This window comes from Bacillus sp. R45, assembly GCF_021729365.1.
Classification (GTDB): domain Bacteria; phylum Bacillota; class Bacilli; order Bacillales; family Bacillaceae; genus Bacillus; species Bacillus velezensis.
Map to the genome: position 1 here is coordinate 3,870,000 of NZ_CP091421.1, position 54,336 is coordinate 3,924,335.

The window sequence follows — 54,336 nt, forward strand, 5'->3', positions numbered from 1 at the left end:
CTTGAGCGTGGAACACATCATATCTTTCCAAATGAATCTTTTGAAGCATTTGCTCGTATATAAACATCAGCCGATTATTTTTCAAAATATGATCGTTATAATCCCCATATCTGTCTTTAAAGAAATCTTTTAATTTCGGAACAACAGCCGCCCGCAGTTCTTTTACCTGTGCGGACGGAAACAGATTAGGGGAGATGACATCCACCTTATGACCTCTCTTTTTCAGGCCTTCACTAAGCGTTTTAATATAGTTTGATAAACCGCCCGTGTGCGGGTAGTCCCAAAACGTGGCAATCAAAATGGATAACTTCTTTTTTTTCCTGTATAACCGCGGAATATGATGTTCATGTTTCAACTGTGTCTTTACTGCCGCCTTTTTTTGAGGGCGCGTTTTGACCCCATAGTAGCGGTCAAGCGTCTGAACCATATACGGATACGGGACGGAAAATGTCTTGATCATTTCCAAATCCTCCGCACGACTTCAAAAGCTTCAGCGTATTCCACACCCGCCGTCATCCCTCTGACTCTTCCTAAATGTTTAACGCCTTCATATGAACGGGGATGAGGGTAATCCCTCATTTCTACGTCATAGTGGTGAAGCGCCGCGAGTTTGGCATCCATTGTGTCTGTGATGTTAACGAAGTAATTAGGTTTGAAGAGTTTATCAGCCGTATTCCTCTCCCACTCGCTTGAAGATAGCGTTTCGAACGTAAGCAGTTCGATAGGCTTTTGATTCGGAAGCGGTCTGGCGGCTGTTAAAACTGCTTGGAATGTTCTCTGGTGGTCCATATTGATATCGCCGTAATGATGTGTAAAGATTTTATCAGGCTGATAGACGCGAATGAGCTGCTCTAATTCTTTGACAAGCTTATGAAGAGGGATACATTCCAGCTCTAAATTCGTATGCTCCAAAAAGATGACTTTCTCAATTCCAAGCTCTTGATTCGCGCGTTCGCCTAATTGTTTAATATGATGAGCTTCTTCTTTTCTTCCTAATGCCGTAATAATGGAAATCACTTTATATCCTTCATTGATCAGCCGTTTTATGGTGCCCGCTGCTCCCAATAGTTCATCATCGGGATGAGCGCCGATAACCATAATGTATTCTGCCATTTTTTCCACACTCCACCAAACAAATGTTACAAATATCATATGACGACCCTAAAAAAAGGAAACTTACATGTGCGGATTTTCAGAAACTTACATGTGCGGCTGCCATTCCAGGTAACGTGACGGATTTAATTTTTTTATAGTATTCAAAAACTCATCCGCCAAGCCGTATTTGTCCAGTCCTTTTAATAGTTTTACGGGAAACCGGGTAATAGCGGAAAAAGCTCTTTTATGGTCGATGACTTTAAGATTTCCGTGTTCATTGATCAGAATGTGCCTGATTTCGGCATCCCATCTGGTAAAACCGATTCTTTTTAATTCATCCAGCATATTTAAAATATCAGCAGTCATTTTGACGGACAGGGATTTTTCTTTTCTGATATGGCGGGCAAGAGAGGTGCCTTGGACGTATTCCATCACAATATAACGATCTCCGTATTCATACAGTCTTGGAATCACCGGGGAACCTTGTCCGGTCTTTAAAGCCGCCAATTCCTTCTTGCATGTCCCTTTTTCAAAGAAGTATTTTATGCATTTGTTGTGTGTTAAGCGGTAGACTTCCCCGTCTTTTCCGTCTCCGATCAGCGGATAATGCTCCAGCGCCTTTTTATTCTCCGGATTATTAAAATATGTTTCAGAAAAAAATCGTTTCATACCGACACATCCTTCGTTATGATGTAATATAATATGCAATCTGGTAACGATCGGAAATGAAACAATCTCATCATTTTCTTGCGCTGCGCCGTCTGCTGCATGAAAAAAACCCGCCGGATCGGCGGGTTTTTCATTGTGTATTACGCTTCTTCTTTTACGTGAACCTTCAGCACAGCCTGAACTTCAGGGTGCAGCTTTACAGGAACGTTTGTATATCCCAGTGTGCGGATACCGTCTTGGAGCTCCAGTTTCCGTTTATCCACTTTAATCTTATGCGTTTTTTGCAGCGCTTCTGCAATCTGCTTGCTTGTGACAGACCCGAACAGGCGGCCGCCTTCACCGGATTTGGCACTCAGCTCAACAGTCAGCTGTTCAAGCGTTTCTTTCAAATCTTTCGCTCTTTCAAGCTCGGCAATCGCTTCTTTTTTCTCTTTTTCTTTCTGTCCTTTCAATGCGCTGATGTTTGTCGCATTTGCTTCGACAGCGAGGCCTTTTTTAATGAGAAAGTTATGTGCATAACCGTCTGCTACGTTTTTCATTTCGCCTTTTTTTCCTTTACCTTTTACATCTTGTAAGAAAATAACCTTCATCTCTGAACGCCTCCCTCAAAATATTCATCAATGGCTTCCTTCAGCCGGACGAGCGCTTCTGAGACAGAAATGCCCGATAACTGGGTTGCCGCATTGGTTAAATGCCCTCCGCCATCCAGCGCCTCCATAATAATCTGCACATTGACCTCGCCCAGCGATCTCGCACTGATGCACACCGTATGCTCATCCCGTCTGGCTACCGCAAATGAAGCTTCCACTTCACTCATCGATAAGAGGGAATCAGCCGCCTGCGCAATCAGCACCTGGTCAAAGTACTCCTCTTCGTTCTCAGGAAGAGAAGCAATCGCGATATGTTCTTTATAAAGAGCTGTATGCTGGATCAGTTTCGCCCGCTTGATATAAGAACCGACGGATTCTTTGAGAACTTTCTGCACCAGAACCGTATCTGCGCCTTTCGCTCTCAAATAAGAAGCGGCGTCGAACGTCCGCGAGCCCGTGCGAAGGGAAAAACTCTTCGTATCCACTATTATACCAGCTAACAGGGCCGTCGCTTCAATCATATTGATTTTGAGCCGCTTCGGCTGGTATTCAAGCAGCTCCGTCACGAGTTCTGCGGTGGATGAAGCGTATGGCTCCATATAAACGAGCAGCGGGTCTTTAATAAATTCCTCGCCTCTGCGGTGGTGGTCAATCACAACGATGTGCTCGATTTTGTTCATGAGACGCTCTTCCATCACAAGGGACGGTTTATGTGTATCAACGACGACAAGCAGCGTGTCGTCATTTGAAATCTCCATCGCCTCTTCCGGTGTGATGAACCGCGACCACAGCTCTTCATATTTTTTAATTTCTTCAATCAGGCGCTGAACGCTTGATCCGATCTGGTTCGGATCAATGACGATGTAGCCTTCTTTGCCGTTGGCCTGCGCCACCTTCAATATTCCGATTGCGGCTCCGACTGCGTCCATATCAGGAAATTTGTGCCCCATGATAATGACATTGCTGCTTTCTGAGACAATCTCCTTGAGCGCGTGGGAAATCACCCGGGCGCGCACCCTTGTGCGTTTCTCCATCGGATTTGTTTTGCCGCCGTAAAATTTCACCTTGCCGTTCGGCATTTTGATCGCCACTTGGTCGCCTCCGCGGCCGAGAGCCAAATCGAGGCTGGACTGCGCCAGATCTCCAAGCTCCTTCAAGGAAGAAACCGATGCGCCGATCCCGATGCTGAGGGTCAAAGATACAGTGTGAACGGATGTTTTTTCACGGATTTCATCCAAAATCGAAAATTTCGCGTTTTCAAGCTCCGTTAAAATGTGTTCATTTAACACCGCGATAAACCGCTCCGAGGACGTCCGTTTCAGGAAAATGCCGTACTCCTGCGCCCACGCATTTAATAATGAAGTGACCTGGCTGTTCATCGTGCTTCTCGTTTGGTCATCCAGCCCCTGTGTGACGTCATCATAGTTATCTAAAAAGATATATGCCAGCACGGTTCTCTCATTTTCGTACTGCTTTTCAATCTGAATCTGTTCTGTCACATCAAAGAAATAGAGCAGGCGCTCATCTCTTTTAATCACTACTTTAAACTTCCGCTCATTCAAGGTGATCGTTTCCGAATCGACCTCCTGCTTGATCAGCGGCACGACGGCCTCGCATGTGTCATACAGCGAGCGCCCGACGAGCGTACTTTCATTAAAACAGGAAGACAAAAACGGATTCGCCCACTCAATGTAATATTGATCATTAAACAGCATAATCCCGATAGGCATTTCCATTAATGCCTCTTCGCCTACTTTTTTCAATCTATACGATAACGTGGAGATATAATCGTCAATTTCTTTTCTGATCAGAGAATCCGCACGCTTAATGAAAAACAGGATCACGGCGAGCAGCACAACGCCGATGGCTCCTATCAGCCAGTTAAAGTAAATGCTGATGAGGATTATGATGATTGACAATGCAATCAATGCATAGATGGGATACCGAAACAACGGTTTTTCATAAAAACTAGGCATTTCTATCAACTCCCCACCTGTAAGTCACACTCAATTTCGCGTCACCTTATTTCTTATGTTAAAGCCTATGTCAATGATGCCTAAGAGGAGATACACGGACAAGATGAGCGGAAAAAGCACACCCAGCACAATTGCTAAAACAGGAACGGCTTTCGGCATCTCCATTTCGCGGCAATAGAAAAAAATAAACGCTAACCCTTGAATACAAATCAGCAAGCTGAGAATAAATCCCCCATTCAATGAAACCGAATACAGCATATGCCCTTTTTCTAAAGGCAGAAACCCTAATATCGTCACAATAAAATACAGAATGACAACGCTTTGCGGGAGTTTGAGCTCTCTAAAAGGCTTCATCTTCGGAAGATCAGGGGAAAATCGCCGTAAAAGCGGCCTTGCCATAGCATAACTGAGGAAAGAAAAAACGATGCCGGTCAATACGAGCACTGTCGGAAAAAGATATTGAACCGTGTTCAGCTGACTTTCCATCAGCTTGATCTGCTTCCCGAACTGATCTCCGTAACCGAGCTGCTTTGACATGGTTTCTGCTAAAGACATCGACTCCCGAAGCTGGGACATGGTGGTATCGATCACATTCATATTAAGAAACACGATGCTGACCACAAAAAAAACGACGCCGCACAGCACATACGCCATAGCGCCGGCAGCAACCGCATAGCCGGGCTGTTTCTTTTTAAAATAATATCCCATGGCGATTCCCGTACAGGCCGCCATAAAAGCGCCTGTAAGCCCGGTAAACGAACCTACAATAAAGCTGACAGGAAGGCTGGCAAGCCCCATCCATACCCCGGGCTTCAGACCGTGCCGAATGGTGTAAAGAATGATCGGCAGCGGCAAAGCAAAGAGAAGAATTGCCCCCAGTAAAGGGAGGTACACGACCAAAAGGGAAATGATTGCAAAAATACTGATCAAAATGGCGCCTTCTATTAGAGCCCTTGTATTTTTCACTTACTCACCTCAAACCTTGTATCATTCGAACATACGAATAGAAAAGAGCAGCTTAGACGACTGCTCTTTTGACGCCGCAATGTCTCTTTCAAGACCTGAATTTTCCATAAACTCTCCAAAATACACGTATATATTTTAACATAAGTCGAAATCGCAAGTAAAATGAGCGCGGACAGCCGTAATGTTCCATGTGAAACATGAAAACAGACAAACGGACATCCCCGTGAAAGAATGCCCGTTGTATCAGTGATCCTGATCATCCATGAAACCAGAAGTATCTCTGTTTTTCTTTTTGGTTTTTCGTACATATAACAAGACGATAACGATAAGTAAGAGAGTGGTCGCCTGTAAAACCCCGCTGCTGAAAAGGAAGAAGTTCTTTATCATGTCCCACATATAGTTTCACCTCTATTTCGTATTTCCTTTACATTGAGTTTCCCTTTCTGGAAACTTCAAAACATCAGGAACAACATCGGGACCGGGGCATATGCTGAAAGTGAAAATGAAGGATAAAGGAGATTCTTACACTATGACCGAGCGGAGAACATTAGCATGGCATGAAACGTTAGAACTGCATGAGTTAGTGGCTTTCCAGGCAAACGGACTTGTGAAATTAAAAAGAACAGAGCGGGACGTAAGCGATGCCAGATTAAAACAGCTTTACCGATTTTCCATCCATTCGCTGGAACAAAATCTGCGTGAACTGCTTCCTTTCTTCCCTGAAGCTCCCGCTTTTCGTGAGGATGAAACAGAAGAGCGCGCTGATTCCGCGTTTTACAGCGGCGGCCTGCTGAGCATGGCCAAAACGTCTGTGCGCAATTACGCCGGAGCCATTACAGAGACGGCCACACCCCAATTAAGACACGTTTTCGTCAAGCACTTAAACGCGGCCATCAAGTGGCATCAAATGGTCTTTGAGTATATGGAAGAACGCGGTCAATATCCGGCTTACAACCTGAGCGAATTGCTGAAGAATGATGTGCGCAACGCCAGAAAAGCCATCGCGATGAAATAAAAAAAAGCAGCAAGGAATTTAATCCTTTGCTGCTTCTTATTTTTGAGCGGACTGATCTTGAGGCGACGTTTTTTCCCGGTATGTCTCGAGAAACTCCCGGTTGGCATCTCCCCATTTCTTCATTTGCAAAACGATCGGTTCCAGCGACCTGCCGAATTCGGTAAGAGAATACTCCACCTTTGGAGGCACCTGCTGATATACCTCGCGATGCACGATGCCGTCCGCCTCAAGCTCGCGAAGCTGAAGCGTCAGCATACGCTGCGTAATGCTGGGGCAAATGCGCCGAAACTCATTAAACCGCTTTTTTCCGCCGATCATATGATAAAACAAAATACCCTTCCACTTTCCGCCGATAACGGAAAGCGTCAGTTCAACCGGACAACCTTCTTTATTCGGATATATGTTCATTTTTCATCCTCCATAGTACCTTTTTTGATACTATATGCTGATTAGCATCTGACTTACCCAGTATTTTACTCGCAATCCTCCTCACCGCTCAACAAAAATGCTTCTTTTTCACATCAATTTTTAAGGTTTTGAAGATTACACCCTCCGCAAGACGTGTTAAACTATAAAAAGATTGTTTACACTACAAAAAAGGACAAGGAGTTATTATGGAAAAAATTCTTATTTTCGGACATCAAAACCCAGACACAGATACCATTTGCTCTGCCATTGCCTACGCTGATCTAAAAAATAAACTCGGCTTCAATGCTGAGCCCGTCCGCCTTGGACAAGTCAACGGCGAAACACAATACGCGCTTGATTATTTCAAGCAGGAAAGCCCGCGTTTGGTGGAAACAGCCGCAAACGAAGTAAACGGCGTCATCCTTGTTGACCACAATGAACGCCAGCAAAGCATCAAAGATATCGAAGACGTTCAGGTTCTTGAAGTGATCGACCACCACCGTATCGCCAACTTCGAAACAGCGGAACCTCTTTACTACCGTGCTGAGCCGGTCGGCTGTACGGCTACGATCTTAAACAAAATGTACAAAGAAAATAACGTGAAAATCGAGAAAGAAATTGCGGGCCTCATGCTGTCAGCAATCATTTCCGACTCTCTGTTATTTAAATCTCCGACTTGCACGGAGCAAGATATCGCAGCGGCAAAAGAGCTTGCTGAAATTGCCGGCGTAGATGCGGAAGAGTACGGCTTAAACATGCTGAAAGCGGGCGCCGACTTAAGCAAAAAAACTGTGGAAGAACTGATTTCTCTTGATGCGAAAGAGTTCACGCTCGGCAGCAAAAAAGTCGAAATCGCCCAAGTCAACACAGTTGATATTGAAGATGTCAAAAAGCGGCAGCCGGAATTAGAAGCGGCTCTTTCAAAAGTAATTGCCGAGAAGAACCTTGACCTGTTCCTTCTCGTGATTACGGATATTCTGGAAAACGATTCCCTTGCGCTTGCCATCGGTGATCAAGCGTCAAAAGTGGAAAAAGCATTCAACGTGACGTTAGAAAACAACACGGCTCTTTTAAAAGGCGTCGTATCCAGAAAGAAACAAGTCGTTCCTGTTTTAACAGACGCGATTGCAGAATAACCAAAACACCCCGGCAACCAGCCGGGGTGTTTTTTTTCTGCTCTTTCATCAGACGGCCGTTTTGTAAGCGCTTACTCTAAAATTATTTTGACGCCTATTAATATACAATATATAATATATCACATGTAAGGCGTTCTTTTTTCTAATTATTGTAAGTTGCTATCACAACATCAGAATCGGGGGTGTCTATCCTGGAAAAACACGCTGCTCTTTCTTATTCACGAACAACAGGCATTTGGCTTGTGCTTACAGGAGCTATCTTATGGGGGGTTTCGGGAACGGTTGCCCAGTATCTGTTCCAGCACCGCCATTTTAATACAGAATGGCTGACTTCGGTGCGCCTTCTGGTGTCAGGGGCGCTTCTGCTCGGAATCGCGTACCGCAAAGAAAAAGGACGGATATGGGCTGTTTGGAAAGACAGACAGGACAGAATTCCCCTTCTTTTATTCGGGATTTTCGGAATGTTAGGTGTTCAATACACCTACTTCGCGGCAATTGAGCATGGCAACGCGGCAACAGCTACCGTTCTTCAGTATTTAGGGCCGGCGATCATTACATGCTTTTTAGCGATTCGCGCAAAGAGAATTCCTTCAGGAAAAGAGCTGCTCGCCGTCTTATTGGCGGTTGCCGGCACATTCATTTTGGTCACGCACGGGAATGTCGGAAGCCTGTCCATATCCGGTCTGGCCGTCTTTTGGGGAATCAGTTCGGCGTTTGCACTGGCGTTTTACACCCTTCAGCCGCATCGTCTGCTGAAGAAATGGGGATCCGCCATTGTTGTAGGATGGGGCATGCTGATCGGCGGAGCCGCCCTCAGCTTGATCCGCCCGCCCTGGACATTTGAAGGCGAGTGGTCCTTTCCTGCATATGCCGCGATTGTGTTTATCATCATTTTCGGAACGCTCATCGCTTTTTATTGCTACTTGGAAAGCCTGAAATATCTGAGTGCCTCTGAAACCAGCCTGCTCGCCTGTGCAGAGCCGCTGTCGGCAGCTTTTTTAACTGTTATCTGGCTGCATGTTCCCTTCGGAATATCAGAATGGCTGGGTACTTTGCTGATTTTAACCACCATCGCTTTATTATCTATCAAGAAAAAATAACCTCTCTTTTTTAGAGAGGTTTTTTCCTAGGGCCAGAGCACCCCTTAGGCTCAATTACCCATATATTAAAAGGCCTTTTTTCATTTTACTATCATCCAAAAGAGGAAAATAGACCAGTTGTCAATAGAATCAGAGTCTAATAGAATGATGTCGACAAGTAAATCATGCAGGATTGTTACTGATAAAGCAGGCAAGACCTAAAATGTGTTAAGGGCAAAGTGTATTCTTTGGCGTCACCCCATACATATTTTAGGTCTTTTTTTCTGTAACAAACCTGTCATCCATGAATGCAGGAGGATCGAATCGGCAGATCGCAAAAAAAGGTACATACAAAAGGAGACATGAACATGAACATCAAAAAATTTGCAAAACGAGCCACAGTTCTAACTTTTACGACTGCACTTCTGGCAGGGGGAGCGACTCAAGCCTTCGCGAAAGAAAATACCCAAAAACCTTACAAAGAAACGTACGGCGTCTCTCATATCACACGCCATGATATGCTGCAGATCCCTAAACAGCAGCAAAGTGAAAAATACCAAGTGCCTCAATTCGACTCATCAACAATTAAAAATATCGAGTCCGCGAAAGGACTGGATGTGTGGGACAGCTGGCCGCTCCAAAACGCTGACGGAACAGTGGCTGAATACAACGGCTATCACGTCGTGTTTGCTCTTGCCGGAAGCCCGAAAGACGCTGATGACACATCCATCTACATGTTTTATCAAAAAGTCGGCGACAACTCGATCGACAGCTGGAAAAACGCGGGCCGTGTCTTTAAAGACAGCGATAAGTTCGACGCCAACGATGAAATCCTGAAAGAACAGACACAAGAATGGTCCGGTTCTGCAACCTTTACATCTGACGGAAAAATCCGTTTATTCTACACTGACTTTTCCGGTAAACATTACGGCAAACAAAGCCTGACAACGGCGCAGGTAAATGTGTCAAAATCTGATGACACGCTCAAGATCAACGGAGTGGAAGATCATAAAACGATTTTTGACGGCGACGGAAAAACATATCAAAACGTTCAGCAGTTTATCGATGAAGGGAACTATACATCCGGCGACAACCATACGCTGAGAGACCCTCACTACGTTGAAGACAAAGGACATAAATACCTTGTATTCGAAGCCAACACGGGAACAGAAAACGGATACCAAGGCGAAGAATCTTTATTTAACAAAGCGTACTACGGCGGCAGCACAAACTTCTTCCGTAAAGAAAGTCAGAAGCTTCAGCAAAGCGCTAAAAAACGCGATGCTGAATTAGCGAACGGCGCCCTCGGTATGGTAGAGTTAAACGATGATTACACATTGAAAAAAGTCATGAAGCCGCTGATCACTTCAAACACGGTAACTGATGAAATCGAGCGCGCGAATGTTTTCAAAATGAACGGCAAATGGTACCTGTTCACTGATTCACGCGGTTCAAAAATGACGATCGACGGTATTAACTCAAACGATATTTACATGCTTGGTTATGTATCAAACTCTTTAACAGGTCCTTACAAGCCGCTGAACAAAACTGGTCTTGTCCTGCAAATGGGTCTTGATCCTAACGACGTAACGTTCACTTACTCTCACTTCGCAGTGCCGCAAGCCAAAGGCAACAATGTCGTGATCACAAGCTACATGACAAACAGAGGCTTCTTTGAGGATAAAAAGGCGACATTTGCGCCAAGCTTCTTAATGAACATCAAAGGCAAGAAAACATCCGTTGTTAAAAACAGCATCCTTGAACAAGGACAGCTTACGGTTAACAACTAATAACAACAAAAAGAAAATGCCGATACTTCATTGGCATTTTCTTTTATTTCTCAATAAGATGGTGAATTCAATCATGGCACGAAAATGGCCCGTTGTAATATTGATCTTTTTGGGTGCGTTCCTGTTTGTCGGCTTACTGCCGAACAAAAACCACAATTCCTCTGACACAAACAACACGGAGCATAAGAAGGATTACCGGGCGGCGTATCATTTTACGACTCCGGACAAATGGAAAAACGACCCTCAAAAGCCCATTTTTTTCGAGGGGAAATATCATTACTACTATCTTTATAATCGGGATTACCCGAACGGCAACGGCACAGAATGGCGGCACGCCGTATCAGAGGACTTGGTGCACTGGACGGACGAAGGCACGGCTATTCCGAAATACACCAACGAAAACGGCGATATCTGGTCCGGTTCTGTCGTCATTGATAAACACAACACCGCGGGCTTCGGCAAAAACGCGCTGGTCGCCGTCACAACGCAGCCGACAGCCAAAACAAAAGCCCAGGAACAATATTTATGGTACAGCACGGATAAAGGAAAAACGTTTACTTCCTATAGTGATCAGCCCGTTATGAAAAACCCGGGAACTAAGGATTTCCGGGACCCGAAAGTGATCTGGGATGAACAGGATGACAAATGGGTGATGGCCATGGCCGAAGGAGAAAAAATCGGTTTTTATGAATCACCCGATTTAAAAAATTGGAAATACACGGGCGGTTTTATCACTCAGCAGATCGGCCTCATCGAATGCCCCGACCTTTATATGATGCGTGCAGATGACGGCACAGCCAAGTGGGTTCTGGGCGCAAGCGCAAACGGCAAACCCGCAGGCAAACCGAATACGTACGCGTATTGGACCGGAAACTTTGACGGGAAGGAATTTACCGCCGATCAAGAAGAACCGCAATGGCTTGATTACGGCTTTGACTGGTACGGCGGCGTCACATTTGAAGACGGTAATAGCGAAGATCCGCTGACAAAACGCTATGCGCTGGCATGGATGAACAATTGGGATTATCCGAATGAAACACCGACACTAAAAAACGGCTTTAACGGCACGGATTCTATCGTCCGTGAAATCCGTCTTCAGCAGCAGGACGGCGGCACATACAGCCTTGTGTCAGAGCCGGTTGAAGCATTGAACCAATTAACTTCTTCAACTGACAGCATAGAACACAAACAGGTGAACGGTTCAGAGACACTGCCGATCAAAGGTGATACATATCAGCTTGATATGGATATCGCTTGGTCAGATATCAAAAATGCAGGCGTCAGACTCAGAGAATCAGCAGACCAAAGCCGGCATATTGATGTCGGTATTTCAGCAGAAGACGGCTGTGCCTATGTGAACAGATCGTTTACAGACCAGCCTGATAAAACCGGCGCATACGTCGAAAGCAAAGCTCCATTTGACGGAAACAAAGGGCGCGTCCATCTGAAAATTCTCGTGGATAAAACCAGTATTGAAGTATTTGCAGACGACGGAAAAACCGTTTTGACAAATGAAGTGTTCCCAAAACACGAAGATCAGGGAATCACGCTCTTTTCTGAAGGCGGCTCCGCTGACTTTCAGCATATTGAGATGAAGCATCTCGGTTCGATTCATTCTTAGACGTCCCTCTTCATTTCTAACCGGCGCCCGGACTGTGGTAAAATGCAAATATGTATACTACGATTCATGAGGTGTTCCATTGGATAATCAAAACAAAGAACCTGTGCTGAAAAGAACCATCATGCGGGACGAAGTGTATCGCACACTCAGAAACTGGATCATAACGGGCAAGCTCAAACCGGAAACAAAGTTAAAGGACAAGGATTTGTCGGAAACATTGGGAATCAGCCGCACCCCGATACGGGAAGCCTTATTGCGGCTGGAAGATGACGGCTTGGTGATAACAAAAGCGAACAGATGGACGCTTGTCGCTCCGATTGAGTTAAAAGAAGCGGAAAACTTGTATTCCATCGTCTGGACGCTTGAGAAACTCGCATTGCAGCAAGCCCTCCCGCGTATGGACGATGCCGTGATTCAAGAATTGAAACAGCTGAATGAAAATCTTCTTCAAACGATGAAAGACGGCGATAAAATGGCCGTTCTGGAAGCGGATAATGCATTTCACCATCACATCATTCTGCTTGCGGACAACGCTGAACTTCACAAATTGCTTGTAAGCCTGAAAGTCAAAATTCAGAGACTGGAAATCCGCTATTTCAGTGAAAGCGGCGCTTTAAACAGATCATATAATGAACACTCTGATATCATTCACGCATTAGAACAGCAAGATGCCGCCGCTGCTTTTACAGCGCTTGAAGCGAATTGGAAAAACAGTTTAGAACGGCTGCAAAACATGGCATAGCAAACGAAAAAGCCAAATCACTCATATGATTTGGCTCTTTTACGGATATCACAAGACAGCCGCGTTGGCTGTCTTGTTTACTTTTTGTTTATATATAAATAAATACCGTAATCCGTCGGCACAGAAGCATACCCCATCTGTCTGAGCATGGCTGTTATATTCCCGCGGTGATACGTTCCGTGGTTCACAACATGGAGGATCATATCGGCCGCTGCGGTTTTCATGATGTCACCTGACGGATGCTCTATTTCAAGGGGGAGACTGATATTTTCCTCCTTTTGCAAAAATAGTCGATATCGGTCTGATAATTCCAAAAATAGATCTTCCAGCTCTTCTATCTCTTTAGACAAGATGTCCTCTTTTTGCTGTTCAGCTGATTTCAGCGTATCCTCCAGACGCTCTCCGGAGAACACATCAAACCACCCCTTATCCGACAGATACACATGAGTCAATACACCGGCTATCGACGGAAAGACACTTTGAATCTCCTTACGGTACACATCCTCCGGAAGCTCTTTAAGCCGGGTGAATATTTGCTGATTTGCCCAAAGATGATAATCATACAATTGCAGTGCCAGATGTCCCACATTACCCTCTCCTCTCTCGATATAGAACGTACGTTCCTAATTATACTACACTACATGCCGCTCTGTACCATTTTCTTCATTCGCAGCTGAGAAAATCCGATAAAAGCCGAAATTAATAAGAGAAGGCCTGCGCCAATATAAATAAACCGCACGCCGAATACATCCGAGATAATCCCCGTTCCGATAATGGAAAACATAAAAATGAACTGAACTAAAGCTGATCTCGCCGCTAATATATTGACCCGTGTCTTTTCGGTCGTGATATTTTGAAGTAATGTTTCCTGCGTGAGATCTCGTAATACACAAGCCGGCCCCATACACAGCACCAGAAAAAGGGCCGTAACGGCGCTTGTGATCAGCCCGTAAATAAACGTGAACATTCCATATGCCAAGGCTCCCGTCAGCATAAGCGGAATGAGATGATGCTGAAGCTTACCGGATAACTTATAGATGATCAGTCCGCCGATCATCGTCCCTGCATAATAGACTCCGTTGACATACCCCCACCAAGCCTCTCCTTTATGAAGGACGTCATGCACATAAGTTAAGGACACAGACCCGATCCATATCATGCCTGCCCACGATTCGATCACATCCATCACAATGAGAACCTTGAGCTGTTTTTGCTGAAATAAATACACCCAGCCGCTTGCCGCATCTGCAAAAAGGGAACGTTCCCTGACTGCTGCCGGCGCACACATGCGTACTTGAAGAAACAGAATGATGCCCAACACCGAAGAAACCAATAACATGACAGTGACGATCATTGTATCGCTCTCTCCCAGGAACGCTATGATGACGCCGCCCAGAGACCACCCCGCAAACTGAACGGTCTGATCCGCCGCCGATAATAAACTGTTCGCTTTCGCCCTTCGATCAGGAGGAATGATTTCCCCAATCAGCGCGCTTTTTATCGGAGCAAACCATCCGTTGCAAAAAGAAATGCCTCCGATCAGACAAAACAGCAGAAAAAAGAATGCGGATGAACCGGTTTGGATGACAAAAAACAAACAGACTAACAGTGTGATCTGTATCAATTGAGAACTGATTAACAAAGAACGAAGCGTGAACCGACCGGTGACCAGCGGCAAAACGGCGCTGCCCAATACGCGGCATACAATGCTGACGAGCGTCATAAGAGAGGCCATCGCCGTCGAACCGGTTTTTGTAAACAAAAACAAGATGACGGCCATCGTATAAAGTGAAAACCCCAAGTTGATAGCGGTCTGGCTGTATAAAATAGCGTAATACGCTCTCTTCATATTCATCCTCTGCAACCCCACTCCCTGATTATGTAAATCATACCATATTTGCCGATCAGCTTTTTTTAAAAAAACAGATTGACATGGAATCCACTCCATCTATTAGGCTTTATTAGCAGAAAGAAGACTTTCAGCAAATAACAATTAAGAAGGAGTAACAGCTGATTTGACATCCCCAATCTATAGTGATGTATATAAGAAATGATTTTCAAAACAGAATAAAAAAAGAGGGCTTCCTTTCCGGAAACCCTCACTCACTCCGTCTGCTACGCCAATAAAAGAAAAATAAGCGCTAAAACAGCCGGAAGTCCTTGTTTTACGATAATTGATTTGTTTGAAGTAAAGCCTCCGAAAATGGCCGCAATGACCACACAGATGACGAAAAACATTTGAATCATATGGCCAATCGGATCAGCTCCGAGGATCAGTCCCCAAATGAGGCCGGCAGCCAGAAATCCATTATACAGACCTTGATTTGCAAACATGACCGCCACATTCCGATCACCTTCTAAATGCTTCGGCAATTTGAAAGACCGCTTGGCAGCCTTCGAATTGATAAAAAACATTTCAAGTATCATGATAAATATATGTTCTAAAGCTACAATTCCGACGAAAACAGCCGCAATTATGTCCACTGTCCCTCTCCTCTCAGCTTCACTTCAACCTTATTTCCATTGTGCGATTGTTTCGATAGGAAGACGGTAGGAAGCATATCCTTCGTCTGCCGCTTTTCCGATTGATAACAGCATGACCGGTACATAACGCTCTTTATCCATTCCGAAAACCTCGGCAATCTTTTCTTTATCATAGCCGCCGATCGGGTTTGTATCATAGCCGTGCGCACGTGCCGTAAGCATCAGCTGCATGGAAACAAGACCTCCGTCGATCAGAATCGTTTCACGGTTCACTTGCTCCGGCAGTTTTTCAAAATGCGCCGTCAACGCAGCGATTTGTCTGTCTTTTACTTCCTGCGGCATGTAGCCCAGCTCGACCGCTTTTGAATAAATTTCTTCTAAATAGTCATCACTGTTCATATCTGCGAAAACCGCGATCACCGCAGATGATGTGCTGACCTGTGTTTGGTTAAAGCTGGCAAGCGGCGCGAGTTTTTCTTTTCCTTCAGGGCTGTCAATGACGAGGAAACGCCATGGCTGCGCGTTAACTGAAGACGGCGCTGTCGTTGCTTCTTCCAATATTTGAGTCATTTCTTCTTTGCTGATTTTTACAGCCGGATCGTAATTCCGAATGGAACGGCGGCCTTTCATAATGTCCATAAAATCGTTTGTTTTCAGTTCTGTTTTCATGTGTAATACACTCCTATGCTTTCATATTTTCTATATTATTCTGCATCTGCGACAATACGTTTTTTAACATACTGCGTTCTTCCTCGCTGACACCGGCAAGCATTTCCTTTATGAAACGCTCCTTCTCCTTTTTGGAAGCCTCAATTCTCTCCCGCCCCTGATCAGTAAGCCGGACAAGTATAATTCGGTTGTCCTCGGGCTTCCGCCTTCTTGTGACCATTTCTTTGGCTTCAAGCTGTTTCAAGTGTCTTGTCACAGCTGCGCCGTCAATATTCACCTTTTTCTGAAGATCGCTTTGGCTGATCTCATCGACGTAAAAAAGCACGGCGAGAAGCTCAAGGCGGGATTGGCTGATTCCGGTGCACGCTTCAAACTTCGTGCCGATCACTTTGTGCAGTGATTGGAGCTGATACAAAATCTCGCCTTCCTCTGAACAACATGCTGTCAAAACCCATCCCTACTTTCTTTTGCGCAATTAATTGACTAGTCAATGTTTGATATATCAATAATATACATCCGTTATTCTTTTTTTGCAAGTGTTTTCTCCTTTTTTAAAAAAAGCTGCCGGTGAACGGCAGCTCCTTCTTAATGATTATGGATTTTTCTGAAATTACTGCCTTTTACTTCAGCGACATCATATACCGTCACAAAGGCTTGATTATCAATGTCATTAATAATTTCCTTCAGTTTGGTTTCTTCCAAACGGTTGATGACACATGTGATTTCTTTGAATTTTTCATGAGAAAAACCGCCGTATGCTTCTTTATACGTAGCGCTCCGGCCCAATTCTTCACGAATGGTCTCTACCATTAATGCAGGCTCGTTGGTGATAATCTGAAATGTTTTAGAACCGCTTAAGCCTTCCTCAACCACATGGATCACCTTGGATGCGATGTAGTAAGCAATGACGGAAAGCAATGCGCCTTGCAGCCCGAATACAAAAGAAACAAAAATAAACACAAAAATGTTTAAAAATAAAATGAGATCGCTCGTGCCAAACGGCAATTTCCGTGACAGAAGCACAGCCAGCATATCAATTCCATCTAAGGCGCCGCCGTTGCGCAATGCCAATCCCATTCCCAAGCCGAGAATAATCCCGCCGACAACGGTGATTAACAGGGTATCTCCCTCAATGATAGCCGGCGTGTGGTGGAAAAAACTCGTGCCCGCGGCAAGTGAGACAATACCGATAATTGATAGAAACGCAAAACCTTTCCCGATTTGCTTATATCCTAACCAGACAAACGGTATATTGATCACCGCAATCAAGATCCCAAGAGGCAAATGAAAGAGCTGTGAACCGACAATGCTGAGCCCGGTTACACCGCCGTCAGATACACTATTCGGAATCAGTACGGTTTCCAGTCCATACGCGGCAATCATTCCGCCGATGATGACCATGATGGCCCGTACGATTGATTTGGCTCTGAATTTCTTACGTCTTTGTTTTTCGATTGTACTCATATCATTCCCCGCTTCAATTATTTTGTCTTATTTAAATATACCATAATTGATACTTTTCGTTAAAAATAAGCCTATCGGCTAGTTGAAGCAGGAACCGAGGAAGGAGATTTCACAGATAACGTATCCATTTATGACTTTAATCATTCACAACGCAATCATTCAGTAAAAGGAATTATCATCCATTAATAGTCTCTTTTGTTTCCCTTCTTCACATATTCCCAATCATGCTCTATATTTTTTCTCACCCGCTGAAGAAGACTGAAAATGGTTTCTTTTTCCTCAGACGTAAAGCCGGACAGGGCTACTTCCGCAGAGTGCTCTCCTTCTCTTTGCAATAACGGATAAACCTTTCTCCCTTTTTCGGTCGGGAACAGTTTTTTTATTTTTTTATTTTGATCATCAGGACGCTTTTCAACAAATCCTTGTATTTCCAGTTTTTTGATCGCTCTCGCCGCTGTTGTTCGGTCAACTTTAATCATTTCCGCCAGTTTTTCCTGTATCACTCCCGGGTTTTCACATATACGCATAAGATAGAGATACTGCCCTTTTGTTAAGTCTAATTCTTTAAATTCAATATTGCTGATGGAATCCAATGCCCGTGCGATCATGCCGATTTCACGCAAAATATCAGTCATATCTCTTCAAACCCTTCATGTTTTTGTTGCACTTGCAATATAAATGTTTTGTCGTTACTTCTATAAGACCACAAGCAAGCCGTGCAGTCCAGACTAATATGTGAAAAGGATTGGTTGATCATGAGGATAAAAAGAATAACAACGGAAATTGATTTGCAAGCAGCGCTTGAGATGAGAAAAGCAGTATTCATTGAGGAACAGCAAGTACCTGAATCCGATGAATTTGATCAGTTCGATACGCTTGGGGAACAGTGCGGGCATGTCTTGGTTTATCATGAGAATCAGCCTGCCGGCACAGGACGGATCCGCATCGTAAACCAAACAGGCAAGCTCGAACGAATCTGCATCCTGAAGCCTTACCGCAAATACGGGTTGGGCAAAGTAATCATAAGCGAATGAGAAAACATGGTAAAAGAAAAAGGCATCACCCAATGTAAACTGAATGGACAAACACATGCGGAAGGCTTTTATCACATCTTAAATAGTCCGATTAAAATCTATTAATAATTAACAGTTGAAGAGATGGTGAAAAAAGCTGATTCTCTCTATTATGGACTCCTGTCGCGTTACATTTTTTCTATCTTCACATATCTTTACTATTAAGTACGTTTAAATTGATTTCAGGAGGAGATATGAAGTGGAAGAAACGAGTATGGAGCCATCACGACTCTGCAAAGAATTTGCAAGAATTCTCAATTCAACGCCCAGTGTCGTAAATGGCGTATGTACGGCGACAAGATTTCGAAGCAACATTCACCCGGTGGTACTCGGAAGAAGAGCCGAGGCATTTCCTTTTATTCCTCAGGCCTTTTCATTTGAGAGCATGGACTCGGAAGGCAGAGCCTTATGTTTAGGTGAGACTGTTTTACTGCAAGAAGAAGTGAACCCATTAATGAGTGAACTGCGCAAATTCGGTATCATCGTAACTGCCGTTCATAACCATTGGCTGTTTGATAAACCGCGTCTGATGTTTATGCATTTTGAATCAATTGACAAACCTCTCAATTTTGCAAGAAAAGTAAGAGAGGCCCTAAGAGTTCTGACTACTAAAACTGTGCGTGCGGTACCAAAAACTGATGGGGAAATGATTGAACGGCATGGTCTTTGTGACGAATTCAACGATATTCTGGGCGGAACCATGCATACGTTTGAAAATGGAATTTGTACAGTAATGAGATCACGAACGAATATAAAACCGGTTGTACTGGGACGGCCCGGAAGATCATTTTTGCTCATTCCGCAAATGTTTTCATTTGAATCAATGACAAAAGACGGCCGTGCTCTTTGCAGCGGAGAAACTGTAATTCTGCAAAAAGAAATCAATCCATTTATCAGCGCTCTTCGGAAACATGATCTGATTGTAACGTCTCTACACAATCACTGGCTGTTTGATAAACCGAGACTGATGTATATTCATTTCGAAGCGATTGATAAACCTGTCAACTTCGCCTTAAAAGTAAGAAATGCTTTAAAAGTGCTTACTGATAAAGAGGTCGAAGGTTAGCATGTTTCTAAGTATGTAAAAGCGATTCATATAATCGCTTTTACATATGATCAGCCGAAAACAAAAAAGAGGTCAGACATTTGTGTTAAAAAACAGCCTTATAGGCTGTCGTTTTGTGTATATTCTATTGATGAGTTTATACTACTTCATCCCGCATTCCATACAAGCTCTTTATTTCTCAATGGCTTTCTACATGCCGCTGTGCAAACACCTTCTTAGCCACTGAAAGAGCATTAAGTACACGCGGGAAGCCTGTATAAGGAACCAATTGGGTGATACTCTCTACAATCTCAGTCGGTGTTAATCCGGATGTAAGCCCTGTATTGATATGAAGTTCAAGCTGCGGCTCGGTTCCTTGCGTTACAAGGGATGAAATGGTAACAAGCGCACGTTGTTGATTGGTTAATCCCAGTCGTGAATATATATCTCCGTAAGCAAATTCTATAATGTACTTACTTACATCTGGAGCGATATCTTTCAAGTCTTCAGAAATCTTTAAATGCGTAGAGATTTTATCATCGCTTGTTAAAGTGTACTCCATTAATTTGTCTAAACCTTGCTGGTAACGGCTTTGATCCATTTGAAATTCCTCCTGAAAGGTACTTATTTCCTGACATAAGATAATATATCGCAGCCCTCTCTAACCGTAAAATACATAAAAACTATAAAAACCATTCATTTTTTTCATGAGTGATCTTAGTCTACGTAATTACTCTTACAAAAAGATGAAATATACCGGATAAATTCGCGTACTGCGTGTGAAACGTATTTTCCTTTTTTTAAAATAATCGCCACTTTCCAAGGAATGGATGGATTGACAATGGAGATTGCCTTAACTAAACTTTGATCAGTCTTTTTCACTATCGACTGAGGGAAAATGGAAATACCTAGTTCTTCTCCAATCATTTCGCTGATAAAATCCCATTGAGAACTTTCATAAACAATATTTGGACGAAAACCGGCTCTAATACACTCCTGAATAATCCGATCGTGAAGAGAAAAGTCTTCACTAAACAGGATGAAAGGTTCATTTTTCAAGTCTTGCATTTCCACAATCTCTTTATGAACAAGCGGGTGAGCGGAATGAACGAAGAGCATCAGTTCTTCATTAAGCAATGGAATGATATCAAACTGCTCTTTGTCCACTGGTTCAATAACCACGCCAAGATCCAGTACTCCATCTTCAACCTCCTGTTTCACCTTGTTTCCTCCATGTTCTATCAGCTTGATGTTCACATCAGGATACAATTGTTTAAACCCTCTAATGATTTTAGGAAAAAACAAGACACCGATCAGCGGCGGTATTCCAATTTTCACTTTTCCTTTTTTTAAATGCAAAAGATCGTATAAGTTCGTCGACAAGTCATCTAATGACTTCATAATCATTTGGCCTTGCTCAAATACAATTTCGCCCGCATCTGTCAAAGCGATTTGTCTAGCGGATCGATCAATGAGCTCAACCTTTAATTCCTCTTCCAAACTTTTAACCATCTTACTTAAGGCAGGCTGTGACAAATGCAGATTTTCTGATGCCTTAGTAAAACTGTTGGATTTAGCAACTTCAAGAAAGTATGTGATTTGACGTATATCCATCGTATGTTCTCCATTCCATAAGTTTAACGAATACATTATATTCTTTTTATTCATTTTACTTATACAACTGCCGGGTGTAAACTTTTAGGAGGCCAAAATGTTTCCTGGAGGGGTTACTATGAGTAAATTATTAGAAAGTAAAGTTGCTCTTGTGACAGGCGCGGCTAGCGGAATTGGTTTAGAAATTGCACGTGAATTCGCTAAAGAAGGCGCAAAAGTGGTAATTTCCGATTTGAACGAAAAAGCCGTGCATCATGCAGCTGAGGAACTTAAGGGACAAGGATATGAAGTCCTGCCTGCGGTTTGTGATGTAACAAACGAAGAACAAGTTGAAAAAAGTTTCTCTAAGACACTTGAAACCTTTGGGCGATTGGATATTCTGGTAAACAATGCGGGGATTCAGCATGTGTCCGATATAGAAAACTTCCCGACTGATAAATTTGAATTTATGCTGAAATTAATGCTTACTGCTCCTTTTGGTGCGACAAAAAGAGCGTTCCCTTTGATGAAAAAACAAAAATTTGGCCGCATCATCAATATGGCTTCCATAAATGGTTTAATTGGTTTTGCAGGGAAAGCAGCTTATTGCAGCGCTAAACACGGTTTGATCGGTTTAACTAAAGTATCAGCATTAGAAGGAGCGGAATACGGAATTACTGTCAATGCCTTGTGTCCGGGATATATCGACACTCCATTGGTACAAAACCAGTTACAAGATATTGCAGAGACTAGAGGCATTTCTATAGAAAAGGTGTTTGAAGAAGTCATTTACCCCTTGGTTCCTCAAAAACGTTTGTTAGCCGTGCAAGAAATCGCTGATTACGCAGTATTCCTCGCCAGTGACAAAGCTAAAGGAGTTACAGGGCAGGCGGTCGTAATGGATGGCGGCTATACAGCCCAATAATCTAAATTTCATCTGCAGGAGTAATAGTGCTTTGGATTAAATGATTTACTCTTCAAGAACCAAGCCGATGGTTTTTTAGGAAAGACATAGCTATACAGATTGAAGTTTGATATATATTTGGTATATTAACTTAAGAAAAGCCGCCCTGTTGGCGGCTTTTTTATCCTGAATCCTGTAATGTGAAAATGTTAAAAAGCAACGGAATAGTTGTTGTCTTGCAGAATGCGAAGAAGCTGTTGGGGCTTTCACAAAGTATGTCGGTGAAGCTGCAGATAAGTGTGTAAGATTCCCCTCTCCCCATAATGCGCCCGCACTTTTTAGAATTAATACTATTCTGTTTCAATTTATCTTCAATGGTTGGCTGTTATATCAATCTGCAATTAAAAATCAAAGTTTTTCGGGAAATATTCCATTAATAAATTACGGTTATAAAGTAGTGTAATTCTTAGTTCTTAGTCATCATAAAGAAACTTGACCTTCAAATGCATATTTAAAACAAATCTCAATAAAGACCGGTATATTAACTTAAATAATTTTGAAGACTTCTGCTAGTGACGGTTTTAAAGATAATCTCTCTCTTACAGCTCTTTGAATATCAAGTTCTCCTAAGTATTTTTTAACCAGCACCCCAACCGTAGTCAGCGAACAATCCGCGTGTCATTGGTGTCATGTCTCTTTCTATTAAAGTAATCATGATAAATTTATCTGCTTGCCAATTCCTTAATCATCAAACCCAATTCATAAATTCCCTTTTGAAGGTCTTCAAGAGATGCATAAGCATATGATAAGCGAATATAATTCCCTTTTTCCTCAGCATAGATACTGCCGAGATTGAGCAGAATCCCTTTTGATAAGGCTTTGGTATAAAGTAATTTCATGGATATGGAAGGCAATATTTTTACCCAGACAAAGAATCCTCCCTTTGGGATATTCCATGTCGCCACATCTTTCAAATGAGTTTCTAAAACACTCAAGGCCAATTCTCTTCTCACCTTTAATTGACTTCTCACCTGTTCTAGATGCTGTTGGTATTCACCGGATATAAACCACTCTGCCGCTACTCTCTGGGATAACGAACTGGAGCCGTAATCTGTTTGCATTTTTATGTCGGATAAACGTTCAATCACTGGTTCCGGCCCGACGATCCAGCCAATCCTCAAGCCCGGACTTAATGTTTTCGATAAACTGCCTATGTAAAGCACATGCCCATTTTTATCTATTGTTTTAATAGGATCCGGGGGAATCTCATCTATCCATAACTCACGATAAATGTCATCTTCAATAATGGGAAGCTGTGTATTCTCACTTGCCGCAAGGATTTCTTCTCGTCTCTTTTTTGACATTAAAATACCTGTCGGGTTTTGAAAACAAGGATTTGTATATAAGATAGCCCTCCCCCGTTCCCCCCTTGCCATGCGGATATGTTCCGGCAAAAGTCCATCATGATCCATAGGAACTCCAGTCAGCTTCATCCCGGCTGATTGAAAGACGTGTAATGAATAAAGATAGGAAGGCTGATCGAGAAATACGGTCGATCCCCTTTGTAAAAGCCCCATTGATATAAGCTGTAAGGCTTGCAGCGCTCCAGAAACAATAAGAATGGAAGAAGGAGAAGCTTGAATGCCGATTGTTCTTAAATAGCCGCTTAATGCCTCTCTCAAAGGCAAATATCCTTTTGGTTCCTCATATCCGAATGCCTCTATGTTTTGAGATACCTTTCCCATGATCTCTTTCATAACAGCTAAAGGAAAAATCTCATGTGAAAGTTCTCCTTTACTGAGCTGTATAAGATCAGAATTTGATTCTGATTTATTGATCTCTTGAACGATTTTTTGGCTTGGCTGCTGAATTCCGGAGGTTACATACTGATCCCAATCGGGAGGGGAATTCTTAGCCAAAAGTGTCCATGTATTGTTCGTAACAACTGTCCCTTTGCCCATTCTGCCTTCGATTAATCCATCCGCCGTCAATTCCTCTAAAGCTGTAATGACTGTGCTCCTGTTCACCTCAAAGTGTTTGGCAAGCGTGCGCTGGCTTGGAATCTTACTTCCGATCGGCCATTCTCCATTTCCTATTTTCTCTTTTATAAATTGAATGATTTGTATGTACTTAGGAAGCTTTCTCATCTTTTTTTCTTCTGGAGCGCTCATTAAAAGGGTCCTCCTTAAAAACTAAAGTGGTTGGGTCAAAATCTATTTAACTGGTTGAAGTCATCTCATCAAATCTTTATTAATATAGAAAAACATTAAATAACTGGTTGGTTTTTGTAAAGAGGAGTGAGAAAGATGAGAAAGAAAACAGTTCGAATCGGCATATCTTACAGTCTGATGATTGGATTGTGGGCATCAGCTTTCCCGGGAATTCGCGCGGGTCTTGAGAGTTACACGCCGGAACACCTTGCTTTGTTTCGCTTGTTGATTGGGTCAATGGCATTGTTGGTTTTTGCTGTTTTGACTCATATGCGTTTGCCTGACATGAAGGATATCCCCGCTATTTTATCGTTAGGGTTTTTAGGTTTTGCACTATATCACATTTTGCTGAATATCGGAGAAAAAACAGTCAGTGCAGGAGTTGCGAGCTTACTCGTGACCATGACACCTATTTTTTCTGCAATGTTATCCCGTCTGTTTTTTGGTGAACATTTCGGTTTTTATAAATGGGTCGGCTCTATCATAAGTTTATTGGGTGTATCGATCATTTCATTTGGGGCAGGAAACTATACAAATTCAGTGAACGGCATTTTGTTAATCCTGCTGGCAGCTTTTTCGGAGAGTATTTATTTCGTTTTTCAAGCCCGCTATATAAAAAAATATGGATTTATTCCATTCGTTACATTCACTATTTGGGGCGGGACAATACCTATGCTTGTATTTCTGCCTGGCTTAGGGGAAGAGTTTTTGAACGCTTCAATGAACTCAACATTGTCTATCGTTTACTTAGGTTTATTACCAACGGTTGTGCCTTACTTTGCACTTGCATACGTCACTTCACTCGTCGGTGCTTCAGAAGCAGCCATTTCACTTTATTTAACACCAGCCGTAGCCTTGGCCATTTCTTGGGTGTGGTTAGGTGAAGTACCTGCGTTTATTGCACTGACAGGCGGGATGGTTACAGTCGCCGGGGTGTGTTTCACCTATCTAACAGTAAATAAAAAGATAAAGATTTTAAATCCTTATTTCTTATCTAAAAAGCAATAAAGCAGATGACATTTAACCCTGAAAATAGAGTCATAAGCAGTTCTCCTTTTTAATACTTGGGTTTCGAAGGCTTCTTCTCCCCAAGGGTGCCAGTTTACGGGGTTGTGGGCGTTACCTTTGTTCAAGAAAACTTGTTGCAAGCAAATTCCCCCACTCCCGTAAAGAATTTTGAAAATTTACATGGCAGATTGAACATTTATTGACAAAGTTAAAATGTAAAAAGGTACAAAGTGTCTATTGATTAAATTATTCTTTTCGTTTTTATTGCGATTATTGTATGTCTTTTGTTTCTTGACAGGTTTTTCATTTTCACAAATAAAAAAACACGCTGGAAAGATGCTCTAACGTGTCATGATTTTCTTCAAATGAGATATTGTTCAACCCATTTTCTTGCAATGTTTTAATGTTGTTTACTAAATCGGGTAATTCAGCAACTGCTGATTCTAATGATGCCACTCCAATTACATTTATTTTCCTTGGATTCGGTGCGTCGAGATCTAAAGGGACGTCCTCATTGGCAGGTATTAATCCGGGTTCATAAGCAAAAGAAAGACTTTGAGCAATTATCCTCTTCACTCCAATTTCATGACACGCATCAACAGTATTTCGCGCACCTATAATTCTGATTCTCGCTTTTTCTTCAAGATTGTAACCTGTTAAAGAGGTAAACTGATGGACAACAACCTCAGGTTAAATTTTCCTAAAAGCATTAAGAACAGCATCTCGATCCATTGCATCTGCTTTTACAGGAGTTACCCCTATTCTTTTGAGGAACGTGTTCGACCGGTTACCTCGGGTCAATGCAAATACTGGATAGCCGTTTTGTATTAATTTAGGAAGAAGGGACCGACCAAGCAACAATGATCTTCATGCTATACCTTATTTACCTGCCAATCTTGAAGCAGCTTCTTCAACTTCTTTATTTGCTTTTTGTAAAACATCCTCCGGACTCAGTAAAGCTGTTCCTTGCACTCGGATAATTTGATAATCCTCAATACCGAGGAAATTGAACATTGATTTCAGATATTTATTTGAGTATTCAACTTCTTCATACCAGTCATCATTTGTATAAATTGATCCGCTAGCTTGTATGACAAGCATTCTTCGTCCATCTTTAAGCAGACCTACTGACCCAGTGTCAGTATATTTAAATGTTTCACGTGCGATCATAATATTGTCCATATAGTCTTTTAATTTTGATGGAATATTGAAATTATGCAAAGGCAAAACAATGACATACGTTTTTGCACTTTTGAATTGTTTCAATACTTCTGTCATGCGTCCTGTTACTTTTTGTTCATCGCTTGTCAGTTCTTCGCCTTTTCCTGCCTTATCCCATGCACTTAAAACTGTTTTATCAATCATAGGCACATCATCACTATATAAGTTAATTTGCTCAAGCTCTTCACTCTCTGGAATTAATTCTTTGTAAGCCTCTAAAAAGTGGTTCATTACCCGTAAACTGTATGATGATGTATCATCTACTTTTGGATGTGCGTTAATGATAAGTGTTTTGCTCATTTGAAACTCTCCTTTTATTTTATATTAAAGACTATATTAATCGACGATTAACTTGGTCACTAATATAAACCTTGTATTTTATTTTGTCAAACGGAACAAATAGTATCTGAAGAAGGGTTTTAAGATTGACTATCATCAAAAATACTCCTAAGATACAATGTGATAAACCTTAAAATCAAAAGCAGGTGAGTTTATATGCAGTACAGTGTTGGGGTTGAATATGCTTTACATTGTCTGGTTTATTTAATAGATGTTCCCTCCAAGGAAAGTGTCGGGATTCGGGACCTTGCAGAGTTCCAAGGACTTTCAGAAACATTTCTTTCAAAAGTTTTCGGTAAATTATCTAAAGCTGGTATTGTAAATTCTGTCCCTGGTGTAAAGGGAGGATATAGGTTAGCAAAATCCCCGGAGGATATTTCCTTTTGGGATGTAATAGAGGCTGTTGAAGGACCAAAACCCATTTTTCAATGTAAAAATATTGTAAGCAATGGTCTACTTTATCGAGACAAATGCAACTCTTGTGAATCCAGCAATTCTTCTTGTACAATTAACTTGGTAATGCTTGAAGCAGAAGAACAGATGCGTAATTATCTTCGTAATAAAACGCTCGCATGGTTAAATAAAGAATTGGACGTAGTATTGCCTAAAAAAACAAGGACAGATACTCGGGAATACTTCATAAAAAAAAGCTCTGACTAAATTAATTAGTCAGAGCTTTTTTGTGCTTCAAGATGCCTTCGGAGAATTTTTACGAAAGTATGGACGAGACAACAAAATGAATAAAACTACAGATTAAGTTTAACACTCCGATTCGGAGAGTCAAAGGTTAATGTTCGCCTTTTTGTTCTACTTTATGAAAGGGTCAGCAATTGCTGATATTATAATAATTAATCAACTCTTTGTGGAATGGATGATAACAAATGACATTAGGCCAAAGATTAAAATGAGCTCGAAAAAAATCCGGTTACTCTAATCAAGACGTGACAGCAGAGAAAATTGGATTAACAGGGTAGACATTGTCTAATTACGAAAGGGATTATAGATCGCCCGATCCGGAGACATTAAAGAAACTCGCTGATTTATATGATGTATCCACTGATTTTTTGGTCGGTAGAGAAGAAAAGGACAGACCCAAATCTAAATTGGATCAAACAGTCAATGAAGCAATTGAACAACTTAAAAACGAAGAGACTTTACTTTTCATGAAAGATGATGACATTCAAATATTATATGACTATAAATAAAAAAGTGAGGTTTTATAGACTTCACTATCAAACAGTTCACTACTCAATTATTTTTTCATTGTTTGTTGTTGCGCTTGCGTTTTCAACACTATGTGCTTCACCATGACCAGGTCCAAAAAGATTTAATATTACAACTCCTACAAGTATCAAAACAATCCCAGTAACACTGGCAATGTTAATTTTTTCTTTCCAAATCAAAATCGAAATTATTGTAGTAGCAATAGTCCCTACACCAGACCAAACTGCATAGGCGGTATTCAAAGGTATGGACTTCATTGCAAGTGATAAGAAGAAAAAGGAACCTATAAAAGCAATAATTGCACCAATAGTAGGGTAAAGTTTCGTGAAGCCTTCTGCGGCCTTGAGCATAGAGGAACCAATAAGTTCACCAAAAATTGCGAGCAATAAATATAAATATGCCAATGTTAATTCTCTCCTCCTGTATAAATAATCAACGTCTTATAAATTTGTACTAAACCTCTATAGGTTTGTTTCATTATTTCTTTATTAGTTACAACTTTACAAGAAACAGCAAATGTTTATAAGTCTTTATTTTGCAAAAAAATTGTGCGCAAAATGACTGGTGTTCCTTAGACGAGTAGATAAAATCTAGTCTAGTTAATCTAATAAGGTATAAACTAAACTCCATTATGGTAAAGTAAAAATAGCAACCAATTTAAAAGTGAAAGAAGGTGAGCCCATGCCAAACAATAATAAACCCAACAGTTTAATCACGGAGAAGTCCCCCTATCTGCTCCAACACGCCCACAACCCCGTAAACTGGCACCCTTGGGGAGAAGAAGCCTTCGAAAAAGCAAAACGCGAAAACAAGCCGGTTCTTGTCAGCATCGGCTATTCGACTTGTCATTGGTGCCATGTAATGGCTCACGAGTCCTTTGAGGACGAAGAGATCGCCGGTATGTTAAACGATAAATTCATAGCCATCAAGGTTGATCGTGAGGAGCGGCCTGATGTGGATTCCGTGTATATGAGAATCTGCCAGCTGATGACGGGGCAGGGCGGGTGGCCGCTGAACGTGTTCGTCACACCAGATCAGAAGCCGTTTTATGCGGGGACATATTTTCCGAAGACGAGCAAATTTAACCGTCCGGGCTTTATTGATGTGCTTGAACATCTGTCCGAAACGTTTGCGAATGACCGGCAGCATGTCGAGGATATCGCCGAAAACGCCGCCGCTCATCTTGAAGTCAAGGTTCACCCGGCTGAGGGCATGCTTGGCGAACAGGCGGTTCATGACACGTATCGCCAGCTGGCCGGCGGGTTTGACACGGTGTACGGCGGGTTCGGCCAGGCTCCGAAATTTCCGATGCCGCATATGCTCATGTTTCTGCTTCGCTACTACAGCTATACGGGCAAGGAACAGGCTTTGGCCGGCGTAACCAAGACACTCGACGGCATGGCGAACGGCGGAATTTTTGATCACATCGGGTTCGGATTCGCCCGCTACTCGACTGATAATGAATGGCTCGTGCCGCATTTTGAGAAAATGCTGTATGACAACGCCCTTCTCCTGACTGCCTATACGGAAGCCTATCAAGTCACGGGTAATGAGCGCTACAAACAGATTGCGATGCAGATCGTAACGTTTATTCAGCGGGAAATGATGCATGAAGACGGCAGCTTTTTCTCAGCTTTAGATGCTGATACCGAAGGCCGTGAGGGGAAATATTACATATGGTCCAAAAAAGAAATCATGAATCTTCTCGGTGATGAACTCGGCCCGCTTTATTGCAAGGTGTATAACATCACAGATCAAGGCAATTTTGAAGGCGAAAACATCCCGCACCTCATTTTCACGCGGCGTGAGGCCATCCTCGAAGAGACCGGCCTCACCGGACATGAGCTGGCCGAACGCCTTGAAGAGGCAAGAACAAAATTGCTGGAAGCGCGTGAAAACAGAAGCTATCCGCATACAGATGACAAAGTGCTGACCTCATGGAACGCGCTCATGATTGCCGGGCTGGCAAAAGCCGCAAAGGTATTTCACGAGCCTGACTTTCTCAGCATGGCGGAAACAGCGATCCGCTTTCTCGAACGTCACCTCATGCCGGACGGGCGCGTCATGGTCCGATACCGCGAGGGCGAAGTGAAAAACAAAGGGTTTATCGATGATTACGCTTTTCTCATCTGGGCTTACCTTGAATTGTATGAAGCGGGTTTTCATCCGTCTTATCTGCAGAAAGCGAAAACGTTATGTACAAGCATGCTGGAGCTGTTCTGGGATGAACGGCACGGAGGTTTTTTCTTTACGGGGAATGACGCCGAGACTCTTCTTGTCAGGGAAAAAGAAGTTTATGACGGAGCCGTGCCTTCCGGAAACAGCGCGGCTGCCGTACAGCTGCTTCGCCTCGGTCGCCTGACGGGTGATGTATCACTGATTGAAAAAGCCGAAGCGATGTTTTCCGTGTTCAAACGGGAAATAGAGGCCTATCCGAGCAGCAGCGCTTTCTTCATGCAAAGCGTACTGGCACACACAATGCCCCAAAAAGAAATCGTTGTGTTCGGAAGGAAAGATGACCCGGACAGAAAACGTTTCATTGAGGCGCTTCAGGAGCATTTCACTCCCGCCTATACGATTCTCGCCGCAGAACATCCGGATGAGCTTGCCGGCATTTCTGACTTTGCCGCGGGTTATCAAATGATCGATGGGAAGACAACGGTCTACATTTGTGAGAATTTCGCCTGCCGGAGGCCGACGACGGATATTGATGAAGCGATGAACACCTTACAAATCAGCAGCAGAGCCTAGGCGGCCTGCTGCTTTTCTTTTTTCACAAAACGGAATGCGAGCCATGCGAAGATGATGTTGATCACCAGAGTCGATATGCAATCGTATATTTCATAGCCGCCGGCTGCTGTTGTAAATATCGACGGAATGCCGCCGTATACCGAATGATCCTCTGTGAGAAAGATAAATAAAAACATATTATTGGCAGCGTGACCGCCAAGGGACATCTCCAGACTGCCCGTTTTAATCGTGATAAAGGTCCAGATCATGCCGATGGTAACATATCCGATTCCCGCCCAGAGAGCTCCATTTTCCATCTCCGGATTTCCGAAATGAAGTGCGCCGAATAATCCGCCGATAATGACCGTCAGAACCACCGCGTTTGCCGTCAATTTTCCGGCAAACTGAAGCAGAAAACCGCGAAAGAGAAATTCCTCCGCAGAGGTTTGAATCGGCACCAACAAGACGGCCGCCGCTAACAGCAGCAGAAAACGTGAAGCATGGAATTCCTGAAGCGTGAAACGATCCGGATGAATTAAAAAATCAATCAGCCCCGCGACAAACATCAGCACAACATATGTGCCGAATCCAAAGAAAATTCTCTTCCAGTTCAGCGACTGATTCGGTGTAATGATGGATAAAAACCGCCGCTTCATAATGAAACGAACCGCTATCCAAATGCCCGGAATCGCTATGAAATAGACGATATGCTGTAAATAAATATCCGCCAGCGGGTCACTTAATGCCGCCTCATCCCAATTTATCGTCAGTGAAGGATTGAAAGCGGACGTGAGAAACATATAAAACACGGTCAGTATGCTTCCGAAAAAGAACAAACCCACAATGAGCAACAGAGAAAGAAGATATTTCGATACACTATTTCTTCCCTCTGCGGGCCGTACAAATGTATTCATATTTATGCATCAACTTCCTTTCCTTCAACATTTTACAATATAAACAGAAACAGATATAGGAAATGTTATATATTTTAAGAAGAAAGCGCTATGCCGTTTCCTTTGGCTCTGGTTATTTACACTCTGTTTTTGCCAAAAAAAGACCTTTATAATGTATTCGTCAGATAAATTTACAGTATTTTCTGATTACAATTGCTAAGTCAGGGGGTTTTTTATGAAACATCAGACATTCTCAAATGTAGCGAACCGATTAGACCGTCTCCCCATTTCGCGTGTGCACTATCAAGTATTAACCGCTCTCGGAATCATCTATTTTTTCGATCTCGCTGATCTGTTTACGCTCAGCAACGTGGCTCCGGCGCTGATTGAGCATTGGGGCGTGAAGCTGTCCGTCATTGCCGACGTCACAGCCGCATCCTTCCTGGGCATGTTTTTAGGCGCCTCCATCGGCGGAAGACTGTCCGATCGGATCGGCAGGAAAAAAGCGCTGAATTGTTTTGTCCTTGTCTTTTCGATCTCATCTTTTCTGAATGCGCTGGCATGGGACATTCCGTCCTTAATGATTTTCCGCTTCTTGACCGGGCTCGGCGTCGCGGCCGCCATGATTGTGACGAACAGCTATTTGGCGGAATTTTTTCCATCATCCGTACGAGGAAAATACATCTCCTTTTGCGCCATGATCGGACTGATCGGCGTTCCCGTCACAAACGTTGTTTCCGCTTTTGTCATTCCTTTAGGCTCATGGGGGTGGCGGCTCGTATTCGTATGGGGGGCGGCCGGTCTCATTTATTTCTTTTTTATCCGCCGGCTTGAGGAATCGCCGCGCTGGCACGAAAATCGGGGCGCATATGATCAGGCAAACGCCATTATGAACCGTCTTGAAGCACGTATAGAGAAAGAAAAAGGCCCGCTTCCCGCGCCAAAAGAGGCGGCAGAAGTACATACAGTGAAGCACGCAGGCTACTTAGGGCTGTTTCAGGGCAGGAATTTAAAGATCACCATCATCCTGTCAGCGGTATGGATTCTTGAAACCTTTGGCTTTTACGGCTTTGCTTCATGGGTGCCCAGCCTGCTGAAAAGCAACGGCATCACCATGGAAAAAACGCTGTGGTACAATGTGCTTCACTCTGTCGGCGCACCGCTTGGCGCATTGCTCGGTTCCATGATATCCGAGACGTTCCAAAGAAAATGGATTCTGGCCGCAAGCGCTTTTCTGACTGCCATTGCCGGACTGTTATACGGCATGACGTTTATTCCCGTCATGATTATTGTGTTTGGATTTGTCGTCAACGTCACGGAACGGGTTTTCACCTCAAACTTATACGCATATACATCGGAGCCGTATCCTACGGAATATCGCTCGGCCGGGAGCGGGCTGGCATACGGGCTCGGCCGTTTTTCCAATATATTCGGCTCCCTGCTCGTCGGATTTATTGCCGTTAAGCTCGGCTACATCAGCGTCTTTTTGTTCATCGGCGGCTGCTGGCTTCTATGTTCCGTTTTGTTAATTCTCTTCGGTCCGAAAACTAACGCTCAGCAAATTTAATCAATAAAACAGTGCGGGTTCCCCCGCACTGTTACACTGTGATTTCTATCAAATTGCCTTCCCCATCCTCTATCACGCTCTCATAATATCCGTCACCCGTCACGCGCGGGCCGCTTACAACCTGAAATCCGTCGTTTTTAAACGTCTCCGTCAATTCATTCACCCGCTCCTTGCTGCCTGTAGAAAATGCGAGATGCGCCCATCCGGTCATATTCTGTGACGGAGCTTCATCAATGCCGCCTTTTTTCATAAGTTCCAGCCTGCATCCGGAGTCAAACGAAAGAAAATACGATTTGAAATCTTTTTTCTCATTATAATAAAGGTCATTGGCCTTGGCGCCGAAGTATTTCTCATAAAATTCTTTCATCCGTTCTAAATCTTTCACCCATATGGCCGCATGTTCAATTCGCATATGTCCGCCTCCTTTTTTTTTCTCAATCTAGTTATAAAGCATGAAACCCATTTCAGCTCAAGACTTTTTCCGCTGAAATTGATGCATAATTTGTTTTTTAGCCGTTTCTCCGTGCAAAAACAGCAAAAATGCTTCCCTTCCGACCCGTTCCAAATGAAGTTCCAGAGATGGGATATTCAATGCCCGGCTGACGCTCAGGTTTCCCTCGCCGATGATCTCCGCATCCCATTTCTGTTCTTTCGCAAACTGGTACAAGCCGGCAGCCACGTCATCACTGTGCGCATAGATGGCCGTCGGCGCCTTGTCGAAACCCCAGAAGTGTTCACCTGCCCGCTTTCCGTCGTCCATATCATGGCATCCGATCAGAATGCGGGTTTCATCAAGAGAGCCGAAAACCGCCTTATATGCGGTTACCTTGTCGGCCGTACTCGGGCTTTTTTCCGCTTCCCGCACACATGTAAAAGCAACGTCTTGATGTCCGCGGTTTTTCAAATACAAAAAGCTTTCTCTGTAAGCTGCCTGCCTGTCATTATAAGCGCAGGGAATCTCTTGATGCTGCGTATATTCACAAGCGACAATGGGACCGTACTCCAGATAAGGCACAGCGGTTTCCCATTCATTCGCGCGGGACGTGACAATCAGTCCGTCAATCTTTTTCATTTTCAGCAGTTCGAAATAGGTCATCTCTATAGCGGGGTCATAGTTGGTGGGGAGAAGGGTTGTCACGTAATCATGGGCAAACGCTTCCTTCGTGATACCGTTTACAATTTTGTCAAAGCAGGGATGGTCGCTGTACGGCAAAATCACGCCGATTGTATTGGTCTTTCCTCGAATCAGATCAATGGCGGTTCGATTAGGGGTATAATCCAGCTCCTTCATCACTTGATTCACAAGACGCCTTTTCTCCTCAGATACGTACGGGTGTCGGTTTAATACGCGTGATACGGTAGCCACCGACACATTCGCCAGTTTCGCAATCTCTTTTATATTTGCCATGTGCTCCTCCATTTTTGGTGATAAAAAAGCAGCAAGAGTGGATTTCTCTTACTGCTATCTCATCATAAATCCACTGTCATTTCAACAGGGCAATGGTCAGAACCCATGATATCGGCGTAAATGGCCGCTTCGCTGATCCGCGGCTTCAGTCTGTCTGAAACAATGACGTAATCAAGCCTCCAGCCGATGTTTTTCTCACGTGCGTTCGTCCTGTAAGACCACCAGGAATAGGCGCCTTCCCGATCAGGATATAAATAGCGGAATGAGTCGGTAAATCCGGTGTTCAGCAGGGCGCTGAACGCTTCCCGCTCCTGATCCGAGAAACCGGCGTTCTTCCGGTTGGCTTTCGGATTTTTTAAATCTATCTCCCTGTGTGCGACATTCAGATCGCCGCATAATATCATGGGCTTCTTCCGGTCAAGCTTCTGCAGATACTCCTTAAAATCGGCTTCCCATTGAAGACGGTAATCAATTCGCTCTAATCCGCGTTTGGCATTCGGCGTATAACAGTTGACGACGAACAGGTTCTCAAATTCAAGTGTGATCACCCGTCCTTCTTGATCATGATCGTCAATTCCCAATCCATAAAACACGTGAAGCGGCTTTTCTTTCGAAAAAACAGCCGTGCCTGAGTAGCCTTTTTTCACCGCATAGTTCCAATAGTCATGATACCCTTCAAGCTGTAATGATACTTGTCCGTCCTGTACTTTCGTTTCTTGCAGACATAAAATATCGGCTTTCGTTTCCTGAACGTAAGTATTGATATCTATCTTTTTCATCACGGCACGTAAGCCGTTTACATTCCAAGAAATCAGTTTCATGTGTTCCCCCCTGTCCGGCTCAGCCGGCATTCCAGTGTTTCAATGTTTCCGCCCTCTAATGCCAGCAGCTGCTTTTTCATTTCTAAACCGCCTCTGAATCCGGTCAGTTTTCCGTTTTTTCCGATGACGCGATGGCACGGAACTGTAATCAATACCGGATTTTTCCCGATTGCGGCGCCCACGGCTCTTACGGCTGCCGGTTTCTGAATCATTTTTGCTATATCCGAATAGGAGTATGTCTCGCCGTACGGTATGTCCATAAGCGCTTTCCATACAGCAAGCTGAAATTCTGTCCCGTAAAGATCCACCGGCACTGAAAAAGCTGATCTGCCATTTTCGATGTACTCGGACAGCTCTGCCGTGTAAGACGCCAGCTTCTCATCATCACGTGCCAATCGGTATTGCGGCAGTGATTTTTTTGCCCACTGCTCAAGCTCTTCAAAGCTTCCATGATTTGAACCTATAAAGCAAAGCCCTTTAGATGTGGCGGCTGTATACAGGCTCCAATCATTCCGTGTGAAAAGTGTCCAATAGACCATTGTCTCTTTACTCATATTGAACCTCCCTGTCCCATTCCGGCAGTTTTTCGGTATTCTGTGGGCGAATTCCCGGTTCTCTTTTTAAAAAGAGTGGCAAAATGCGCTGTGTTTGGAATTCCGACCGTCAGAGCAATCTCCATGACTGTCATATCAGTATGCTTTAAAAGGTGTTCCGCCTTCGCCAATCTTATGTTCTGTATATACTCAATCGGGGATATTCCCCTGATTTTTTTAAATGTCCGCTGTAAATGATAAGGGCTGCCGTGACACATTTCGGCCAGTACACTCAGAGTCAGAGATTCGTGATAATGGCGTTCAATGTACTCAATGATTTGAGCAATCCATTCTTCATCAGGAAGACGAAGACCGTTCGGCCGGCACCTTTTACAGGGACGAAAATGTTTATCAATCGCTGCATCAGCCGTATCAAACACCAGCACGTTTTCTTTATTCGGAATTCTCGATTTACAAGAAGGCCGGCAGAAAATCCCCGTCGTTTTTACTGCATAATAAAATGCCCCGTCATAAGAAGCATCATTGCATATGATTGCGCTCCACTTTTCATCAGTCAGGATATTTCTGTCTGTCTCCATCTCAGCCACCCCCTGTTCTTCAGTATAAACAAATTCATTGCATAAGTACGCGTATTTGAATAGAGGAGCAAGATAACAAAGATAGATGTCAGGAGCACTTCCATGTTTCATGTGAAACATTTCGGCAGGATGGAGGAGGACTGATATAAAAAAAGAGCAGGAGCCCGCAGGCTCTTGCTCTTTTCTTTCGGCTTACTCGCCAGTTACGTATGGAAGTAAAGCCATTTGACGTGCGCGTTTGATCGCGATAGTCAATTTACGTTGGTATTTCGCGTTTGTTCCAGTTACACGGCGAGGTAAGATTTTACCACGCTCAGAAACAAACTTTCTAAGAAGATCTACATCTTTGTAATCGATGTGCGTAATGCCGTTAGAAGTGAAGTAACAAACCTTACGGCGTTTCGCACGACCGCCTCTGCGTCCTCCTGCCATTGTCATTTCCCACCTTTCTCGTTATGAATATAGCGATAATCTATTAGAACGGAAGATCATCATCCGAGATGTCAATCGGCTTGCCGTCGTTGGCAAATGGATCATCATTAAAACTGTTCCCTTGATTTCGTCTCTGGTTGTTCTGATTTCCGCCGAACGGATTATCATTTTGGCCTCCGCCAAAGTATTGGCCTCCGCCGCTGTTTCCTTCGTTGTATCCGCCTGATCCAGAACCGCCGCTGTTTTTAGGCTCAAGAAATTGAACACTTTCAGCTTGGACTTCTGTCACGAAGACACGCTGTCCTTGCTGATTTTCATAATTTCTTGTCTGGAGTCGGCCGTCTACGCCGGCAAGGCTTCCTTTTTTAAGAAAGTTTGCAACGTTTTCGGCTTGTCTTCTCCAAGTGACACAATTAATGAAATCGGCTTCACGTTCTCCGGACTGGTTCGTGAATGTACGATTCACAGCAAGAGTAAACGTGGCGACAGCCGCACCGCTTGGCGTATAACGAAGCTCTGGGTCTTTTGTCAGTCTTCCGACTAATACAACTCGGTTAAGCATATGAAAGACCACCTTTTAACATTATATATTTCAAATTGCTTATTCTTCTTCTTTAACAACGATGTGGCGAATGATATCGTCACTGATCTTAGCTAAACGGTCGAATTCAGCAACCGCTGCAGCTTCAGACTGAACGTTTAAGATTTGGTAGAAACCGTCACGGAAATCGTTGATTTCGTAAGCAAGACGACGTTTACCCCAATCTTTTGTTCCAGTGATCTCCGCTCCGTTAGAAGTCAATACGTTGTTGAAACGCTCGATAACTGCCTTCTTTGACTCTTCGTCAATGTTCGGACGGATAATGTACATAACTTCGTACTTTTTCATCTGTTTGCACCTCCTTTTGGTCTAAGCGGCCCTATAATGGGCAAGGAGCAATAATTCTATTACTCACAAGTTTATATTATACCAAAGCTCTTGTCCCTTTACAACTGTGTCCTATACATTAAATCGGAAATGAATGACATCTCCGTCTTGGACTACATATTCCTTACCTTCCAGACGCACTTTTCCGGCTTCTTTCGCTCCGGACATTCCGCCGCCTGCCAAAAGGTCTTCATAAGCAACCGTTTCAGCGCGGATAAAGCCGCGTTCAAAGTCAGTGTGGATGATACCCGCACACTCAGGAGCTTTCATGCCTTTTCTGAATGTCCATGCGCGCACTTCCTGTTCGCCCGCCGTAAAGTATGTCGCAAGGCCGAGAAGAGAGTATGACGCTTTAATCAGCTGATCAAGACCTGATTCTTCGATGCCGAGCTCCTCAAGGAACATTTGCTTTTCTTCGCCTTCCAATTCGGCAATTTCAGACTCAATTTTCGCACAGACGACGATAACTTCGGCATTTTCACCCGCGGCGTACTCACGGATTTTCGCAACGTATTCATTGTCTGAAGGATCAGCCACTTCATCTTCGCTTACATTCGCCACATAAAGCACGGGTTTTGACGTAAGCAAATGAAGCTGCTTCACAAGCTTTTGCTGTTCTTCCGTAAATTCAACGGAACGGGCAGGCTTTTCTTGTTCGAAAGCTTCTTTTAATTTAGACAGAATGTCAAATTCAAAAACCGCTTCTTTGTCTTTTTGCTTCGCAAGCTTGCTTACACGCGTGATGCGTTTTTCGACTGTCTCCATGTCGGCAAGAATCAATTCAAGATTGATCGTTTCAATATCGTCAATCGGATCGACTTTCCCTGACACGTGCGTAATATTGTCATCAGCGAATGCACGTACAACGTGGCAGATCGCATCAACCTGACGGATATGAGAAAGAAACTTATTTCCGAGTCCTTCACCTTTAGATGCGCCTTTTACGATCCCCGCGATATCAGTGAATTCAAACGCAGTCGGCACCGTTTTTTTCGGATTCACCAATTCAGTCAGCTTTTGCAGACGTTCATCCGGCACTTCCACGATTCCCACGTTCGGATCAATTGTACAGAACGGGTAGTTGGCTGATTCGGCACCAGCCTGGGTAATTGCATTAAATAACGTCGATTTTCCGACATTCGGCAAACCGACAATTCCAGCAGTTAAAGCCATTCTTTCATCTCCTCTATATCAAACCATCATCGTATAAACGTATTGTAAACCTAGAGCAATTATAAGGAGGTTCATAGGAAAAGACAAGCTGAGAAAAAAGCATTTCCCGCCCTCTCTCTCCTTAGATTATCCTTTTTTAACCGCTACCAGACAGTCAAAAAGCGTACTTCCCATTCCATTATCGGAATTTGAATCCTTTGTGAGCATGTTGACGGAGCCTCCGAATGCCGCCCACATGCCTTCATCTATATTCACCGTCTTCGGGTGAGCCTGCTTCATGATTTTCACCCTGCCGCGCAGACGGCCGCGGTCATTGTATACCTCTGCCGTATCTCCGTCTTGAAGTGAAAGCTCCTCGGCGATATCCGGCGACAGGTCCACCTGAATCTGCTGGAGCTTTTCAATAAACGGCACGTGCTGTGAATGATTGGAGCGCTGCGGGTGAATGGACAGCAGCGTATACGGATATTTCCCGGCCAGTCCGGCGTCGTGATAAACAGACTCCTCCGGCACTTCCAATTGAGGGAGGCCGCTGTATCCTTTCTCTTCTGCCAGTGACGAGACGAATTCAAATTTTCCGCTTGGGGTTAAAAATTGAAAATCACTCCACGGAACCTGTTTAACCGGAATCGGCATATGTCCTTTTTCCTTTAATTGCTCAAGGGTGATTCCTTCTTTCTCCAAAGAAGAGAGCCCCATTTTCAAGAAATCTTCCGCACTGTAATCAAACAGCTCCCCGAATCCGAGACGCTTTGCGAGTTCCGTCCAGATCCAGCGGTCTGATTTTGCCTCTCCCTGCGGTTCCGCAAGCTTCTTACCATATTGAACATAGTGATGATACATGCTGGAATAATAAATATCTTCCTCTTCGAAAACAACGGCCGTCGGCAGCACATAGTCACAGAGCTTCGCCGTATCGGTCATGACCGAATCAATGGCCACTGTGACCGGCGTTTTTTCAAACGCTTCCTTCACTTTTTTTGTATTCGGCACCTGTGTCAGCGGATTGCCGCACGTCACGATGATCATCTCAATCGGCGGGTCGGCTGCATTCAGCGCCTCTTCAGCTTGAGTCATCATCGAAAACGTTCTCGAACTTTTCTTCAAATCAGGACGAGTGAGCTCGGCCTTTGCAAAGCTTTCACCGACTTGCACATTTCCGAAGTTGGCGCCGCCGCCTTTGATACCGACATTTCCGCTCGCCGCAGCTAAAGCGTCAATCCACCGTATCGTCCCGCCCCCGTTTTTATATCTCTGCATCCCAAGACCCATAAAAGTGGAGGCGGGACCGTCAGCATATAAATCGGCAAGATATTCAAGCGCTTCTAAAGACGTTTCTGTTTTCTCAATGATCTCCTCAAAAGAAATCGTCTGCAGAAGCTTGTCTATTTCCTCAAAACCGACCGAATGCTTTTGAATAAAATCAGAATCGGTTCTGCCGGTTTGGCATAATATTTTTAAAACACCCGCCGCAAGCCAGCCATCCATGCCGGGTTTGACGGATATATACCGGTCGGCAAGCTTTGCAGTCGGGTTAAAAATAGGGTCAATGACCGTCAGTGTCGCTCCTTTTTTCTTCACCTGCTGCAGATGATGATAGAGGTGCATATTCGTCCGGGACACGTTTCTGCCCCATACGATCACATGCTTGCTGTGATAAATATCAAGCGGTCCATGCCCGTAAGAACGCCCGAAATCCCAGCGCTGCGCTTCAATGCCGGAACCCCAGCAAATGCTGCCCGCAATCTCGGTTACACCGCCGTATCCATTGAAAAAACGCTGGTCGAGCGCCTTCAAAAGACCGTTATTGGCGTAGTCATGACTGTGCAGCACTGCGGCAGTGCCCAACGTCTCCTTAATCACCGCCATTTTTTCAGCAATTTCATCTAACGCCTGCTCCCAGGAAATGCGGACAAATTCGCCGTCTTTCTTTTTTAAAGGAAAACGAAGCCGTTCCGGCGCATTCGTTTTCGTCTCCAGCATTCTGCCCCGGCCGCAAATTTTCCCTTCCGTAATGGGATGATTCGGGTCTCCGTCTACTTTCGTCACCTTTCCATCCTCAACTGTCACCAAAAAGCCGCAGCTGTCCCAGCAATTCAGCGGGCACGCTGACTGATGCACTTTGCTCATCGGGCCTCTTCCTCTCCTCTATATGAAAAAGCATGAGCGCCAGCCCTTATGATGTAGGCTCCTCATGCTTGACGAGTACTTTTTTCAGCTTTCTCTCAAAATCTCTTCTCGGAATCATGACACTGTGGGAACAACCCGTGCATTTGATCCGAATATCCATTCCCATCCGAATGATTTTCCACCTGTTTTCACCGCAAGGATGCGGCTTCTTCATTTCAACAATATCATTCAGGCCAAAGTCTTTATCCGCCAAGACCCTTCACCTCTCTCCATAGACTGCTTTATTTATTGTACAAAAAAAGACAGGATAAGAGCAACGGCCGCACTCAAAATGAGCATTATACTTTTTTCCATCTCCCTAAAATAGGGTAAAGAAGAAGACATACCAGCAAATAAAGACTTAAAAGCCCGTAAATGGGATATAAAATGGCGATCAAATCTGAAAAACCGATTGTCGTAAAAGGCACCATCACAGCTAAAAGAAGAGATACGAGCGTCCATCTCGGCAATTTCACAAATGCAAGCATGCGGCTGGACAGCCCGAACAGACCGGTCACCGTTGTCGTATAGATGGCTAAAAAAAGCACGGCGGCCATACAAAGAAATAACGGATAAGGAGCGCCTTCAAGGACGGCGAAAAGAGGAATCTCATATTGTGTAAGACTGCCTGAAAGCTGTACAAGCGTTTCATTGTAAACAAATGAAATCATACCGAAAATCAGCCCGCTTGCAACGCTTGCGATTTTCGCTTCTCCCAGTCCCTTCATATCTTTCCCGATTGAAGAAAGAACAGCAACAACAGAAAGAATGTTTAAGGACGTGAAGGTAATGCTTGCCGGCCAATTATACTGGCGGGTCAAGTCTATCGTCCACGTGTAATGATGCGTTGTCTGAAAAAAGACCAATGCATATAACAGCCCCGCTACAAGAATCGGTATCAAAATACTATTCAGAGATAATATCCCTTTTATATCCCAAAAGAATAAACCCACGGTCACAATGCAAAGAAGAAAAATACCGATCCAAAACGGCAGCTTGTACATTTGCAGCGTCACACCGCCACCGGCAATCATAACCATCGTCATTGAAAACAAATAAAACATAATAAGCACATCATAGACTTTAGCAAGAGCCGGCCCCATCAGATGCTCAAGCACAGGTAAAAAGTGCGTTGATTGAACCCGATAGCTGATCTTCAACACAATATAAGCCGAAATCGTAAACATGACTGTAAACAATACAATAGCCAGTCCGCTTTCGACACCGAAAAACTGCCATATTTCCTGCCCGCTTGCATACCCGGCCCCAATCTGGCTGCTTAATATGAGCAGCATCCACTTCATCCCGGCTCTCCACACCCTCATCACCTCATAAAATTTCTGATCATCTCCGCATATTGCTACTATATTGAGTGACAGCAGCAAACATTCATACAATTGGGACAAATATGGTATGATAACGACGATTGACTATTCAGAAAATTCATTTATGTTAGGCGCTCAAATCATGGACATCAGGCGTTTAATCGCAAGTGATACCCAGCCTTACTCCGATTCAGGCTCAAAGCTTTAAAAGATCACCCGGACGCAATCGCCGTCAGCTATGAGGCCGTCTGAAAAATTCAAAGCCAGGCTTGAAGCCGGCAATGCCATCGTGCTTGGCGCCTTTGAACAAGACAGACTGATAGGAATCCTCAAGATCTCCAAGCATTCGCTGTTTAAACTAAGACACATTGCGGTTATTGGTTCTATGTATATTTCCCCCAAAAACCGAGGGTCAGGCGCGGGAAAAGCTTTAATGACGGAAGCCATCAGCCAAGCAAAAAAGATGAAAGACACAGAACAGCTCCATCTCTCTGTTACTTCAACAAATGAACCCGCAAAAAAACTCTGCGCTCAGTTAGGATTTATCCTCTTCTCTGCAGAAAAAAGAGCGCTGAAATTAGATCATCAGCAATATGTTGATGTAGATCAAATGGTCTTATTTCTTTCATGAACTTAGAGAATAACTGCTCTGGGTTCTTTTTTCTATCCCGCTCTTTTCAAACAACCGGCATGCTCATCAACATAAGCATAAAAAAAGGCAGCGCTGGATATACTGTAAACAACCATACATCACCAAAAACAACAATGTAATACTCGTATGACATGACAAGGAAGTGAACCTTATGAATCGAAAAGGCGGGCTTTTTTCTCAAGAACGGGCAAAACAATATGTATCCCATACGGATTCTTCTGCTGCGAATCAAATACAAGCAATCCTTACTTCATCTTTACGTAAAGCAGCCGGCAGACCGTTAGTCACCGTGTGTATCGGTACAGATCGGTCGACCGGAGATTCATTAGGTCCGCTCGTAGGAACAAAGTTAGAAAAAATGAATTTAGGCAGATTGCACGTTTACGGCACGCTGTCAGATCCTGTTCACGCCGTCAATATGAAAGACAAGCTGAAAGATATTCAACATCTACATAAAAATCCGTTTATTATAGCGGTTGATGCTTGTTTAGGCCGCGTCAAAAGCGTAGGCTCATTTCAAATCGGCGATGGGCCGCTGAAGCCCGGAGCAGGTGTTCAAAAAGACCTTCCTGAAATCGGTGACGTCCATATCAATGGAATCGTCAATGTCAGCGGGTTTATGGAGTATTTTGTCCTGCAGAATACGAGGCTTCATCTTGTTATGAGCATGGCAAATGTTTTAGCAGAGGGGTTACAGCTGACAGATAAATCAGAAGGCCGGCAGGAACGGCTCAGTCCGTTTCATAAGCTGACAAGACGTATATAAAAAACCATCTTTTTTTAAAAAGATGGTTTTTACGCTTCTCTTTCGGACAATAGTTCCAGGATACGTTCAAGATCTTCATTTGAGAAAAACTCAATCTCAATCTTCCCTTTTTTCTTTTGTCTCTTAATATTGACTGTTGTTCCGAAGTAATTTTGCAAATACGATTCCCGCTCTTTTAACACAACATCTTGAACAGGTTCTTTTTTCTTTGTTTCACGTGGAACATTGTTGTTTAACTGCTGAATCAGCTGCTCAAGCTGGCGGACGTTCAGCTGTTCTTCAACCACTTTCTTCACAAGCGGTTCAAGCTTGTTTTTATTTTTCAAGCCAAGCAAGGTTCTGCCGTGTCCCATGGATAACGTACCTTCTGCAATGAGGTTCTGGATGCTTTCCGGCAGCGTCAGCAGTCTTAAATGGTTGGCAATATGAGGCCTGCTTTTCCCGAGCCGTTTAGCGAGCTGTTCCTGGGTTAAATCCAAATGCTTCAGCAGTGAGTCATATGCCAGAGCTTCTTCAAGCGGTGATAAGTCTTCACGCTGAAGGTTTTCCAAAAGAGCGATTTCCCGCATCAGCGATTCAGATAAATCCCGCACGATAGCCGGCACTGTCTCTTTACCGGCAAGTTTTGCGGCGCGGTAACGGCGTTCGCCGGCTACAATATCATAGCCCTTCAATGATTTTCTCACGATAATGGGCTGAAGAATGCCATGCTGAATGATGGATTCCTTCAGTTCAGCTAATGACTCATCATCAAATTGTTTTCTTGGCTGATAAGGATTGGGGCGTAAATCACTGATTTTAATTTCTTCCACTGTCTCTTCAGACAAATCAACCTGATTAAACAACGCGTTAATCCCTTTTCCGAGCCCGCCTTTAGCCATTCGCTGCCACTTCCTTTGCTAAATCTAAATATACTTCCGCACCTCTCGAACGCGGATCGTATAATATGATCGGCTTGCCGTGACTCGGCGCCTCACTTAAACGGACATTGCGAGGAATAATGGTTTGATACACTTTATCTCTAAAGTATTTCTTTACCTCTTCTATCACTTGAATGCCGAGATTCGTTCTGGCATCAAGCATCGTCAGAAGCACTCCTTCTATCATTAAGTCGGTATTTAAATGTTTCTGCACAAGCCGAACTGTATTTAATAATTGACTCAATCCTTCAAGAGCGTAGTATTCGCACTGAACCGGGATAACGACTGAATCTGAAGCGGTAAGCGCATTAATCGTTAATAACCCGAGAGACGGAGGACAATCAATAATCATGTAATCGTAATTTTGTTTCACAGATTCTAATGCTCTTTTCAGCCTGACCTCCCGTGAGATCGTCGGAACCAATTCGATTTCCGCTCCCGCAAGCTGGATCGTGGCCGGAATGACATCTAAGTTCTCTACTGAAGTCGGTTTAATAATTTCTGTAACATCTGCATCATCTACTAAAATGTCGTACACACAATGATCCACATCGGCTTTTTCAATCCCTAATCCGCTCGTTGCATTGCCCTGCGGATCAATATCAACAAGAAGAACCCTTTTACCTATGTAAGCCAAGCAAGCCCCCAGATTAACAGAAGTCGTCGTCTTCCCGACTCCGCCTTTTTGGTTCGTAATTGCTATGATTTTTCCCACGATGTCACCTACCTTCACATGAACATGTACTGTCTTGTTTCTATCTTATCAAAAAAAGAGTAAAGCGTTTTATTTTTTTCATAATTTGTTTATCAGCAAGTGAAAAAAATGTAAACGAAAAAGACACTTTCTAATATAAGTTCTCCGATAAAGTGACTTTTTTGACTGTAAAAAGACAATTCACGACACAAAAAGATAAAATTTTACATATATAATGTATAGTGCACAATAAATCTATTATTATCTCAAAATAGTTTTTTGATTAAAATAAAAACTCCCCTGCTGATCAGGAGAGTTTTTATTTAGGTATCCGAATGGTAAGCTGGATGTACTCTTCGAATTCTTCTTCTTCAGTGTTCAGCCTGACGCCGCTGTCTTCCACCATGGACAGTGACTGACGAATCGTATTCATCGCAATTCTTGTATCCCTGCTGAACGCTTTGCGTCTCGGCTTTGGTTTCTGCTTATTCTGTTCAAGCATTTTCACCACTCTGTCTTCTGTCTGCTTGACGTTTAAGCTTTTCTCAATGATTTCCGCAAGCAATGTGACCTGAAACTCCGGCTGTTTGAGCGGAATCAGTGCTCTTGCATGACGTTCCGTAATTTTTTTCTCCATAATCGCATCCTGGACGGGTTCCGGGAGCTTTAACAATCGGAGCTTGTTCGCAATCGTTGACTGGCCTTTTCCTAAGCGCTGCGCCAAGGCTTCCTGTGTTAAATCATGAAGTTCTAACAGCCTTGCGTACGCATGAGCTTCCTCAATGGAGGACAATTCTTCCCTTTGCAGGTTTTCAATCAAAGCGACAGATGCTGTTTCCGTATCAGAAAAATCTTTAATAATTGCGGGAATCTTCTCCCATTCAAGCGTCTGTACCGCTCTCCAGCGCCTTTCACCCGCAATGAGCTCATATTGTCCTTCATCTTCTGTATGTCTGACAACAATCGGCTGAATGATGCCGTGTGTATGGATAGTCATTGCTAACTCTTTGATTTTTTCATCTGAGAAAATGGTGCGTGGCTGAAAACGGTTGGGAACGATAGCATGTACCGGTATTTCGAGTATCTCTTCTTTGTTTGTATCATGCTCAGCTATCTCCGGTTCCTCTTCCTTCTCACCAAACCCGAAGAAACGAGAGAATGAATGCTTCATGTACCTACACCACCTTTAAAAACTGCCATTTTTATAATTCTATTTTCTCATGGTTTTTCCTGCTGTATCTTCATCAATTTTGCAGAAAATATGATGGAATTGTCACATCAGGCTGTCTAAATTACCCTTCAATTGGCGATTTATTTGGAGTACCCGGTTTTCTCGGATATTTTTTCGGAGTGCTTTTCGTCTTGCGAATGATCATAATGTTCCGTTCACTTTCTTCAACGGGAAGTGTAAAGGAATGAACTTGTTCAAGCTCTCCTCCCAATACTTTAATCGCCTTTTGCCCCGCTTTCAGCTCTTCATCAGCGGCTGCAGCTTTTAGTGCCGCAAATATACCGTTTTTCTTGGCCAGCGGCAGACAAAGCTCACTCAGGACTGACAGACGCGCCACTGCACGGGCCGTCACGAGATCGAAGCTTTCCCGTACGTCTTTCCGCTGTCCGAATGTCTCCGCTCTGTCATGGACAAATGTCGTATGCTCTAATTGTAAAGCATCAGAGAGAGTTTCCAAAAACGTAATCCGCTTATTCAGTGAATCGACGATGGTGACATGCAGATGCGGGAAGCAGATTTTGACGGGCAGGCTTGGAAAACCGGCGCCGGCGCCGACGTCACAAAGAGTGGTGACCTTTTCAAAATCAATATAAAATGCCGCCGTTATCGAATCATAAAAATGCTTGAGATAAACTTCCTTTTTCTCAGTGATGGATGTCAGATTCATTTTTTCGTTCCATTCCACAAGCATCCGGTAATACAACTCGAATTGCTCCAGCTGGCGGTCAGAAAGGGAAATCCCTTTCTCCGCTAAACTGGATGTAAATTGCTCTATATTCATGCCGTCATCCTTTCTATTCAGCTACCTTGGCAATACGGCCCTGCTCCAGGTATACCAGCAGGATTGAAATGTCTGCCGGATTGACGCCGGAAATACGGGACGCTTGAGCAACTGATAAAGGACGCACTTCTTTCAGCTTTTGACGCGCTTCAGTAGCAATTCCTTTAATGGCGTCATAATCAATCCGATCAGGGATTTTTTTGTTTTCCATTTTCTTCAGCTTTTCCACTTGCTGCAAGGATTTTTCGATATATCCTTCATATTTCACCTGAATTTCCACTTGTTCCGCCACATCTTGCGGAACCGGAGAATCTGCAGGCGCAAGTTTTGTCACTGTTTCATAGTTCATTTCCGGACGTTTCATTAAATCTGTGCCGCGCACTCCGTCTTTCAGCTCGCTTCCGCCGAGTGAACGGATATATTCCTGATTCTCAGGAGACGGCTTGATAATAACAGACCAGAGACGTTTTTTCTCTGCCTCGATCGCCGCTTTTTTCTTCTCAAACGCTTCATAGCGCTCATCAGAAATTAAGCCGATCTCATGGCCGATTTCCGTCAGGCGAAGATCCGCGTTGTCGTGACGGAGCAGCAGTCTGTATTCCGCCCGTGAAGTCAGCAGACGATACGGTTCATTGGTTCCTTTCGTTACCAAATCATCAATCAATACACCGATATAAGCATCGGAACGGCTGAGGATCACTTCTTCTTTTCCAAGCGCTTTGCGGCCTGCGTTGATCCCTGCCATAATTCCTTGCCCGGCTGCTTCCTCATAACCTGATGTACCGTTAATTTGACCGGCTGTGTACAGGTTAGGGATTTTTTTCGTCTCCAGTGTAGGCCAGAGCTGCGTCGGTACAATCGCGTCATACTCAATCGCGTATCCGGCTCTCATCATCTGCACCTTTTCCAGTCCCGGAATGGTCGCCAGCATCCGCTGCTGCACGTCCTCAGGAAGACTCGTGGATAGACCCTGAACGTATACTTCCTGCGTATTTCTGCCTTCCGGCTCAAGGAAAATCTGATGGCGCGGTTTATCATTAAACCGAACGACTTTATCTTCAATCGAAGGGCAGTATCTCGGTCCCGTTCCTTTAATCATACCGGAATACATCGGCGAACGATGCAGGTTGCTGTCGATGATCTCATGAGTCTCAGGACTCGTGTAAGTCAGCCAGCAAGGCAGCTGATCGGTAATGTATTCAACCGTTTCATATGAGAAAGCGCGCGGAACCGGGTCCCCCGGCTGGATTTCTGTTTTGCTGTAATCAATGGAATCGCTTGAGACACGAGGAGGCGTGCCCGTTTTAAAACGGACGAGATCAAAACCGAGCTCCTCTAAGTGCTCAGAAAGTTTAATAGACGGCTGCTGGTTATTCGGACCGCTTGAGTAAGACAGATCCCCGAGAATGATCCGCCCTCTTAAATACGTTCCGGTTGTCAGCACGACCGTTTTTGCCTTGTATTCAGCACCGGTTTGCGTAATGACACCGCGGCACTCTCCGTCTTCAATGATTAAACGCTCGGCAATCCCTTGAAGAAGTGTCAAATTCGGTGTTTTTTCCAGCGTATGCTTCATTTCGTGCTGATATTGGAATTTATCCGCCTGCGCACGCAGCGCCCGTACGGCCGGACCTTTTCCTGTATTCAGCATTCTCATTTGAATATGAGTTTTATCTATATTTCTAGCCATTTCTCCGCCGAGCGCGTCAATTTCGCGGACGACAATCCCTTTCGCGGGGCCGCCGACAGACGGATTACATGGCATAAACGCAACCATATCAAGATTAATCGTCAAAACAAGCGTTTTGGCTCCCTGGCGCGCGGATGCGAGGGCAGCCTCAACACCGGCATGCCCGGCGCCGATGACAATCACGTCGTATTGGCCTGCTTCATACCCCATGGTTTTTTCCTCCCTTTTATTTACCTAAACAAAATTGTGAAAAGAGCTGATCAATTAAGCTTTCGTGGACGGCATCACCGATGATTTCGCCCAGCAGTTCCCAGCACCTTGTCAAATCAATTTGCACCATATCAATCGGAACATCCTGTTCAATCCCGTTCAGCGCATCATCAATCGCTTGCTTTGCCTGATGCAGAATCGAAATATGACGGGTGTTGCTGACATAGGTGAGATCTCCGCTTTCGATCGCTCCTGTATAAAATAGCGACTGAATCGCTTCCTCTAAATCTTGAATGCCTTCTTCTTTCAGCAATGAGGTCGTGACGACAGGCCGGCCTTTCGCCAGTTCCTTGACGCGCTCAGCGTCAATCTTAGCCTCAAGGTCCGTCTTATTCATAATGACAATGACGTCCATTCCCTCAACCGCTTCAAACAATTTCACATCTTCTTCAGAAAGCGCTTCGCTGTGGTTAAGCACAAGCAAAATGAGATCCGCTTCCTTCAGAACCTGCCGTGACCGTTCCACACCGATTCTTTCGACGATGTCTTCTGTCTCACGGATTCCGGCGGTATCGACAAGCCGAAGCGGCACGCCTCGCACGTTGACATATTCCTCAATCACATCACGCGTCGTTCCCGGAATATCGGTTACGATCGCCTTCGTTTCATGGACAAGGCTGTTAAGCAGAGAGGATTTCCCGACGTTCGGACGGCCGATGATCACGGTAGACAGTCCCTCACGCAAAATTTTCCCCTGCTCAGACGTACGGAGCAGCGCCTCGATTTCTTTCTTCACGCCGCTTGCCTTCTCCACTAAAAGCTGATGCGTCATTTCTTCGACGTCATCATATTCCGGATAATCTATATTCACCTCAACATGGGCAAGTGTTTCTAACAACTCATCACGCAGACGGCGGACAAGCGCGGAAAGCCGTCCTTCCATCTGGTTCATGGCGACATTCATGGCACGGTCCGTTTTGGCCCTGATCAGATCCATCACCGCTTCCGCCTGTGAAAGGTCAATCCGTCCGTTTAAAAATGCGCGCTTCGTAAACTCACCGGGTTCTGCCAGTCTCGCACCTTCTCTTAAAGCAAGCTGGAGCACCTGATTAACCGTCACAATACCCCCGTGACAGTTGATTTCAATGACATCTTCCCTTGTGAATGTTCTGGGCGCTCTTAAAACAGACACCATGACTTCCTCAATAATCCGTCCCGTCGTACTGTCCGCGATATGCCCGTAATGAATGGTATGCGATTCTGCCGAACTGAGCGTTTTGCCTTTCGGACCCTTGTACATTTTGTCGGCGATCTTTACGGCTTCCGGGCCGCTCAGCCGAACGATCGCAATCGCGCCTTCACCCATCGGAGTTGAAATCGCTGCAATTGTATCCATGCTGTTCACCTCTCTTTATCTCTGTTTCCATCTATATAAAAAATTTATTTATGCCAAAATTAAAAGATAACATAGTTTGGTTTGAAGTGGAAGATACGTTATCCACAAAAGCAGAAATTCATCCCTTATTACTTTAACTTACCCACATGTGAATAACAATTAATTTTATTTCCTAAAACCTTTTTTATCAACAGCATAGACCGAAAAAGAAAAAACTTAAACGCAAAAAATGCGATTCTGCTCAGGAATAGAGCCATTTTTACCAATAAAAAAACCGAAGTTCCGATTTTACCCGGACTTCGGTTTTCTGCTATCTTTATGGGAAATAACGAGATGGCGGTACCGGCCTTCACCGGTAGAAAACGTTTTGATATTTGGATGCTTTGACAGCGCGTCATGGATGATTTTTCTTTCACCTGACGGCATCGGTTCTAAATGCACCTCTTTTTTCGTTTTCGACACTTGCTTGGCCAGCCTGTTTGCCAGCTGATCCAGAATTTCTCTTCTTTTCCGCCGATAATTCTCAGCGTCGACAACGGCTTGGCGATACTGGCCGGAGCCGCGGTTCAAAACAAGCTGCGTCAATGTTTCCAAGGCATTGAGTGTTTGTCCTCTTTTGCCAATAAGCAGCGCCGCTTTTTCACCTTTAATGTGAAAACAGACTGTTTTCTTGTTTTCTTCCGTAACAATCTCAGAAGGCCCGGCAATGGAATGGATGATTTCTTCTAAATACGCTTTCGCTTCCTGAACAGGATTTCTTTTCTCTTCCAGTTCTACGATCGCATTCTTTTTTCCGAAAATACCCAAAAACCCTTTATATTCTTCTTGCACCACCGTTATTTCTACTTGATCTTTCGTCAGTTGAAGTTCCTGAAGGCCTGATTGAACTGCTTCTTCGACATTCCGTCCCGCAGCAGTCACCTTCTTCACTTTTTCTTTCCTCCGGCTTTCTGCGTTTCCGGATCGTGTTTAATGTCAGGTCCTTTAATAAGGAATGTCTGAGCAATCATAAACAGGTTTCCGACTACCCAATACAGAGAAAGCGCGCTCGGGAAGTTGATCGCAAATACGATGATCATGATCGGCATAATCCATACCATCATTGCCATTTGAGGATTCTGAGTCGGATTTCCCGCCATCATCAGCTTCTGCTGGACAAAAGTGGCCACACCGGCAACGATAGGAAGAATATAGTAAGGATCCTTCTCTCCTAAATCAAACCATAAAAAGCTGTGCTGTGAAATGGCTTGCGTACGCATAATGGCGTGGTAGAATCCGATCAAAATCGGCATTTGAATCAGGATCGGGAAACATCCCGCCAGCGGGTTTACCCCGTGCTTTGAAAACAGGGCCATTGTTTCCTGCTGAAGCTTCTGCTGCGTTTTTTGATCTTTAGAGCTGTATTTTTCTCTGAGCTTCTGCATTTCAGGCTGCAGCGCCTGCACCGCTTTTGAGCTTCGAAGCTGCTTGATCATCAGCGGCAGAATCAGCAGACGAATTAAAATCGTAACGATGATGATCGACAAACCATAGTTATCGCCCGTCAGTTTCGCTACGTACGTAATGACTTCTGACAATGGATACACAACATATTTGTCCCAGAAATGCGGACTATTCGCCGTAATCGGCTCTTTCACACTCGAGCACCCGGCCAGCAGCACGAGCATACCGACCATACTCAGTAGTAACCATATTCTCCTTTTCAAGAACGTTTCCTCCTATACCAATCTTTATAAACCTTGTATGTATTTTAGCATCTTTCAGTTTCAAATGGCGTTCATTTTTCGCCAAATAAAAGGAAGCGCTTTTAAAAACGTGAAGAAAACAAAATATGAGCTATTTTGACGAAGATTTCTTATATAATGAGGTTTTTCTGAATAAGTGCTGCAGACTCTTTTTCGTTTCTTCAAAACTGAGGTCGCCGGCGGGTTTTCTTGCGATAATAATAAAATCTTTCGGCTTGAGCAGCTCTTTTTCCTCCTGAACCGCCTGCCTGATTAACCGCTTCACCCGATTGCGCACGACGGCATTGCCGATTTTTTTACTGACAGAAAGCCCTACCCGGAGCTCTTCCTGTTTCGGCTGATCAAGCGTATACAGCACGAACTGGCGGTTTGCCATAGACGTTCCGCGTTTAAACACTTTTTGAAAATCTTCATTTTTCTTTAACCGATTTCGCTTCTTCACTTTAATTCACTCCGATATTCACTCGCAGAAACTTTTATTTCTATTTAAAAAAAACGGGCCGCCGGAATACTGAAGAAATTTCTCCAGTACCGGGCGACGCATGACATCTCTTTTCTCTTAATGTGAAAAAAGACCACTGACATTATTCAGTGGCCTAAGCTGATAATACTTTTCTGCCTTTGCGGCGACGGCGTGCTAATACTAGACGACCGTTTTTTGAACTCATACGGCTTCTGAAGCCATGAACTTTACTGCGTTTACGGTTATTCGGTTGGAATGTTCTTTTCATTTATGACACCTCCCTCGAGGAATAGCTGTTAAAGACAGTCTTACTTATTATATTTGTGCTGCCTATTCATTGTCAACTTCAGCAGTGCTTTTATTTCTTACAACCATAATAGGATAACATACCTTAACCAGATTAGAAACCTTATTTTTCATATTCCTTTTTTTAACGCACAAAAAAAGCCGCGCTCCCCCGAAAAAACGACATGTGGATAATTTTTCGGTCTTTTTTTAATATCCACAATCGTTATCGACAACATTTTCACATTGCTAACCCCTGTGGACAAAGATTTTTCAACAAGTTGTCAGGTTTGTGGATAAGATTACGAGAACCATTGCAAGTCCTCGCTTAATTTGATATTATATTTGTGTTTTAACTCTTAATTACTTATCCAGTCCATTCTCTTTATCCACAAATTGTGGATAAGTTGTGGATTGTTTTCACACAGCTTGTGTAGATTGTTGTCCACAACTTGTGGAATTTGTCGAAAAGCTATTTTTCTACTATACTATATGTTTTCAACATTTCGTGTGTACGAATGGTCAGAGCCATATGCTCTTTTTTTGTGTTCTATAACAGGGGAAGGGCGCTGATTTTTAAAGAAAAGGAGGGCTGTGCCGGATA

The 54,336-nt window shown here is 43.8% G+C and carries 58 protein-coding genes and 1 pseudogene (1 of these 59 cut by a window edge); 16 read left to right on the top strand and 43 right to left on the bottom strand.

Annotated elements, in window-relative coordinates:
- The 7 genes from L3V45_RS19190 to L3V45_RS19220 form a co-directional block, all read right to left on the bottom strand.
- Positions 1 to 460, bottom strand: the start of a protein-coding gene (locus L3V45_RS19190) for a glycosyltransferase family 4 protein (RefSeq protein ID WP_015387433.1). 875 nt of this gene lie to the left of the window's left edge; only the first 460 of its 1,335 coding nucleotides appear in the window; its start codon is at positions 458 to 460; its stop codon lies off the left edge, out of view.
- On the bottom strand, positions 457 to 1,113 hold the full coding sequence (locus L3V45_RS19195; protein WP_004393067.1) for a PIG-L deacetylase family protein: 657 nt from the start codon (positions 1,111 to 1,113) through the stop codon (positions 457 to 459). Before L3V45_RS19195 ends, L3V45_RS19190 begins: the two co-directional genes overlap by 4 nt.
- 87 nt (positions 1,114 to 1,200) lie before the next feature.
- Positions 1,201 to 1,764 (bottom strand): protein kinase family protein, encoded by a 564-nt coding sequence (locus L3V45_RS19200; protein WP_015387431.1) that lies wholly within the window; start codon positions 1,762 to 1,764, stop codon positions 1,201 to 1,203.
- Positions 1,765 to 1,904: 140 nt separating this feature from the next.
- Positions 1,905 to 2,354, bottom strand: a complete 450-nt coding sequence (rplI, locus tag L3V45_RS19205) for a 50S ribosomal protein L9 (RefSeq protein ID WP_004393063.1) — start codon at positions 2,352 to 2,354, stop codon at positions 1,905 to 1,907.
- A complete protein-coding gene (locus tag L3V45_RS19210; protein WP_014306180.1) occupies positions 2,351 to 4,330 on the bottom strand; it encodes a DHH family phosphoesterase in 1,980 nt (659 codons plus the stop codon). The genes rplI and L3V45_RS19210 overlap by 4 nt, the downstream gene beginning before the upstream one ends.
- Before the next feature lie 30 nt (positions 4,331 to 4,360).
- Positions 4,361 to 5,296, bottom strand: coding sequence for a YybS family protein (locus tag L3V45_RS19215; protein WP_069449121.1), 936 nt, complete (start codon positions 5,294 to 5,296; stop codon positions 4,361 to 4,363).
- Between the two features lie 243 nt (positions 5,297 to 5,539).
- On the bottom strand, positions 5,540 to 5,692 hold the full coding sequence (locus tag L3V45_RS19220) for a hypothetical protein (protein WP_004393059.1): 153 nt from the start codon (positions 5,690 to 5,692) through the stop codon (positions 5,540 to 5,542).
- 133 nt (positions 5,693 to 5,825) lie between these two features.
- Between L3V45_RS19220 and L3V45_RS19225 the strand changes: the two genes are divergently transcribed.
- The gene (locus L3V45_RS19225; RefSeq protein WP_004393056.1) at positions 5,826 to 6,311 is read left to right on the top strand and encodes a spore coat protein; all 486 of its coding nucleotides are present in this window, start codon (positions 5,826 to 5,828) and stop codon (positions 6,309 to 6,311) included.
- A 36-nt stretch (positions 6,312 to 6,347) separates the two neighbouring features.
- Here L3V45_RS19225 and L3V45_RS19230 read toward each other — a convergent pair whose 3' ends face one another.
- Positions 6,348 to 6,719, bottom strand: coding sequence for a winged helix-turn-helix transcriptional regulator (locus tag L3V45_RS19230; RefSeq protein ID WP_004393054.1), 372 nt, complete (start codon positions 6,717 to 6,719; stop codon positions 6,348 to 6,350).
- Positions 6,720 to 6,925: 206 nt separating this feature from the next.
- On the opposite strand from L3V45_RS19230, the gene L3V45_RS19235 reads away from it, so the two are divergent.
- The 5 genes from L3V45_RS19235 to L3V45_RS19255 all read left to right on the top strand — a co-directional run bounded on the left by L3V45_RS19235 (position 6,926) and on the right by L3V45_RS19255 (position 13,087).
- Complete coding sequence (locus L3V45_RS19235) at positions 6,926 to 7,855, top strand: manganese-dependent inorganic pyrophosphatase (protein WP_004393053.1); 930 nt, start codon at positions 6,926 to 6,928, stop codon at positions 7,853 to 7,855.
- Positions 7,856 to 8,037: 182 nt separating this feature from the next.
- The gene (locus L3V45_RS19240; RefSeq protein ID WP_014306183.1) at positions 8,038 to 8,955 is read left to right on the top strand and encodes an EamA family transporter; all 918 of its coding nucleotides are present in this window, start codon (positions 8,038 to 8,040) and stop codon (positions 8,953 to 8,955) included.
- 347 nt (positions 8,956 to 9,302) lie between these two features.
- Complete coding sequence (locus L3V45_RS19245; RefSeq protein WP_004393051.1) at positions 9,303 to 10,724, top strand: glycoside hydrolase family 68 protein; 1,422 nt, start codon at positions 9,303 to 9,305, stop codon at positions 10,722 to 10,724.
- A 61-nt stretch (positions 10,725 to 10,785) separates the two neighbouring features.
- On the top strand, positions 10,786 to 12,345 hold the full coding sequence (locus L3V45_RS19250; protein WP_088412346.1) for a glycoside hydrolase family 32 protein: 1,560 nt from the start codon (positions 10,786 to 10,788) through the stop codon (positions 12,343 to 12,345).
- 79 nt (positions 12,346 to 12,424) lie between these two features.
- Positions 12,425 to 13,087, top strand: coding sequence for a GntR family transcriptional regulator (locus L3V45_RS19255; protein WP_004393043.1), 663 nt, complete (start codon positions 12,425 to 12,427; stop codon positions 13,085 to 13,087).
- A gap of 77 nt (positions 13,088 to 13,164) precedes the next feature.
- Here the strand turns inward: L3V45_RS19255 and L3V45_RS19260 are convergent, their stop codons facing one another.
- From L3V45_RS19260 to L3V45_RS19290, 7 genes are all read right to left on the bottom strand, one after another.
- The gene (locus tag L3V45_RS19260; protein WP_004393042.1) at positions 13,165 to 13,674 is read right to left on the bottom strand and encodes a DinB family protein; all 510 of its coding nucleotides are present in this window, start codon (positions 13,672 to 13,674) and stop codon (positions 13,165 to 13,167) included.
- 50 nt (positions 13,675 to 13,724) lie between these two features.
- Entirely contained in the window at positions 13,725 to 14,942 is a 1,218-nt protein-coding gene (locus tag L3V45_RS19265; protein WP_024086037.1) for an MFS transporter, read from the bottom strand.
- A 260-nt stretch (positions 14,943 to 15,202) separates the two neighbouring features.
- Positions 15,203 to 15,571, bottom strand: a complete 369-nt coding sequence (locus L3V45_RS19270; RefSeq protein WP_004393040.1) for a DUF1304 domain-containing protein — start codon at positions 15,569 to 15,571, stop codon at positions 15,203 to 15,205.
- Between the two features lie 30 nt (positions 15,572 to 15,601).
- Complete coding sequence (locus L3V45_RS19275) at positions 15,602 to 16,240, bottom strand: nitroreductase family protein (RefSeq protein WP_004393039.1); 639 nt, start codon at positions 16,238 to 16,240, stop codon at positions 15,602 to 15,604.
- 13 nt (positions 16,241 to 16,253) lie between these two features.
- Positions 16,254 to 16,688: a MarR family winged helix-turn-helix transcriptional regulator gene (locus tag L3V45_RS19280; RefSeq protein WP_004393037.1), complete on the bottom strand. Its 435-nt coding sequence runs from the start codon at positions 16,686 to 16,688 to the stop codon at positions 16,254 to 16,256.
- A gap of 137 nt (positions 16,689 to 16,825) precedes the next feature.
- Positions 16,826 to 17,704, bottom strand: a complete 879-nt coding sequence (locus L3V45_RS19285; RefSeq protein WP_048367879.1) for a YitT family protein — start codon at positions 17,702 to 17,704, stop codon at positions 16,826 to 16,828.
- A 182-nt stretch (positions 17,705 to 17,886) separates the two neighbouring features.
- Positions 17,887 to 18,339, bottom strand: a complete 453-nt coding sequence (locus L3V45_RS19290; protein WP_236837207.1) for a MarR family winged helix-turn-helix transcriptional regulator — start codon at positions 18,337 to 18,339, stop codon at positions 17,887 to 17,889.
- A gap of 120 nt (positions 18,340 to 18,459) precedes the next feature.
- On the opposite strand from L3V45_RS19290, the pseudogene L3V45_RS19295 reads away from it, so the two are divergent.
- A pseudogene (locus L3V45_RS19295) lies at positions 18,460 to 18,843 on the top strand (GNAT family N-acetyltransferase).
- Positions 18,844 to 18,976: 133 nt separating this feature from the next.
- The gene (locus L3V45_RS19300; protein ID WP_015387422.1) at positions 18,977 to 19,843 is read left to right on the top strand and encodes a DUF1259 domain-containing protein; all 867 of its coding nucleotides are present in this window, start codon (positions 18,977 to 18,979) and stop codon (positions 19,841 to 19,843) included.
- A 178-nt stretch (positions 19,844 to 20,021) separates the two neighbouring features.
- Here L3V45_RS19300 and L3V45_RS19305 read toward each other — a convergent pair whose 3' ends face one another.
- Together L3V45_RS19305 and L3V45_RS19310 are read right to left on the bottom strand one after the other, a co-directional pair.
- Entirely contained in the window at positions 20,022 to 20,423 is a 402-nt protein-coding gene (locus L3V45_RS19305; RefSeq protein WP_164691710.1) for a carboxymuconolactone decarboxylase family protein, read from the bottom strand.
- Positions 20,424 to 20,539: 116 nt separating this feature from the next.
- Positions 20,540 to 21,436, bottom strand: coding sequence for a LysR family transcriptional regulator (locus L3V45_RS19310; protein WP_024086038.1), 897 nt, complete (start codon positions 21,434 to 21,436; stop codon positions 20,540 to 20,542).
- A gap of 118 nt (positions 21,437 to 21,554) precedes the next feature.
- Between L3V45_RS19310 and L3V45_RS19315 the strand changes: the two genes are divergently transcribed.
- Positions 21,555 to 22,340: a 3-hydroxybutyrate dehydrogenase gene (locus L3V45_RS19315; RefSeq protein WP_015387420.1), complete on the top strand. Its 786-nt coding sequence runs from the start codon at positions 21,555 to 21,557 to the stop codon at positions 22,338 to 22,340.
- 701 nt (positions 22,341 to 23,041) lie between these two features.
- Here L3V45_RS19315 and L3V45_RS19320 read toward each other — a convergent pair.
- The gene (locus L3V45_RS19320) at positions 23,042 to 24,490 is read right to left on the bottom strand and encodes an aminotransferase-like domain-containing protein (RefSeq protein WP_236837208.1); all 1,449 of its coding nucleotides are present in this window, start codon (positions 24,488 to 24,490) and stop codon (positions 23,042 to 23,044) included.
- Between the two features lie 135 nt (positions 24,491 to 24,625).
- Here L3V45_RS19320 and L3V45_RS19325 point away from each other — a divergent pair, with 135 nt between their 5' ends.
- Complete coding sequence (locus tag L3V45_RS19325; protein WP_236837209.1) at positions 24,626 to 25,537, top strand: DMT family transporter; 912 nt, start codon at positions 24,626 to 24,628, stop codon at positions 25,535 to 25,537.
- A gap of 879 nt (positions 25,538 to 26,416) precedes the next feature.
- Here L3V45_RS19325 and L3V45_RS19330 read toward each other — a convergent pair.
- Positions 26,417 to 27,058, bottom strand: coding sequence for an FMN-dependent NADH-azoreductase (locus tag L3V45_RS19330; RefSeq protein WP_014306196.1), 642 nt, complete (start codon positions 27,056 to 27,058; stop codon positions 26,417 to 26,419).
- A gap of 195 nt (positions 27,059 to 27,253) precedes the next feature.
- On the opposite strand from L3V45_RS19330, the gene L3V45_RS19335 reads away from it, so the two are divergent.
- Both L3V45_RS19335 and L3V45_RS19340 read left to right on the top strand, forming a co-directional pair.
- Positions 27,254 to 27,757: an RrF2 family transcriptional regulator gene (locus L3V45_RS19335; protein WP_004393007.1), complete on the top strand. Its 504-nt coding sequence runs from the start codon at positions 27,254 to 27,256 to the stop codon at positions 27,755 to 27,757.
- 317 nt (positions 27,758 to 28,074) lie between these two features.
- Positions 28,075 to 28,302 (top strand): helix-turn-helix domain-containing protein, encoded by a 228-nt coding sequence (locus tag L3V45_RS19340; protein WP_015387417.1) that lies wholly within the window; start codon positions 28,075 to 28,077, stop codon positions 28,300 to 28,302.
- Between the two features lie 39 nt (positions 28,303 to 28,341).
- Here the strand turns inward: L3V45_RS19340 and L3V45_RS19345 are convergent, their stop codons facing one another.
- Complete coding sequence (locus L3V45_RS19345; RefSeq protein ID WP_014306198.1) at positions 28,342 to 28,725, bottom strand: DMT family transporter; 384 nt, start codon at positions 28,723 to 28,725, stop codon at positions 28,342 to 28,344.
- Positions 28,726 to 29,002: 277 nt separating this feature from the next.
- Between L3V45_RS19345 and L3V45_RS19350 the strand changes: the two genes are divergently transcribed.
- Positions 29,003 to 31,072 carry a thioredoxin domain-containing protein gene (locus L3V45_RS19350; RefSeq protein WP_236837210.1) on the top strand — a complete coding sequence of 690 codons (2,070 nt, stop codon included), beginning with the start codon at positions 29,003 to 29,005 and terminating at the stop codon, positions 31,070 to 31,072.
- Here the strand turns inward: L3V45_RS19350 and L3V45_RS19355 are convergent.
- Complete coding sequence (locus L3V45_RS19355; protein WP_060658348.1) at positions 31,069 to 31,965, bottom strand: CPBP family intramembrane glutamic endopeptidase; 897 nt, start codon at positions 31,963 to 31,965, stop codon at positions 31,069 to 31,071. The genes L3V45_RS19350 and L3V45_RS19355 overlap by 4 nt on opposite strands.
- A gap of 214 nt (positions 31,966 to 32,179) precedes the next feature.
- On the opposite strand from L3V45_RS19355, the gene L3V45_RS19360 reads away from it, so the two are divergent.
- Positions 32,180 to 33,511, top strand: coding sequence for an MFS transporter (locus L3V45_RS19360; RefSeq protein WP_044052738.1), 1,332 nt, complete (start codon positions 32,180 to 32,182; stop codon positions 33,509 to 33,511).
- A gap of 31 nt (positions 33,512 to 33,542) precedes the next feature.
- Here the strand turns inward: L3V45_RS19360 and L3V45_RS19365 are convergent, their stop codons facing one another.
- From L3V45_RS19365 to L3V45_RS19420, 12 genes are all read right to left on the bottom strand, one after another.
- Positions 33,543 to 33,923: a VOC family protein gene (locus tag L3V45_RS19365; RefSeq protein WP_044052737.1), complete on the bottom strand. Its 381-nt coding sequence runs from the start codon at positions 33,921 to 33,923 to the stop codon at positions 33,543 to 33,545.
- Between the two features lie 57 nt (positions 33,924 to 33,980).
- Entirely contained in the window at positions 33,981 to 34,919 is a 939-nt protein-coding gene (locus L3V45_RS19370; RefSeq protein WP_014306206.1) for a LacI family DNA-binding transcriptional regulator, read from the bottom strand.
- 62 nt (positions 34,920 to 34,981) lie between these two features.
- Positions 34,982 to 35,740, bottom strand: a complete 759-nt coding sequence (gene xth / locus L3V45_RS19375) for an exodeoxyribonuclease III (protein ID WP_069473662.1) — start codon at positions 35,738 to 35,740, stop codon at positions 34,982 to 34,984.
- Positions 35,737 to 36,294 (bottom strand): methylated-DNA--[protein]-cysteine S-methyltransferase, encoded by a 558-nt coding sequence (locus L3V45_RS19380; RefSeq protein WP_014306207.1) that lies wholly within the window; start codon positions 36,292 to 36,294, stop codon positions 35,737 to 35,739. The genes xth and L3V45_RS19380 overlap by 4 nt, the downstream gene beginning before the upstream one ends.
- Positions 36,291 to 36,872 carry a bifunctional transcriptional activator/DNA repair enzyme AdaA gene (locus tag L3V45_RS19385; protein WP_004392986.1) on the bottom strand — a complete coding sequence of 194 codons (582 nt, stop codon included), beginning with the start codon at positions 36,870 to 36,872 and terminating at the stop codon, positions 36,291 to 36,293. Before L3V45_RS19385 ends, L3V45_RS19380 begins: the two co-directional genes overlap by 4 nt.
- Before the next feature lie 192 nt (positions 36,873 to 37,064).
- Entirely contained in the window at positions 37,065 to 37,304 is a 240-nt protein-coding gene (gene rpsR / locus L3V45_RS19390) for a 30S ribosomal protein S18 (RefSeq protein ID WP_004392983.1), read from the bottom strand.
- Between the two features lie 43 nt (positions 37,305 to 37,347).
- Positions 37,348 to 37,866 (bottom strand): single-stranded DNA-binding protein SsbA, encoded by a 519-nt coding sequence (gene ssbA / locus L3V45_RS19395; RefSeq protein ID WP_004392979.1) that lies wholly within the window; start codon positions 37,864 to 37,866, stop codon positions 37,348 to 37,350.
- 39 nt (positions 37,867 to 37,905) lie between these two features.
- Entirely contained in the window at positions 37,906 to 38,193 is a 288-nt protein-coding gene (gene rpsF, locus L3V45_RS19400) for a 30S ribosomal protein S6 (protein ID WP_004392977.1), read from the bottom strand.
- 111 nt (positions 38,194 to 38,304) lie between these two features.
- A complete protein-coding gene (gene ychF / locus L3V45_RS19405; RefSeq protein WP_004392975.1) occupies positions 38,305 to 39,405 on the bottom strand; it encodes a redox-regulated ATPase YchF in 1,101 nt (366 codons plus the stop codon).
- A gap of 126 nt (positions 39,406 to 39,531) precedes the next feature.
- Positions 39,532 to 41,535, bottom strand: coding sequence for a molybdopterin-dependent oxidoreductase (locus tag L3V45_RS19410; RefSeq protein WP_004392974.1), 2,004 nt, complete (start codon positions 41,533 to 41,535; stop codon positions 39,532 to 39,534).
- A 46-nt stretch (positions 41,536 to 41,581) separates the two neighbouring features.
- Positions 41,582 to 41,788, bottom strand: coding sequence for a DUF951 domain-containing protein (locus L3V45_RS19415; protein WP_004392973.1), 207 nt, complete (start codon positions 41,786 to 41,788; stop codon positions 41,582 to 41,584).
- 85 nt (positions 41,789 to 41,873) lie between these two features.
- On the bottom strand, positions 41,874 to 42,899 hold the full coding sequence (locus tag L3V45_RS19420; RefSeq protein WP_088005468.1) for a YkvI family membrane protein: 1,026 nt from the start codon (positions 42,897 to 42,899) through the stop codon (positions 41,874 to 41,876).
- A gap of 238 nt (positions 42,900 to 43,137) precedes the next feature.
- Here L3V45_RS19420 and L3V45_RS19425 point away from each other — a divergent pair, with 238 nt between their 5' ends.
- Together L3V45_RS19425 and yyaC are read left to right on the top strand one after the other, a co-directional pair.
- Positions 43,138 to 43,530, top strand: coding sequence for a GNAT family N-acetyltransferase (locus tag L3V45_RS19425; protein ID WP_234949536.1), 393 nt, complete (start codon positions 43,138 to 43,140; stop codon positions 43,528 to 43,530).
- Between the two features lie 172 nt (positions 43,531 to 43,702).
- A complete protein-coding gene (yyaC, locus tag L3V45_RS19430) occupies positions 43,703 to 44,317 on the top strand; it encodes a spore protease YyaC (RefSeq protein ID WP_004392969.1) in 615 nt (204 codons plus the stop codon).
- A 29-nt stretch (positions 44,318 to 44,346) separates the two neighbouring features.
- Here yyaC and L3V45_RS19435 read toward each other — a convergent pair whose 3' ends face one another.
- The 10 genes from L3V45_RS19435 to rpmH form a co-directional block, all read right to left on the bottom strand.
- A complete protein-coding gene (locus L3V45_RS19435) occupies positions 44,347 to 45,198 on the bottom strand; it encodes a ParB/RepB/Spo0J family partition protein (protein ID WP_004392966.1) in 852 nt (283 codons plus the stop codon).
- Positions 45,191 to 45,952: a sporulation initiation inhibitor protein Soj gene (soj, locus tag L3V45_RS19440; protein WP_004392964.1), complete on the bottom strand. Its 762-nt coding sequence runs from the start codon at positions 45,950 to 45,952 to the stop codon at positions 45,191 to 45,193. The genes L3V45_RS19435 and soj overlap by 8 nt, the downstream gene beginning before the upstream one ends.
- 298 nt (positions 45,953 to 46,250) lie before the next feature.
- Positions 46,251 to 47,102 (bottom strand): nucleoid occlusion protein, encoded by an 852-nt coding sequence (gene noc / locus L3V45_RS19445; protein ID WP_007409900.1) that lies wholly within the window; start codon positions 47,100 to 47,102, stop codon positions 46,251 to 46,253.
- 121 nt (positions 47,103 to 47,223) lie between these two features.
- Complete coding sequence (gene rsmG, locus L3V45_RS19450; protein WP_004392961.1) at positions 47,224 to 47,943, bottom strand: 16S rRNA (guanine(527)-N(7))-methyltransferase RsmG; 720 nt, start codon at positions 47,941 to 47,943, stop codon at positions 47,224 to 47,226.
- Between the two features lie 13 nt (positions 47,944 to 47,956).
- On the bottom strand, positions 47,957 to 49,843 hold the full coding sequence (gene mnmG / locus L3V45_RS19455; protein WP_004392959.1) for a tRNA uridine-5-carboxymethylaminomethyl(34) synthesis enzyme MnmG: 1,887 nt from the start codon (positions 49,841 to 49,843) through the stop codon (positions 47,957 to 47,959).
- Between the two features lie 16 nt (positions 49,844 to 49,859).
- A complete protein-coding gene (mnmE, locus tag L3V45_RS19460) occupies positions 49,860 to 51,239 on the bottom strand; it encodes a tRNA uridine-5-carboxymethylaminomethyl(34) synthesis GTPase MnmE (RefSeq protein WP_004392954.1) in 1,380 nt (459 codons plus the stop codon).
- 288 nt (positions 51,240 to 51,527) lie between these two features.
- Positions 51,528 to 52,169, bottom strand: a complete 642-nt coding sequence (gene jag, locus L3V45_RS19465; protein WP_004392953.1) for an RNA-binding cell elongation regulator Jag/EloR — start codon at positions 52,167 to 52,169, stop codon at positions 51,528 to 51,530.
- Positions 52,166 to 52,915, bottom strand: a complete 750-nt coding sequence (spoIIIJ, locus tag L3V45_RS19470; protein WP_236837454.1) for a YidC family membrane integrase SpoIIIJ — start codon at positions 52,913 to 52,915, stop codon at positions 52,166 to 52,168. Before spoIIIJ ends, jag begins: the two co-directional genes overlap by 4 nt.
- A 160-nt stretch (positions 52,916 to 53,075) precedes the next feature.
- Positions 53,076 to 53,426: a ribonuclease P protein component gene (gene rnpA, locus L3V45_RS19475; protein ID WP_004392944.1), complete on the bottom strand. Its 351-nt coding sequence runs from the start codon at positions 53,424 to 53,426 to the stop codon at positions 53,076 to 53,078.
- A 154-nt stretch (positions 53,427 to 53,580) separates the two neighbouring features.
- Positions 53,581 to 53,715, bottom strand: coding sequence for a 50S ribosomal protein L34 (gene rpmH, locus L3V45_RS19480; RefSeq protein ID WP_003178075.1), 135 nt, complete (start codon positions 53,713 to 53,715; stop codon positions 53,581 to 53,583).
- Positions 53,716 to 54,336: the final 621 nt, after the last annotated feature.

Bases quoted from the DNA above. Each gene is read 5' to 3' on its own strand.
- L3V45_RS19360 (WP_044052738.1), top strand. From the start codon at position 32,180: ATGAAACATCAGACATTCTCAAATGTAGCGAACCGATTAGACCGTCTC.
- L3V45_RS19330 (WP_014306196.1), bottom strand. From the start codon at position 27,058: ATGAGCAAAACACTTATCATTAACGCACATCCAAAAGTAGATGATACA.
- L3V45_RS19290 (WP_236837207.1), bottom strand. From the start codon at position 18,339: ATGACTGATATTTTGCGTGAAATCGGCATGATCGCACGGGCATTGGAT.
- L3V45_RS19265 (WP_024086037.1), bottom strand. From the start codon at position 14,942: ATGAATATGAAGAGAGCGTATTACGCTATTTTATACAGCCAGACCGCT.
- L3V45_RS19435 (WP_004392966.1), bottom strand. From the start codon at position 45,198: ATGGCTAAAGGCGGGCTCGGAAAAGGGATTAACGCGTTGTTTAATCAG.
- L3V45_RS19385 (WP_004392986.1), bottom strand. From the start codon at position 36,872: ATGGAGACAGACAGAAATATCCTGACTGATGAAAAGTGGAGCGCAATC.
- L3V45_RS19420 (WP_088005468.1), bottom strand. From the start codon at position 42,899: ATGAGGGTGTGGAGAGCCGGGATGAAGTGGATGCTGCTCATATTAAGC.
- L3V45_RS19320 (WP_236837208.1), bottom strand. From the start codon at position 24,490: ATGAGCGCTCCAGAAGAAAAAAAGATGAGAAAGCTTCCTAAGTACATA.
- noc (WP_007409900.1), bottom strand. From the start codon at position 47,102: ATGAAGCATTCATTCTCTCGTTTCTTCGGGTTTGGTGAGAAGGAAGAG.
- L3V45_RS19335 (WP_004393007.1), top strand. From the start codon at position 27,254: ATGCAGTACAGTGTTGGGGTTGAATATGCTTTACATTGTCTGGTTTAT.
- mnmG (WP_004392959.1), bottom strand. From the start codon at position 49,843: ATGGGGTATGAAGCAGGCCAATACGACGTGATTGTCATCGGCGCCGGG.
- ssbA (WP_004392979.1), bottom strand. From the start codon at position 37,866: ATGCTTAACCGAGTTGTATTAGTCGGAAGACTGACAAAAGACCCAGAG.
- L3V45_RS19425 (WP_234949536.1), top strand. From the start codon at position 43,138: ATGAGGCCGTCTGAAAAATTCAAAGCCAGGCTTGAAGCCGGCAATGCC.
- rsmG (WP_004392961.1), bottom strand. From the start codon at position 47,943: ATGAATATAGAGCAATTTACATCCAGTTTAGCGGAGAAAGGGATTTCC.
- L3V45_RS19310 (WP_024086038.1), bottom strand. From the start codon at position 21,436: ATGGATATACGTCAAATCACATACTTTCTTGAAGTTGCTAAATCCAAC.
- rpsF (WP_004392977.1), bottom strand. From the start codon at position 38,193: ATGAAAAAGTACGAAGTTATGTACATTATCCGTCCGAACATTGACGAA.
- L3V45_RS19355 (WP_060658348.1), bottom strand. From the start codon at position 31,965: ATGAATACATTTGTACGGCCCGCAGAGGGAAGAAATAGTGTATCGAAA.
- L3V45_RS19370 (WP_014306206.1), bottom strand. From the start codon at position 34,919: ATGGCAAATATAAAAGAGATTGCGAAACTGGCGAATGTGTCGGTGGCT.
- L3V45_RS19245 (WP_004393051.1), top strand. From the start codon at position 9,303: ATGAACATCAAAAAATTTGCAAAACGAGCCACAGTTCTAACTTTTACG.
- L3V45_RS19380 (WP_014306207.1), bottom strand. From the start codon at position 36,294: ATGAGTAAAGAGACAATGGTCTATTGGACACTTTTCACACGGAATGAT.
- L3V45_RS19275 (WP_004393039.1), bottom strand. From the start codon at position 16,240: ATGAAAACAGAACTGAAAACAAACGATTTTATGGACATTATGAAAGGC.
- xth (WP_069473662.1), bottom strand. From the start codon at position 35,740: ATGAAACTGATTTCTTGGAATGTAAACGGCTTACGTGCCGTGATGAAA.
- spoIIIJ (WP_236837454.1), bottom strand. From the start codon at position 52,915: ATGGTCGGTATGCTCGTGCTGCTGGCCGGGTGCTCGAGTGTGAAAGAG.
- L3V45_RS19230 (WP_004393054.1), bottom strand. From the start codon at position 6,719: ATGAACATATATCCGAATAAAGAAGGTTGTCCGGTTGAACTGACGCTT.
- L3V45_RS19410 (WP_004392974.1), bottom strand. From the start codon at position 41,535: ATGAGCAAAGTGCATCAGTCAGCGTGCCCGCTGAATTGCTGGGACAGC.
- L3V45_RS19195 (WP_004393067.1), bottom strand. From the start codon at position 1,113: ATGGCAGAATACATTATGGTTATCGGCGCTCATCCCGATGATGAACTA.
- rplI (WP_004393063.1), bottom strand. From the start codon at position 2,354: ATGAAGGTTATTTTCTTACAAGATGTAAAAGGTAAAGGAAAAAAAGGC.
- L3V45_RS19315 (WP_015387420.1), top strand. From the start codon at position 21,555: ATGAGTAAATTATTAGAAAGTAAAGTTGCTCTTGTGACAGGCGCGGCT.
- ychF (WP_004392975.1), bottom strand. From the start codon at position 39,405: ATGGCTTTAACTGCTGGAATTGTCGGTTTGCCGAATGTCGGAAAATCG.
- L3V45_RS19350 (WP_236837210.1), top strand. From the start codon at position 29,003: ATGCCAAACAATAATAAACCCAACAGTTTAATCACGGAGAAGTCCCCC.
- L3V45_RS19220 (WP_004393059.1), bottom strand. From the start codon at position 5,692: ATGTGGGACATGATAAAGAACTTCTTCCTTTTCAGCAGCGGGGTTTTA.
- rpmH (WP_003178075.1), bottom strand. From the start codon at position 53,715: ATGAAAAGAACATTCCAACCGAATAACCGTAAACGCAGTAAAGTTCAT.
- L3V45_RS19200 (WP_015387431.1), bottom strand. From the start codon at position 1,764: ATGAAACGATTTTTTTCTGAAACATATTTTAATAATCCGGAGAATAAA.
- L3V45_RS19225 (WP_004393056.1), top strand. From the start codon at position 5,826: ATGACCGAGCGGAGAACATTAGCATGGCATGAAACGTTAGAACTGCAT.
- mnmE (WP_004392954.1), bottom strand. From the start codon at position 51,239: ATGGATACAATTGCAGCGATTTCAACTCCGATGGGTGAAGGCGCGATT.
- L3V45_RS19285 (WP_048367879.1), bottom strand. From the start codon at position 17,704: ATGAGTACAATCGAAAAACAAAGACGTAAGAAATTCAGAGCCAAATCA.
- rpsR (WP_004392983.1), bottom strand. From the start codon at position 37,304: ATGGCAGGAGGACGCAGAGGCGGTCGTGCGAAACGCCGTAAGGTTTGT.
- yyaC (WP_004392969.1), top strand. From the start codon at position 43,703: ATGAATCGAAAAGGCGGGCTTTTTTCTCAAGAACGGGCAAAACAATAT.
- L3V45_RS19305 (WP_164691710.1), bottom strand. From the start codon at position 20,423: ATGGATCAAAGCCGTTACCAGCAAGGTTTAGACAAATTAATGGAGTAC.
- L3V45_RS19365 (WP_044052737.1), bottom strand. From the start codon at position 33,923: ATGCGAATTGAACATGCGGCCATATGGGTGAAAGATTTAGAACGGATG.
- L3V45_RS19325 (WP_236837209.1), top strand. From the start codon at position 24,626: ATGAGAAAGAAAACAGTTCGAATCGGCATATCTTACAGTCTGATGATT.
- L3V45_RS19235 (WP_004393053.1), top strand. From the start codon at position 6,926: ATGGAAAAAATTCTTATTTTCGGACATCAAAACCCAGACACAGATACC.
- L3V45_RS19210 (WP_014306180.1), bottom strand. From the start codon at position 4,330: ATGCCTAGTTTTTATGAAAAACCGTTGTTTCGGTATCCCATCTATGCA.